Genomic DNA, 54,833 nt, shown 5'->3' with positions numbered 1-54,833 from the left:
GCGAGGAGGGCGACAGCTTCGCGCTGGGCGATTGGATCGACCCGGACGCGCCCGCGACGATCGCCGATTACACGGCCGGGCAGGACCGGTTGGCGGTCATCTACGATCCGCAGGGCCCGGCCATGCCGCAGATCAGCGTCGAGCCCTCCGAGGCGCATCCCGATGCGGCGTGGATCCTGCTCGACGGTATCCGGCTGGCCGAGGTGCTGGACGCGGCGGGGCTGAGCGCGCAGGACGTGGCGCTGCTCACGCCTGCGCAATTCGCGGCGCAGCAGGCCATGGCGCTTTGAAATAAGGCTTTTCAATACGACGATTCGCGTCTATACGCGCGCATCTGTCCCGATTGGGGCAGGTATATGGACCCTGCTGGACGACATCCCGGCTTGTGCCCGAACCCTCAACGTAAGGAGATCCCGATGTCGATCACCGTCGAAGACAAGAACGCGATCATCAAGGAATACGGCACCAAAGAAGGCGACACCGGTTCGCCCGAAGTTCAGGTCGCCATCCTGACGAAGCGCATCGCGAACCTGACCGAGCACTTCAAAGAGCACAAGAAAGACAACCACTCGCGTCGTGGTCTTCTGATGCTCGTCGCGCAGCGCCGTAAGCTGCTCGACTACCTGAAGGCGAAAGAAGTCGCACGTTACCAGTCGCTGATCCAGCGCCTCGGCCTGCGCCGCTAATCCGCCTCGGAGTGGAATTCGAAACGCCCGTGCCTTTGGCGCGGGCGTTTTCATTTGCGCTATTCCGACTGAATTGCACAAATCGGCAAAAACAGTCCTTCCGGCTGCTAATTTCAAAACTTTTGGGTGAATGGTCTTCCTATCGAAAAACTTTGGTCGGTTCGACTTCTTGTCCTCCTGTATCGTCCGCTCCAAACGGGACAACGCAAGCACCTGCCCTACCTTGCAGGTGCGTTAACAGGGAGGTTTTAGATATGCAGATCGGAGTCTGGATCAGCTTGGCACTGTATTTCGTGCTGATGCTGGCCATCGGGGTCTATGCGTGGCGCAAGTCCACGTCGAGCTCCGAGGAATATATGCTGGGCGGGCGTAACCTGCCGCCCGCGGTTGCCGCCCTGTCGGCAGGCGCATCGGACATGTCGGGCTGGCTGCTTCTGGGCCTGCCGGGCGCGCTCTTCGTGTCGGGCCTGACGCAAAGCTGGATCGGCATCGGCCTTTTCGTCGGCGCTTTCGTGAACTGGGTCATCGTGGCGCCGCGCCTGCGCGAGCAGACCGAGCGCTATGACAACGCGCTGACCATCCCCGGCTTCCTCGCCAATCGCTTCCCGAGCCACGCGACATTGCTGCGGATGGTTTCGGCGGTGATCATCGTGGTGTTCTTCGCGGTCTACACCGCGTCGGGCCTCGTCGGCGGCGGCAAGCTCTTCGCCAGCGCCTTCGGTGGCAGCTACATGACCGGCGTGATCCTGACGCTGGGTGTCGTGCTGGTCTACACCGTGATCGGCGGCTTCCTCGCCGTGTCGCTCACCGATTTCGTGCAGGGCTGCATCATGATGCTCGCGCTCGTCATCATGCCGATCGTGATCCTCACGACCGGTCAGGGCGACGGCGTGGACGCGGCTGCGAGCCGCCTGAGCGATATCGACCCGAATTTCCTGTCGATGACGAACGGGCTGACCTTCGCGGGCTGGCTGTCTGCAGTCGCCTGGGGTCTGGGCTATTTCGGCCAGCCGCATATCATCGTGCGCTTCATGGCCGTGCGCTCGGTCGCCGATGTGCCAAAAGCTCGGAATATCGGCATGGGCTGGATGGCGATCTCGCTGATCGGCGCGATCTCGGTCGGTATTTTCGGCCGCGCCTATGCGCAGCGTAACGGGCTCGACGTGCAGGATCCGGAGACGATCTTCATCATCCTGTCGAACCTGCTGTTCCATCCGCTGGTGACGGGCTTCCTTTATGCCGCGCTTCTGGCGGCGATCATGTCGACCGTGTCGAGCCAGCTTCTGGTGTCGTCCTCGTCGCTGACCGAAGACTTCTACAAGATCGTCTTCAACAAGGACGCCTCGGACCGCACGCTGGTGAATGTCGGCCGCCTTGCCGTGCTGGCCGTGGGTATCGCTGCGATCATCATCGCGTCGAACCCCGACAGCAAAGTGCTTGGCCTCGTGTCGAACGCATGGGCCGGGTTCGGTGCCGCCTTCGGTCCGCTGATCATCCTGTCGCTGACCTGGAAGCGAATGACGGGTCTGGGCGGCGTGGCTGGCCTCGTGGTCGGCGCGCTGACCGTGATCGTCTGGATTTCGCTGGGCTGGGGCTCGTTCCTCTACGAGATCATCCCGGGCTTCATCGCAGCCTTCGTCGCGATCATCGTGGTGAGCCTCGCGTCCGAAGACCGAGGCGAGTTCCGCCCGATCGAATGATCCGTGCGATTTGAGATGCGAAAGGCCCGTCCGATGTGGCGGGCCTTTTGCGTTAGTCCTTCGCGGCGCGTTTCGCGACCCAGCCGACGCTCAGCCCCTGCACCACGATGGAGAAGACCACGATCACGTAGGTCGCTGCGAGGATCGCGTCGGTCCAGTCCGATTCCGGCAGCGAGAGGGCGAGCGCGACCGAGATGCCGCCCTTCAGCCCGCCCCATGTCATCACCCGGATCACGCCGGGGCCGAAGTTGCGGAACGGGCGCAACGCGAGGATCGGCACCACGACCGCGACCAGCCGACCGATCAGCGCCAGCCCGATAGAGGCGATGGAGGTCGTCAGGATATCCGCGCCGAACTGGATCGCGAAGATCTCCACCCCGATCAGCAGAAACAGCACGGCGTTGAGGATCTCGTCGATCAGCATCCAGAAGGCGTCGACATATTTGCGCGTCTCCTCGGACATGCCGAACCGCGCGCCGACATCGCCGATCAGGAGCCCCGCGCAGACCGCAGCGATAGGGCCGGAGACATGCAGGAACAGCGCCAACTCATAGCCGCCGAAGGCGAGGCCGAGCGTGAGCAGAACTTCCAGCGACGGGTCGTCGATCAGCCGCATAACGCGAAACAGCCCCCAGCCCATCGCGAGGCCGAGCGCCGCGCCGCCCACCGCCTCGCGGAAGAACAGGGTGCCCGCCTCGGACAGGCTCGAGGCCTCGGTATGGCCGCTGGAGAAGGCGAGGCCCGAGAGGATCAGGAAGACTGTATAGCCGACGCCATCATTGAACAGGCTCTCGCCCGAGATCACGGTCTCCAGCGAACGGCGCAGATTGGCGGAGCGCAGCACGCCCAGCACCGCGACCGGATCGGTGGGCGAGATCAGCGCCCCGAAGGTCAGCGCGACCATGATCGGCGCCCCGGTCAGCCAGTGAAAACCAAGGCCCACGACGGCGGTCGACAGCACGACGCCAATCGTCGCCATGACCAGCACCGTCGGCCAGACCGCGCGCAGGTCCGACAGCTTCACATGCAGCGCGCCGGCAAACAGCATCAGCCCCAGCATCCCGTCGAGCAGCGCCTTGGAGAAATCGATGCTCTTGAGGTAGTCGCGCACCTGCTGCGCGAGCTGCAGCCCGAAGACGCGATCGACCACCATCAGCCCGATCGAGGTCATCAGGGCGACGATCAGAATCCCGATTGTCGGCGGCAGGCGCAGCACGAAATGGTTGATGACGCCGAACAGCCCGGCGAGCACGATAAGGGCGGCGGCGAATTGCAAAACGGTCATGGGGCGGCTCTCGGCGTGATTGCCCGGTTAAGGTAGCGCGGCGCGCATCAGGGCAAGCCGGAGCCAAGTGGTGGGTCAGTTCGCGGCGCGCTCCATCATCATCTCGTGAACGGCCTGCATCCCCCGTGCGGCCATGTCGGAAACTTCGCCTGCGTGTTTATGCAGTGCCGCGACCAATTCCGGATCCTCGGAGGTCTGGGTCACGATGATGCCGTCCTCGCCCATATCGATGTCGGTGGTTATCCCTTCGGCGCGGGCGAAGAAGATGTCGAGCGTTGGGCTCTGGATGAAAATCTGCGGATCGTCCTTGGCCTCGACGCGCGCGATCATGCCGGTAACATGGTTGATCAGGCTCTCCATCACCACCGGATTGCTGGAGCGGGTGACGGTGCGGATGCCGTTGGGCAGGGTGTCGACCTCGCGCGACAGTGTCGGGAAGTTTCGAAAGAGAACGGCAAGCTCGGCGCTTTCTTGCGGTGTGGCGTTGAGCCCGCGCAGCCCCGGCATGGTTACTTCGTCGTGGCCAGTGCCGTCGGCCCCGTGCATGTGCCCCATCCGGCCTCCTGCGAAGCCGCCGCCATGGCCCCCTCCGTGGCCGCCCTTCGGGCCCTGCATCATCTGCGCCGCCAGAGGCTGCGCCAGAAGGGCCAGCCCGAAGGCGAAGGCCAAACCGGAAATGCCGCGCATCTTTCTCTCCCTACTGGTCACGAGACGCGCTTCTCTGATGGCGCGTAGCCAGTGTAGATTAGCCCCCGCTTCGTTCTGAGGCAAAACCAATCACGCTGCATTCAGCACGCTTCCCTAAGGACTCTTCGCTTCCCAAACCCCTTCATTTCCTGTATTGACAGGCCCATCTGAGACGTGACGCCTCGAGCCCCCGGGCGCGTGCAACAGGATAAGGGGGCGGCGGCAATGGGGCCGCCATGCAAATCGGGAGACACGGGATACGCCTGTGAGAGCTCCCAGAAGGATACGCTGAATGTTCAACACCGTTAAAAAATCGATCCAGTGGGGCGAAGAAGAGCTCACGCTGGAGACCGGCAAGGTCGCACGTCAGGCTGACGGCTCGGTTATCGCCACGCTGGGCGAAACCTCCGTCATGGCCAACGTGACCTTTGCCAAGGAACCGAAGCCGGGTCAGGATTTCTTCCCGCTCACGGTTCATTACCAAGAGAAATACTATGCCGCCGGTAAAGTGCCGGGCGGCTTCTTCAAGCGCGAGGCTCGTCCGTCCGAGAAAGAGACGCTCACCGCGCGCCTGATCGACCGCCCGTGCCGTCCGCTCTTCGTGGAAGGCTTCAAGCACGAAGTGCTCGTGATGTGCACCGTGCTGAGCCACGACCTCGTCAACGAGCCCGACATCGTCGCGATGATCGCCGCTTCGGCCGCGCTGACGATCTCGGGCGTGCCGTTCATGGGCCCGATCGCCGCCGCGCGCGTCGGTTTCGCTGATGGCGAATACATCCTGAACCCCGAAGTCGACGACATGCAGAAGCTGCGGGAGAACCCCGAGCAGCGTCTGGACCTCGTCGTCGCGGGCACCAAGGACGCCGTGATGATGGTGGAATCGGAAGCTTACGAGCTGTCCGAAGCCGAGATGCTGGGCGCGGTCAAGTTCGGCCATGACGCGATGCAGCCGGTGATCGACATGATCATCGACCTCGCCGAAGCCGCCGCGAAAGAGCCCTTCGACTTCAAGGCGCCCGACTACTCGGCGATGCTCGAGACCGTCAAAGGTCTGGGCGAAGAGAAGATGCGTGCCGCTTACGCGATCTCGGACAAGCAAGAGCGCGTGGCCGCGGTCAACGCCGCCAAGGAAGAGATCAAGTCGCAGCTCACCGAAGAGCAGCTCGAAGATCCGACGCTGGGCACCGCGATGAAGAAGCTGGAATCGGCTGTTCTGCGTGGTGACGTCGTGAAGAACGGTCGCCGCATCGACGGTCGTGCGCTGGACGAGGTTCGCCCGATCGTGGCGGAAACCGGTCTGCTGCCGCGCACCCACGGGTCGTCGCTGTTCACCCGCGGCGAGACGCAGGCGCTGGTCGTGACCACGCTGGGCACCGGCGACGATGAGCAGATCATCGACGCGCTGCACGGCAACTCGCGCTCGAACTTCCTGCTGCACTACAACTTCCCGCCCTACTCGGTCGGCGAAGTGGGCCGCGTCGGTTCGCCCGGTCGTCGTGAGATCGGCCACGGCAAGCTCGCATGGCGCGCGCTGCAGGCGGTTCTGCCGGCTGCGACCGACTTCCCCTACACGATCCGCCTCGTCTCCGAGATCACCGAGTCCAACGGCTCGTCCTCGATGGCGTCGGTCTGCGGTGGCTCGCTGGCAATGATGGATGCGGGCGTTCCGCTGAAGTCGGCCGTGGCGGGTGTCGCGATGGGTCTGGTGCTGGAAGAGGATGGCTCCTGGGCCGTTCTGACCGACATCCTGGGCGACGAGGATCACCTCGGCGACATGGACTTCAAGGTCGCAGGCACCGAAGAGGGCATCACCTCGCTGCAGATGGACATCAAGGTCGCCGGCATCACCGCCGAGATCATGGAGAAAGCTCTGGAGCAGGCACGCGCTGGCCGCATGCACATCCTCGGCGAGATGAACAAGGCGCTCTCCGCGGGCCGCACGGAATTCTCCGCCCATGCTCCGCGCATCGAGACGATGACCGTTCCCACCGACAAGATCCGTGAAGTGATCGGTTCGGGCGGCAAGGTCATCCGCGAGATCGTGGAAGTCTCGGGTGCCAAGGTCGACATCAACGACGACGGCGTGATCAAGATCGCTTCGGCCAATGCCGAAGCCATCAAGAAAGCGCATGACATGATCCACGCCATCGTGGCTGAGCCCGAAGAAGGCCAGATCTACACCGGCAAGGTCGTGAAGCTCGTCGATTTCGGCGCCTTCGTGAACTTCTTCGGCAAGCGTGACGGTCTCGTCCACGTCTCCCAGATCGCCAACAAGCGCCTGAACCATCCGAGCGATCTGCTCAAGGAAGGTCAGGAAGTGAAGGTGAAACTTCTGGGCTTCGACGATCGCGGCAAGGTGCGCCTTGGCATGAAGATGGTCGATCAGGAAACCGGCGAAGAAATCGCGCCGGAAAAGCGTGAAGAGAAAGCCGACTGATCGGTTTGATCGAAAATCGCTGACAGACTAAGACTGAAGTGCCCGCATGTTGCGGGCACTTTTTCTTTTTAGAGGCGCCAAGATGTCCGCCCCCCGTCAGGATCGCAGGCTCAAGATAACCATCGCGACGCTGACGCGGCGCAGGCCCGAGATGCTGGCGAGGCTCATTGGGTCGCTGGGCGGCATCGACCTGCCGGCGAATGCAGATGTGCGCTGCTTGGTCGTCGAGAACGACAAAGAACCCCTTTCGCGCGCGCGTGTCGCCGAGATGAGTCCGCTTTCGAACGGGCTGACGGCTCACTACGTGCAGGAGGACAATCTAGGCATTGCCTTCGCGCGCAATCGGGCCGCGCGAGACGCGATTGCGGCGGCTTCGGATATTTTGGTTTTTGTCGATGACGACGAGGTTGTCACGCCGGAGTGGTTGGTCAAACTCGTCGCGGGCTATCGTTCCGGCGGTGCGCGGCTGCTTGGTGGCCCAGTCCTGGTCGCGCCCCCGCGCGAGGAACTGAGCGGCCTTCAAAGGGTGATCCATCAAGGCTTGGCAGAGCATTTCCGCGCAAAGCAGCTTGCCGGGTCCGGTTCCAGAACGATCGGCGATAGTGCTGGGACGATAATCGCAACAAGCAACTGGTTGGCGGAGACCGGCATATTCACGGACGCAAATATCTGGTTTGACGAGTCTCTCGGAAGCGCCGGTGGCGAGGACATGAAATTCTATCGAGAGGTGATCGCCGCCGGAATTCCGACAGGCTGGGTGGCTGACGCTCTCGTATATGAGGAACAACCGCCGGCGCGGCTGACGCTCGGATACCAATTCAGAAATGCGCGCGACAAGAGCGTTACGAATTTGTGGGACAAGGTCGAGCGCGGCGGGAAGTCGAGATGGCGTCTGCTTCCGAAGATCGTGCTGCGCAGTCTCAAAGTCGTTCTTCTCGCCATCGCGATCCCCTTCACGAAGGGAAAGACGTTGTTGCCGATGGTCATGCTGGCCGGGTCGGTCGCTGGTCAGGCCGGGCTGTTTTTCGGCTACCGGTCCCGGCAATACACCAATGTGACGGGGCGATAATATCAAGACGCCCGAAAGCATCTGAATTGCTTCCGGGCGCCTGATGCGATCAGGAAGGCTGAACGCGTTCGACCTTCCTGACGATGCGGGTAAGCTGGGCTCAGCCCTGCGACTTGACGGTGCGCAGGTAGGGCAGCTTGACGTCGACTTCGCCGAACTTCTCTTTCGCCTCGTCGGTCGAGACCGACAGCGCGACGATCACGTCCTGACCCGGCACCCAGTTCGCGGGGGTCGCGAAGGGCTTGCCGTCGGTCGCCTGAACGGCGTCGAGCGCACGGATGATCTCGGCGAAGTTGCGGCCGACCGACATCGGGTAGGACATGGTCAGGCGGACTTTCTTGTCCGGGCCGATGATGAAGACGGTGCGCACGGAGGCCGAATCCGCGGCGGTGCGGCCGTCGGGCATGTAGGCATCGGCGGGCAGCATGTCATAGAGCTTCGAGACGTTCAGCGAGGTGTCGTCGATGATCGGGAAGTTCGCGGGCGCGCCGGCGACCTGCTCGATATCCGATTTCCACTTCACGTGCTCTTCGACGCTGTCGACGGAGACGCCCATGACCTTGGTGTTGCGCTTCTCGAACTCGGGGGCGAGCTGCGCCACGGCGCCGAATTCGGTGGTGCAAACCGGGGTGAAGTCTTTCGGGTGCGAGAACAGGATGGCGTAGCTGTCGCCGATCCAGTCGTGGAACTTGATCTCGCCAGCGGTCGAGTCAGCGGTGAAATCGGGAGCGGTGTCATTGATACGCAGGCCCATGAAAAACCTCCTGTGTTTGCGTAAAATCAGGTCTTTCCGGGATATAAGCCCTCGCCGGGATCCATTCCAGCCAGTTTAGAACCTTTTTAAACTCGGAGCCTGCGACCTTTCGTCAGGCCTTGCGCAGGACGGGGAGTGGTGAAACGCTCGCGCGCAACATCTGTGTGCCGGAGGCTGATATGATCGAGAAACGGAATTTCTACATCGACGGGGCGTGGGTCGCTCCCAAGGCGGCGCGCGAGTACGAGGTGATCGACCCGTCCACTGAGGATCCCTGCGCGGTGATCTCGCTGGGTGACCAAGCCGATACGGATGCGGCAGTCGCGGCGGCGAAGGCCGCGCTGCCCGGCTGGAAGGCCACGGACCCGGCAGAGCGGATCGCGGCGGTCGAGCGGATCGCCAAGGTCTATGCCGAGCGCGCCGAGGATATGGCGCAGGCGATGAGCCTCGAGATGGGCGCGCCGATCGATCTCGCGCGCCGCAACCAGTGGGGCGCGGGTGCCTATCACATCAAGAATTTCATCGACGCGGCGAAGGCCTTCGACTGGGTGCATCCGCTGGGCGACGGCACGCCGGGCGCGATGATCGCCTATGAACCCGTGGGCGTCGTCGGGCTGATCACGCCGTGGAACTGGCCGATGAATCAGGTGACGCTGAAGGTGATCCCGGCGATCCTCGCAGGCTGCACGATGGTGCTGAAACCGTCCGAGGAAGCGCCGCTGTCCTCGCTGCTGTTCGCGGAAATCCTCGATGCTGCTGGGCTGCCCAAGGGCGTGTTCAACCTTGTGAACGGTGACGGCGTTGGCGTCGGCACACAGCTTTCGACCCATCCCGATGTCGAGATGATTTCCTTCACCGGCTCGACCCGCGCAGGGCGCGCGATCTCGAAGGCGGCGGCCGATACGCTCAAGCGGGTGACGCTGGAGCTGGGCGGCAAGGGCGCCAACCTGATCTTCGCCGATGCGGATGAGGATGCGGTCAAGCGCGGCGTGCGGCATTGCTTCCAGAACTCCGGCCAAAGCTGCAACGCGCCGACGCGGATGCTGGTCGAGCGTTCGGCCTATGACAAGGCCGTGGAAATCGCGCGCCAGACCGCCGAGGCCACGCAGGTGGCCAGCCCGCGCGAGGAAGGCAAGCATATCGGCCCGGTCGTGAACAAAACGCAGTTCGACAAGATTCAGGGCCTGATCGAGACCGGCATCGCGGAGGGCGCGAAGCTCGTCGCGGGTGGCCCCGGGCGGCCCGAGCATCTCAATCGCGGCTTCTATGTCCGTCCGACGGTCTTCGCCGATTGCGATCCCTCGATGACGATCATGAACGAGGAAATCTTCGGCCCCGTCCTGTCGATCATGCCCTTCGATAGCGAGGAGCAGGCGATCGAGGTGGCGAATGCCACGCCTTACGGTCTGACCAATTACCTGCAATCGGGCGATGGCGCGCGGCGCAACCGTCTGGCGCGGCAGCTACGCTCGGGGATGGTCGAGATGAACGGTCAGGACCGTGGCGCGGGCGCACCGTTCGGCGGCGTCGGCTCCTCTGGCCGGGCGCGCGAGGGTGGCCGTTGGGGCATCGAGGAATTCTGCGACGTGAAGTCGATCTCCGGCTGGGCGGAATAAGGGGCGCTGCCCCTCTTGGCCTCTCGGCCAATTCACCTGCGGATATTTCTATCGAGAAGAAGAGGGGCGGTTGCGCAAGCGGCCGCCCTTCGACATGATCGCGCGGCTTTTGGAACGGGAGAATGAGATGAGCTTCACGCTGGCGACCTGGAACATCAACTCGGTGCGGCTGCGCGAGGGGCTGGTGCGCAAGCTGATGGAGGAAGAGGCGCCCGACGTGCTCTGCCTGCAGGAGTGCAAGAGCCCGGTCGAGAAGATCCCGCTCGAGGGGTTCAAGGCACTGGGCTACACTCACATGGTTGCGCGCGGTCAGAAGGGCTATAACGGCGTCGCGATCTTCTCGAAAATCCCGATGGAAGAGAACAGCGCCCATGATTTCGCCGATCTCGGTCATGCACGCCATGTCGCGGGGACGCTCGAGAACGGGGTGACCATCCATAATTTCTACGTGCCCGCAGGCGGCGACGTGCCGGACCGCGAGGTGAATGAGAAGTTCGGGCAGAAGCTCGATTACCTCACCCAGATGCGCGATTACTTCAAAGCCGAAGCGCCGCAGAAATCGATCCTCGTGGGCGACCTGAATATCGCGCCGCGCGAGGATGACGTCTGGAGCCACAAGCAGCTTCTGAAGATCGTCAGCCACACGCCGATCGAGGTCGAACATCTGCACGACACGATGGAAGCGGGCAAATGGGTGGACATCACCCGGCAGGACATCCCCGAGGGGCTTTTGTATTCGTGGTGGTCCTATCGGGCGCGCGACTGGGATGCCGCCGACAAGGGCCGCAGGCTCGATCATATCTGGGCGACGCCGGATATCTCGAACGCGGCCCATGGCAGCCGTGTGCTGCGGGCGGCGCGCGGTTGGGAGAAGCCTTCCGATCACGCGCCGGTATTCGCAACCTTCGATCTGTAAACGCTTGCGGCAGCGCGCCGCGGTCAAACGGGTTTGCGTTCGGCCCCTGCGAGGCCATATAGGAAAGCAAATCCTCCGCAATTTCGGGAGACGGACATGCTGGAACTGGGTGGCGGCGCCAAGGCCGCAGGCAAGAGCGAATACGTCAAGGACGTGACCGAAGCCAACTTCATGGCCGAGGTGATCGAGAAATCGCAGACCGTGCCGGTCATCGTCGATTTCTGGGCGCCGTGGTGCGGCCCGTGCAAGCAGCTCGGCCCGGCGCTGGAAGCCGAGGTCGAAGCCGCGAAAGGCGCGGTCGTGATGGCCAAGGTCAATGTCGACGAAAACCAGATGATCGCAGGCCAGATGCGCGTGCAGTCGATCCCGACCGTCTACGCCTTCTGGCAGGGCCAGCCGATCGACGGTTTTCAGGGCGCGCTGCCGCCCTCCGAGATCAAGAGCTTCGTGGCCAAGCTGATCGAAGCGTCCGGCGGTGAGGCCGGCAACGGTCTGGGCGATGCGGTCGAGGCGGCGGAAGCGATGCTGGCCGAGGGCGCGGCGGAAGACGCAGCGGAGACCTTCGCGGCGATCCTCGAAGAAGATGGCGAGCTGGCGGAGGCCCATGGCGGCCTGATCCGCGCGCGCATCGCGCTGGACCAGCTGGACGCGGCAGGCGCGGCTTTGGCAGCCGTGCCCCCGAAACTGTCCGACAGCGCCCCGGTGGAGGCGGCGCGCGCGCAGCTCGATCTGGCGAAACAGGCGCAATCGGCCGGTCCGCTCGACGATCTCAAAGCCAAGGTCGAGGCCAATCCCGACGATCATCAGGCGCGCTTCGACTATGCGCAGGCGCTTTACGCAGCGGGCAATGTCGAGGAGGCCGTGGACCAGCTTCTCGAGCTGTTCCGCCGTGATCGCGCATGGGACAACGAGGCCGCGAAGACGCAGCTTTTCACCATTTTCGACGCGCTCAAGCCGAACGATCCGATCGTGGCAAAAGGCCGCCGCCGTCTGTCGTCGATGATATTTGCCTGAGGGCAGGGTCGCGCTAGTTTCATCAGCATGATGAAGAAAGGCGACTTGCCCGAAATCCTTCCGCTTTTTCCGCTGCCCGGTGCGCTGCTGCTGCCCCGGGCGCGGCTTCCGCTGCATATCTTCGAGCCGCGCTATCTGCAGATGATCGAAGATTGCATGAAGACCAAGTCTCGGCTGATCGGAATGATCCAGCCGATCAAGGGGCCGGAGGGGCAAAACCACCTCAATGCGATCGGCTGTGCGGGCCGTCTGACCGGGTTCTCCGAGACCGAGGACGGGCGCTACATGATCACCCTGTCGGGGATCTCGCGCTATCGCATCGTGAAACAGATCGAGGGCTTCACGCCCTATATTCGTGCCGAGGTCAGTTGGGCCGGGTTCGAACGCGATCTGGGCGCGGCCGAGCATGACACCGGTTTCGACCGCGACGAATTTCTCGACCTGCTGGCGAAGTTTTTCCACGCGCAGGGGCTGGATACCGATTGGGAAACGCTGAAAGATGCCGATGACGAGTTGCTGATCAACTCGCTCGGGATGCTGTTGCCGCTGGAGCCGGAGGACAAGCAGGCGCTGTTGGAAGCGCCCTGTCTGGCCACCCGGCGCGAGACCTTGGTGACCCTGATCGAATATGCGCTGCATGGCGGCGGAGAGGAGCGGTTGCAATGAGCGACGAGACTGAGAGCGAGACGGCCCGCGAGAAGCCGCTATTCGACCGGCACATGCTGGAGGCGCTCGTGTGCCCGCTGACCCATGCGGTGCTGAAATACGATGCCGAGAAGCAGGAACTGGTTTCGCAGCCCGCGAAGCTGGCCTTCCCGATCCGGGGCGGCATCCCGATCCTTCTCGCAGACGAGGCCCGCCGGATCGACGAATAAGGCGCGGCGTTTTAAAGCGCGCGGCCCTGCAACAGGCGGGGCAGGGGGCCTGACAGGCCCGCCGCTTGCTGCATGAACCCGCGCCGCAGCCCCGGGATCGCCTGCACCAGACCCATCCCCAGATCGCGCCCCGCTTTCAGCAGCGGATTGTCGTTCGAGAACAGCTTGTTCACGGTATCCATGCCGAGCGCGAGCGAGGTCGAGTCGAAGCGCCGCCAGCCCTGATAACGCTCCAGAACGTCCTCGGCGCCGATATCCTCGCCGCGCCGCATTGCCTCGACCACGATCTCCGCCAGCGCCGCGACATCGCGCAGCCCGAGGTTCAGGCCCTGGCCCGCGATCGGATGCACGCCATGCGCCGCATCGCCCACCAGCGCCACGCGCGGCGCGACATAGGCTTTCGCAAGCGTCAGGTTCAGCGGGTAAGAGAAGCGCGGACCCGCCAGTTTGATCTCGCCAAGGAAATCGCCGAAGCGCGGGCGCAGCACGGCGAGGAAATCCTCGTCATCCAGCGCCGAGATCGTCTTCGCGTTTTCCTCGGTCTCGCTCCAGACGATCGACGACCGGTTGCCCTTCAGCGGCAGGATCGCCAGCGGCCCGGTCGGCATGAAGAACTGCTGCGCGATGCCGTTATGGGGCTTCTCGTGCTCGACCGCAGCCACCAGCGCGGTCTGGCCGTAGCCCCAACCTTCGCGGGTGATCCCGGCGCGTTCGGCCACGCGTGAGCGGCGACCGTCCGCCCCGATCAGCAGCTTCGCGGTCAGGGTCTTGCCGGTGGACAGGCTCACCTCGACCCCGCCGGGCACGACCAGCTGGCCTGTCACCTGCGTCTCGTGCAACAGCGTGATCTTGTCGCTCGCCTCCATCGCATCGAGGAAGGCACGATAGAGGTAGCGATCCTCCAGCATGTAGCCGACCGGCGCCTGATCCAGCTCGCGCGCGTCGAAATGCAGGAAGAAAGGGGCCGCCCCTTCGCCTGCGTGACCGTCGGCGGCTTTCACTTCCATCATCGGCTGCGCCTGATCGGCCAGCCCGTCCCAGACGCCAATCGCGCGCAGCAGTTTCTGCGACGCGATCGCCATCGCATAGGCGCGGCCGTCGAACGTGTCGGTCGCGCGCTGGCGTGCCGGTGCGGCGTCGACAAGGGTCACGGAAAGGCCGGCGGAGGCCAGTGCAAGCGCCAAGGCGGGGCCGTTGAGCCCGCCGCCCGCGATGATGACATCTGAATCGTGTTTCATGGCGCTTACTATGGCGCTGGAAGCGGGATTGTCCATGCGCGGGACTGTCGCTAGCGTGGCGGAAAGAACGAAGGAGGCGGGCATGGAATGGCGGTTGGCAGGGGCTGCGGAACAAGGACGGGCGATTGCCGCCGGTCAGCTCGATCCGGTGGAGCAGACCGAGGCCTATCTGGAGGTGGCTGAAGCCTCGGAGGACATCTATGCGCGTCTCACGCCGCAGCGGGCGCGCGACGAGGCGATGGCCGCGCATCAACGCGCCAAGCAGGGAACCAGGCGCGGGATGCTCGACGGGGTCGCGCTGTCTTGGAAGGACCTGTTCGACACCGCCGGGGTCGCGACGGAGGCGGGTACGCGGCTGCTGGCGGGGCGTGTGCCTGAGCGCGATGCGGATGTGCTGATCGAAGCCACGCTGGGCGGCTCGGTCTGTCTGGGCAAGACGCATATGACGGAACTGGCCTTCTCGGGGCTGGGCGTGAACCCGATGACGGCGACGCCGCCGAATATTCATGACCCCGAACTCGCGCCGGGCGGTTCGTCCTCGGGCGCGGCGCTGTCGGTGGCGCGCGGATTGGCGGCGGCGGCGGTGGGCTCGGACACGGGCGGTTCGGTGCGTATTCCGGCCGCGTGGAACGATATCGTGGGGCTCAAGACGACTCATGGGCGGATCACGACGAAAGGCGTCGTGCCGCTCTGCCGGACCTTCGACACGGTCGGGCCGATCACGCGCAATGTCGAGGATGCCGCGCATGTGCTGGCGCTGCTGGAGCGGCGCGCCGCGCCGGATCTGCGCGAGACGAGCCTCAAGGGCAAACGGCTGCTGGTGCTGGAAGGGCTGCCGTTCGAGGGCACGCGCGAAAAGCCGGTGCAGGGCTTCGAGCGGGCCGTCGAGGCCTTCGCCAAGGCGGGCGCGGTGATCGAGCGGCGGGGCCTGCCGATGGTGCGCCCGGCGATGGACCTTTCGGGTGTTCTTTTCGCCCCCGAAGCCTATGGCGAATGGAAGCACGAGATCGAAGCTGCGCCCGAGAAGATGTTCGCGGCGATCCTAGAGCGGTTCCGCAGCGGGCGCGACGCGCTGGCCTCGGATTATGCGAAGGGCTGGCACGAACTGGCGGGCTACCGCGCCGCCTATCTGGAGGCGACCGCGGAATATGACGCCGTTCTGGTGCCGACCTCGCCGATCCTGCCGCCCGATGTGCGCCGCCTTCTCAGCGACAAGGCCTATTTCCAGGAAGAGAACGTGCTCGCGCTGCGCAACACCCGGATCGGCAACGTGCTGGGGCTATGCGCGCTCAACCTTCCGACGGGCATCCCAAGCTGCGGGATTTCGCTGATGGCGCCGCCGATGACGGAGGATCGGTTGCTGCGTTTGGGCATGGCCGCCGAATCGTCGCTGGCCTGAAAACCACATTTCTTGTGGTCAACCCGCTCTGGAGCTTGTCTTTTTCTGGACGAAACGGCGGAGCTTTTGTAACCTCGTCGGCAATAAGGGGCGACATAGACCCCATTCGATGAGGCACAGATGGACTTTCCCGAGCGGTTTTCGAACCTGCCCGAATACGCATTTCCGCGTTTACGCGCGCTGCTCGATTCGCATGAACCGGGCGGCGACGTCTTGGCTATGTCCATCGGTGAGCCGCGCCATCCGATGCCCGAGTTCGTCGGCGATGTGATCGCGCAAAGCCTTGGAGAATTTGGGAAATATCCCGCCAATGACGGGACGCCCGAATTGCTGGACGCGATCTCGGGCTGGCTGAAGCGGCGCTATTCGGTCGAGATCGGCCCCGAGCGGATCATGGCGCTCAACGGCACCCGCGAGGGGCTCTACAACGCCGCGATGGCGCTTTCGCCCGAGACGAAACGCGGCAAAACGCCCGTGATCGCGATCCCGAACCCGTTCTATCAGGTCTATGCGGTGGCGGCGGCAGCCGTCGGCGCGGAGCCGGTTTTCGTGCCCGCGGGCGCTGATACCGGGTTTTTGCCTAATTATGCGGCACTTGCGCCCGAGGTGCTGGACCGTATCACCGTGGCCTATCTGTGCTCGCCCTCGAACCCGCAGGGCGCAGTCGCGAGCCGCGAATATCTGGCCGATCTGCTGCATCTGGCCGAGAAGCACGATTTCATCGTTTTCGCCGACGAGTGCTATTCCGAGATCTGGCGCGAGGCCCCGCCGCCCGGTGCCGCACAGGTCGCCGCCGAGGAGGGCATCGACCCTGAGCGCGTGGTGATTTTCCATTCGCTCTCGAAGCGGTCGAACCTGCCGGGGCTGCGCTCGGGCTTCCTCGCTGCCGGGCCGCAAAGCATCAAACATATCCGTCGCCTGCGCGCCTATGCCGGTGCGCCGCTGCCGCAGCCGCTGCAGCGCGTGGCCGAGCGGGCTTGGGCGGATGAGGCCCATGTCACGGAAAATCGTCGCCTCTACGCCGAGAAATACGAGATCGCGGGACAGATCTTCGACGGCGTCGGTGGCTTCCAGCTGCCGCAGGGCGGCTTCTTCCTCTGGCTTCCCGTCGAAGACGGGGAGGCAGCGGCGCTCAAGCTTTGGACAGAGACCGGCATTCGCGTGCTGCCGGGCGCCTATCTCGCGCGCGAGGTGAACGGGGAAAACCCCGGCCAGAAATATATCAGAGTGGCTCTGGTCGCTCCAAAAGCAGAAACGCAGCGCGGGCTGATGCAGCTCCGCGACTGCCTTTACGGTTGAGGACGGTAGGTTATGGCATCTTATCAGGTTCGACAGCGCGATCCGCTTTTCGATCAGGACACGCAAGCCGTTCTGGAACGGCGTGGCAAGGAATTGGTGGGGGGGCTGCTGGTCGTCTTCGGCCTGCTCGCCGCGATGATGCTTTTCTCCTATCACCCCGAAGATCCAAGCTGGATGGCAGCCTCGGATGAGCCGGTGCAGAACTGGCTGGGCCGGATCGGTGCCGGGATCGCCTCGCCGCTCTTCGTGATCGTCGGGCACGGCGCGTGGCTGCTGCCCGCGGCGCTGGTGGCCTGGGGCCTGCGCATGATCACCCATCGCGGCGAAGAGCGCCTCGTGTCGCGGATGATCTTCTTCCCGATCGCCGTGGCCGTCGCCGCCGTTTACGCAGCGCTTCTGGTGCCGGGCGATCAATGGGGTCAGGCCTTCGGCCTCGGTGGCCATTTCGGCGACATGATTGCGGGCGCGATGCTGGGGATCGTTCCGATCTCGGGCGTGGTCGGGCTGAAGCTTCTGTCGCTGGTCCTTGCTGCTGCGACGCTGGCCATGGCGACCTTCGTTCTCGGCTTCACCAAGCCTGAGCTGCAAGCGATCACGCGCTTCATGTGGCTGGGCACGGTCGCGATCTATGTCGGCGCGATGAACCTTCTGGGCCGCGGGGCGTCGGCCTCGGTCACGGGGGCTCGCTCGGCCGCAGAGCGGGCGCGTCAGCGTCGCGCGGAAGCAGCCGAACGCGCCGCAGAGCTGGCGGCTTGGGAAGAGCAGCAGGCCTATGCCGCGCATGACTGGGCGCCCGAGGTCGAAGCGGCCCCGGCGGCACGCCCGTCCTTCCTGTCGCGTATCCGTCGTCCGGTGGAACCCGATTACGATCCCTATGATGCCTCGCCCGAACTGTTCGAGACCGAGCCCTATTGGGACGACCAGCCGCAGCCCGCAGCGCCGTCCGAGGATCGCATTCGCGCCCGGATCAGCCAGGCGGTGCAGAACCGCAAGGCGGCGCCGATCGTGGCCGATTACGCGCCCGAACCCGAAGCCCCGCTGCATCACGACATGCCCGAGACCTTCGCCGACCCCGAGCCGGAGGCGCCGCGTCCCTCGGCCTCGGTGCTGGCCGCCGTCGCCAAGCGCCTCGCACGCGCGCCGCGTCAGCCGCAGGTCGTGCATCAGGAACCGCCGCTGCGGGCCGAGCCGCAACTGCGCGCCGAACCGCCGCTCAAGGCCAAGCCGCGCTTCATGCCGGGCTTTGGCGCGCCTGCGGCTGCCGCCCCCGAGCATGCACCCGAAATGGCCTATGCCGGTGCCGACGAGCCGCATATGACGGCGGCGGAGCAGGTTGCGCAGGACTATGGTTATGCGGGCGACGACAGCCGCGACTGGACCCACCCGGATTACGAAGGCTTCGAGGCCGATCCCCGCGACATGCGCACCGAGCATTTCTACGCCGGCGAGCCGCACTCTTTCGACGAGACGGGCGCTGCGCAATGGATCGAGGAAGACGTGGTGCCGGAAATCCCGGCCTCCGCGCGCGGTCTCGACCGTCAGGTGATCAAGCAGCCCGAGCCGAAGCGCGTCGTGCAGCCTGCGGCGAAACCCGCCGCCCCCTCGCGTCGCGCGATCGAAGAGGCGCAGCCGAAGATGGCCTTCGAGAAGCCGAAAACCGCGCCCTTCGAGATGCCGCCGCTGTCGCTTCTGACCAACCCCACGACGATCCAGCGCCACCAGCTCTCGGATGAGGCGCTGGAAGAGAACGCGCGGATGCTCGAAACCGTGCTCGACGATTACGGCGTGAAGGGTGAGATCGTCTCGGTTCGCCCCGGTCCCGTCGTCACGATGTACGAACTCGAGCCCGCGCCGGGTCTGAAAGCCAGCCGCGTGATCGGTCTGGCCGACGATATCGCCCGCTCGATGTCGGCGCTGTCGGCACGTGTCTCGACCGTGCCGGGCCGCTCGGTGATCGGGATCGAACTGCCGAACGACCACCGCGAGAAGGTCGTGCTGCGCGAGATCCTCTCGGCGCGCGATTTCGACGACAAGAACATCAAGCTGCCGCTGGCTCTGGGCAAGACCATCGGCGGCGAGCCGATCGTGACCAACCTCGCCAAGATGCCCCACCTGCTGATCGCGGGGACGACCGGCTCGGGTAAGTCGGTGGCGATCAACACGATGATCCTGTCGCTGCTCTACCGTCTGACGCCGGAAGAGTGCCGCCTGATCATGATCGACCCGAAGATGCTCGAACTCTCCGTCTATGACGGCATCCCGCATCTGCTGTCGCCGGTTGTGACCGATCCGAAGAAGGCGGTCGTTGCGCTGAAATGGGTCGTCTCGGAGATGGAAGAGCGCTATCGCAAGATGTCCAAGATGGGCGTGCGCAACATCGAGGGCTACAACGGCCGCGTGAAGGAAAGCCTTGAGAAAGGCGAGATGTTCAAGCGCACCGTGCAGACCGGCTTCGACGAGGAGACCGGCGAGCCGATCTTCGAGACGGACGAATTCCAGCCCGAGCCCTTCCCCTATATCGTCGTCATCGTCGACGAGATGGCCGACCTGATGATGGTCGCCGGCAAGGAGATCGAGGCCTGTATCCAGCGTCTGGCGCAGATGGCGCGGGCCTCGGGCATCCACCTGATCATGGCCACGCAGCGCCCCTCGGTCGATGTCATCACCGGCACGATCAAGGCGAACTTCCCGACCCGGATCTCCTTCCAGGTTACGTCGAAGATCGACAGCCGCACCATTCTGGGCGAGCAGGGCGCCGAGCAGCTTCTGGGCATGGGCGACATGCTTTACATGGCAGGCGGCGGCAAGATCACCCGTTGCCACGGGCCGTTCGTCTCCGACGAGGAAGTCGAGGAAATCGTTAACCACCTCAAGAGCTTCGGTCCGCCGGAATACATGTCGGGCGTGGTCGAAGGCCCCGACGACGACACGGCGAGCGATATCGACGCGGTGCTCGGCCTCAACACTGGCGGCAATACCGGCGGCGAGGATGCGCTCTACGATCAGGCGGTGGGCATCGTGATAAAGGATCGCAAATGCTCGACCTCCTATATCCAGCGCAAGCTGGGCATCGGCTATAACAAGGCCGCGCGCCTCGTGGAGCAGATGGAAGATCAGGGCATCGTGTCCTCGGCCAACCATGTCGGCAAGCGCGAAATCCTCGTGCCCGAACAGCAATAAAGCGGTCACTGAGCTATGCGACGCGCCCCGGGGGAGACCTCGGGGCGTTTTGCATTTCAACGGGCGCCGTGTCCGCCCCAAATGCTGCCGGACGTCATCCGATACGTAGGCGCTGTTATTGAATGACATCCCCTGTTAGGCGCAAATGCGCTCAAGACGGACCCGCAGCGCGACTGGCGCGTTACGGCGGGACTTCCGCTTTCGCAAGGAGTGCCTAAATCTATGGTCATGAAACAGATCCGCATCCTGCTCGCCGCGATCTTCACGCTGGCGCTCGCCCTTCCGGCCTCGGCCGGGAAAGTGTCGCTGAATGAAATCTCGGCCTATCTGAACGCGCTGTCCTCCGCCTCGGCGGATTTCACGCAGGTCAATTCGGACGGGTCGATCTCGACCGGCAAGCTGTTCATCAAGCGCCCCGGCCGGGCGCGCTTCCAATACAATAACGACAAGACGCTGGTGCTGGCCTCGGCCAACCGGGTTGCGGTGTTCGATCCCAAATCGAACCAGCCGCCGGAGCAATATCCGCTGGTGAAGACGCCGCTGAACCTGATCCTGGGGCGGAATATCGACCTGAATCGCAACGGCATGGTCGTGGGCTACACGACGGATGGGCCGAAGACGATCGTCACTGCGCAGGACCCGGAGCATCCCGAATACGGGAATATTCAGCTGATCTTTACCGACGGGCCGGTCGAGCTGCGCCAGTGGGTGATCACCAACCAGTCGGGCGAGAAGACCACGACGATCCTGAACAACCTGCAGAAGGGCGGCAACTTCGCCACGTCGATGTTCTCCATCGATCAGGCACTGGCCCAGCGGCGCTGATTGCTCAGCGCCGACAGGATTGCAGCTGAATCTGATACATCTGCGCGCGGGATGCGACACGGTTGGCGACGGCGAGAAGCCAGGATTTCGACCGGTGTGACCCGCGCGAATAGCCGCCGCGCCCTTCGTGATAGGCCAGATACTGGTTGCGCGCGTCGGCCTTGGAAATGCCGAGCTGCTTCTGCGTGCCGTCCATGTACCAGCCCATGAAGTCGGTCGCGTCGGCGATGCGGTTGCGCCTTGCGCCGAAGCGATGGGTGTCTTCGCGATACTCGTCCCAGGTGCCATCCAGCGCTTGGCTGTAGCCATAGGCGGAACTTTGACGGCCCAGCGGGATGATCCCGAGCGCGAAGCGCTGCGGCGTCTTCGCATTGCCGTCGAACTTGCTTTCCTGGTGGATCGTGGCCATCTGCACGGCGACCGGCACGCCCCAGCGGGCCTCCGTCCGGCGCATGGCGTTGAAATATTGCGGGCGTTCTTTGATGATCGCGCAGGCGTCATCAAGATTGCGCGGGGGCTTGGACGGTCCGCCTCCGCAGGCGGCCACCGCAAGCACTACGCCGAGGGCGAGGTATTTCTTCATAGCTGCTCTTCTTTGCTCTGACGGCCTTGTTTTTTGCAAGTCTATGCGTAATTGGCCCGTTCGAAAACCGGGAAACGCACAGGGTCAGCGGACTGTCGCGACGAATCGGACAATCTGTTTCCGGCGGAAATGAGGCGAAAACGTGGACCTGAGCGGTTTCACGATTTAGAATTAAGGTATGAGGATAGATATGCATACCACGCACGCGAAATATCACATCGGCCAAGTGGTGCGGCATCGCAACCACCCGTTCCGCGGGGTGGTGTTCGATGTCGATGCGATCTTCTCCAACTCGCAGGAGTGGTATGACGCGATTCCCGAGGAGTCGCGCCCGTCCAAGGATCAGCCCTATTACCACCTGCTCGCAGAGAACGACGAGAGCTATTACGTGGCCTATGTGTCCGAGCAGAACCTCGTTGCGGATTTCTCCGGCGAACCGGTGAGCCATCCCGATCTCGAGGATCTCTTCGGCGAATTCGGCAATGGCTCCTACCGGCTGCAATTCCAACTGAACTGAACCGCGCCGCCCATGGTGCAAAGCCGCGGGTCGGGCAGGGGGCTTATCCCGCCTGTCGCATCTCGATCGGGTCTAGCGGCATGCGGAAGGCGAGCAGATTGCGCCCTTCCTCGCGGTGATAGCCCAGATCGGTCGCAAGATCGCGGATCAGGAACCAGCCGAAACCACCTTCGGGCAGGCTGGTGGGGTCGGGCCGCTCCGGGTCGCGGTCTTCCAGATCGAGGCAGGCCGGGGGCAGCGCGACCCCATCGTCGCTGACCGAGCAGGTGAGCCCCTTACCGTCGCGCGCGATGGAGAGAGAGATCGTGCCTTTGCCGCTATCGCCGTAGCCATGCTCGACGATGTTGTTGAGGATTTCCGCGAGAATCAATTCGAGCGTCCCAGCCTCTTCCTCGGTCATCAGACGGATGAAACGCGCCACGGCGGCCCGCAGCGCGTCGCGCACCGCGATCGGTGTCGCCGCGAAGCTGAGGTTGAAGACCCGCACTTCCGTCTGCTGCGGGTGCGGGCTTGGGCGCGCGGTGCTGGGGGGCGATTTCGGTCTCACACGCTCACGCATATTTCCGGCCCTCCCCCAGCGCGGCTTCGATGTCGGCGTGGATTGGCAGCACCGAATCCATGCGGGTCAGGCGAAAAACCTTCGCGACATTCGGCGTCAGCCCGCAAAGCTCGAGCTGCCGGTTTGGCGCGAGCGATTTCATCACCGCCACCACCGCGCCCAGCCCGGAACTGTCGAGAAATTCCACCTTCGAGAGGTCCAGCAGCACCCGCGCCGCCGGTTGCACGGTCACATCGCGCATTCTTTCCTTGAACCGGATCGCGATGGCAGCGTCCAGCCGCGCCTCGGCCAGATGGACGACGAGCGCGCCTTCCAGCGCTTCGGCAGTGAGGTTCATGTCCGACTCCCACGGTTGATCTGACGGGAAGGCTAGACGGCAATGCTTACCATTCGGTATCCGTGGGACAGAATTTTGGAGGGTATCATGGAAAACGTGGTGATCGTCGGAGCCTCGCGCACGCCGATGGGCGGAATGCAGGGCGTCTTTGCAGCTGTGCCTGCGTCGGAACTGGGCGGGACCGCCATCAAGGCGGCGATGGACGGAGCGGGCGTCGCGCCTGCGCGGATCGAGGAAGTGCTGATGGGCTGCGTGCTGCCCGCAGGTCAGGGGCAGGCGCCCGCGCGACAGGCAGGCTTCGCTGCGGGTCTTGGCGAAGAGGTGCCCGCGACGACGCTGAACAAGATGTGCGGCTCGGGCATGAAAGCGGCGATGGTGGCCTATGACCAGATCGCGCTCGGCCAGACCGGGGTGATGGTCGCGGGCGGCATGGAGAGCATGACCAACGCGCCCTACATGCTGCCGAAGATGCGCGCAGGGGCGCGGTTGGGCCATGCTCAGGCGCTCGATCACATGTTCCTCGACGGGCTCGAGGACGCCTATGACAAGGGGCGTCTGATGGGCACCTTTGCCGAGGATTGCGCGCAGGCGTTCCAATTCACCCGTGAGGCGCAGGACGATTACGCGGTGGCCTCGCTGAACCGCGCCGTTGCGGCGGAGAAATCCGGGGCCTTCGCCGATGAGATCGCGCCGGTGACGGTGAAGACCCGCAAGGGCGAGACGGTGGTTTCCATCGACGAGCAACCGGGCAATGCGCGCCCCGACAAGATCCCGCATCTCAAACCCGCCTTCCGCAAGGACGGCACGGTGACGGCGGCGAATTCGTCCTCGATCTCGGACGGAGCGGCGGCGCTGGTGCTGGCCTCGGAGGCTGCGGCGACGGCCGAGGGGCTGCCGATCCGCGCCCGCATTCTGGGCCATGCGAGCCATGCGCAGGCGCCGGCCGATTTCCCGACGGCGCCGGTGCCGGCGGCGGAGAAACTCCTGAAGAAGCTCGGCTGGACGGTCGATGACGTCGATCTGTGGGAGGTCAACGAGGCCTTCGCGGTCGTGCCGATGGCCTTCATGCACAAGCTGGGCATCTCGCATGACAAGGTGAACGTGAATGGCGGCGCCTGCGCGCTTGGCCATCCGATCGGGGCGTCGGGTGCGCGGATCATCGTGACGCTGCTCAACGCGCTGGAAAAGGCCGATCTCAAGCGCGGCGTGGCGGCGATCTGTATCGGTGGGGGCGAGGGCACGGCCATCGCGATCGAACGGGTATGAGCGTGGATTACGACGATCTGGCGAAACGCATCGCCGCGCTGACCGAAGGCGAGACCGACGAGGTTGCGCTGATGGCGACGCTGGCCTGCGAAATCCATCATGCGGATGACCGCTTCGACTGGACCGGGTTCTACCGGGTCACCGAACCGGAACTGCTGAAGATCGGCCCCTATCAGGGTGGGCATGGCTGTCTCGTGATCCCGTTTTCGCGCGGGGTCTGCGGGGCGGCTGCCCGCGAGGGGCGCACCCAGCTGGTGCCCGACGTCGAGGCCTTCCCCGGCCATATCGCCTGCGCCAGCTCCACCCGCTCGGAACTGGTGATCCCGGTCTATGCGCAGCGGGGCCTCATCGCGGTGCTCGACATCGACAGCGATCAGCCCGACGCCTTCACCGAAGCGGATGCCGCGGCGCTGGAAGCGATCCTGAAAGACGTGTTCGGCGCGCTCTGACTTGACCGCCGCGCGGGGGCGGTGCATCCCCCGCGCATGAGTTACGTCTATGACCCGCCGCAGGAGACCCCGCGCATCCTTCATGCCGATCACGAAATCCTCGTGGTCGACAAACAGGCGGGACTGCTCTCGGTGCCCGGCAAGGGGCCGGACAAGGCCGACTGCCTGATTGCGCGGCTGCGGGGGATTTACCCCGAGGTGCTGCTGGTGCACCGGCTCGATACCGATACTTCGGGCGTGATGGTCTTCGCTCTGACGCCCCATGCGCAGCGCCATCTCGGCCTGCAATTCGAGAAGCGCCAGACGAAGAAAGCCTATCAGGCGCGGCTCTGGGGCGAGCTGGCCGAGAAGGAAGGCCGGGTCGATCTGCCGCTTTGTGTCGATTGGCCGAACCGCCCGCGCCAACATGTCGATCACGAGAACGGCCGCCCCGCCCAGACCGACTGGCGGGTGATGCGCCATGAGGACGGCACGACGCGGGTGCGGCTGATGCCGATCACCGGGCGCAGCCACCAGCTGCGGGTGCATATGGCGGAGCTTGGCCATCCGATCCTCGGCGATCCGCTTTATGCCGAAGGCCCGGCGCAGGCGTTCGAGCGTCTGATGCTCCATGCCGAGACCCTGCGCTTTCGGCATCCCGATGGCGGGATGCATATGACCTTCACCGCGCCGGTCCCGTTCTGAAACCGATACAATCGCAGGTCTTTTCCCCGCCTGCGCGCGCAGGCATACTCCTGCGAGACTTATTGCGGAGAGCCCGATGCCCAAACCTTTGCGCCTTGGTGTGAATATCGATCACGTGGCCACCGTGCGGAATGCCCGCGGCTCGGCCTATCCCGACCCGCTGCGCGCCGCGCGTCTGGCCGAGCAGGCCGGGGCCGACGGGATCACCGCGCATCTGCGCGAAGACCGCCGTCATATCCGCGACGCGGATATCGACGCGCTGCGCAGCGGCATCGACATCCCGCTGAATTTCGAGATGGCCGCGACGCCCGAGATGCAGGAGATCGCGCTGCGCCATCTGCCCCATGCGTGCTGCATCGTGCCGGAAAAGCGCGAAGAGGTGACGACCGAAGGCGGTCTCGACGTCGCGGGCGATCTGTCGCGGTTGACCGATTACGTGGGGCCGCTCGTCGAGGCGGGCATCCGCGTGTCGATGTTCATTGGTCATGACCCGGCGCAGATCGAAGCCTCCGCCAAGATCGGCGCGCAGGTGATCGAGCTGCATACCGGCCATTTCTGCGACATGCATTACGCGGGCGATTTCGCCGCCCGCGATGCCGAGCTGGAGGCGCTGAAAGCGGGCGCTGCCTATGCCGACAGTCTCGGGCTGGAGGTTCATGCGGGCCACGGTCTGACCTATGAGACGGTCGAGCCGATCGCAGAGATGAAGCAGATCCGCGAGTTGAACATCGGCCATTTCCTGATCTCCGAGGCGATCTTCGTGGGGCTCGGTCCCGCGATCGTGCATATGCGCAAGCTGATGGATGCGGCGCGGGGCTGAGGCGGCATGATCCTCGGCATCGGCACCGATCTCGCGAATATCGAGCGGATCGAGCGCACGCTCGAGCGCTTCGGCGACCGCTTCCGCAATCGCGTCTTCACCGAGACCGAGCAGCGCAAGGCCGAGCGCCGCAAGGATGTGGCGGGCACCTATGCCAAGCGCTGGGCGGCGAAGGAAGCCTGTTCCAAAGCGCTTGGGACCGGGTTGCGCATGGGCATCGCATGGAAGGATATGGCGGTCACGAATCTGCCAACGGGACAGCCGGTGATGCAGGTCACGGGCTGGGCGGCGGACCGGCTTAAGGAAATGACACCAGAGGGTTACGAGGCCGTCATCCATGTGACGCTGACCGATGACCACCCCTGGGCGCAGGCCTTCGTCGTGATCGAGGCCCGCAAGCTTTCTTGACTTGGGCGCGAGGCCGCGTATTGAGGCCAAGGAATTTTGAGGCAGGGTAAGAGATAATGGCGAAGAACAAGGCCGAGGGCGGTATCCTCGACACGATCAAGACGATTGTCTGGGCACTGGTGATCGCGGGGGTGTTCCGCACGCTGTTCTTCCAGCCCTTCTGGATTCCCTCCGGCTCGATGAAGGACACGCTGCTGATCGGCGACTTCCTCTTCGTGAACAAGATGGCCTATGGCTATTCGCGTTACTCCTGCCCGTTCTCGGCCTGCCCCTTCGACGGGCGCCTGCTGGCCAGCGACCCCGAACGCGGCGACGTCGTGGTGTTCCGTCACCCGACCAAGAACGTCGATTTCATCAAGCGTCTGATCGGCCTGCCGGGCGACAAGATCCAGATGATCAACGGCGTGCTGCAGATCAACGGCAAGGCGGTCGAGATGAAGCCCGAGCCCGATTTCGAGGAAGTCATGCAACCGCAGGGTCCGCAGGGGCTGCTGCCGCGCTGCTCGAACTCGCCGGTGGGCATGGGCGATACCTGCATCAAGAAACGCTATGCCGAGACGCTGCCCAATGGCGTCACGCATGACATTCTGCAGATCAACAATGACGGCCCCGTGGACAACACGCCCGTCTACACCGTGCCCGAGGGCATGTATTTCTTCATGGGCGACAACCGCGACAACTCCGAAGACAGCCGCTTCCCGCAATCGGTGGGCGGTCTCGGCTTCGTCCCGAAAGAGAACCTGATCGGCCGGGCCGACCGGGTGATGTTCTCCTCGGCGGGTCGCTCGCTGTTCTACTTCTGGACCTGGCGTCCGGATCGGTTCTTCAAGGCGATCAATTGAAGCTAAGCGCGGAGATCAAGGCATTCGAGCAGCGCCTCGGGCATAAGTTCAAACGGCCCGAGCTGCTGGCGCGCGCGCTGACGCATAGTTCGATCTCCACGCCGACCCGGCCCGACAACCAGCGGCTGGAATTTCTGGGCGACCGCGTTTTGGGTCTCGTGATGGCCGAAGCGCTGTTCCTGGGCGACCGCGCCGCTTCCGAGGGCCAGATGGCGCCGCGCTTCAACGCGCTCGTGCGCAAGGAAGCCTGCGCCGATATCGCCCGCAAGATCGACCTCGGTGCGGTGCTGAAGTTGGGCCGGTCCGAGATGATGACCGGCGGGCGGCGTAAGCTGGCGCTGCTGGGCGACGCGATGGAGGCGGTGATCGCCGCGGTCTATCTCGATGGTGGGTTCGACGCGGCGAAGGTGCTGATCCTGCGGCTTTGGGAAGACCGGCTCGACAGTGTCGAGGAAGACGCGCGCGACCCTAAAACCGCGCTGCAGGAATGGGCGCAGGCACGCGGTCTGCCGCCGCCGCGCTACGAGATCATCCATCGCGACGGTCCCGATCACGCCCCCAATTTCACCATCGAGGTGCGTCTGGAAAACGGCGCGCGCGAAACGGCGAAGGCCGGATCGAAGCGTCAGGGCGAGATGACGGCGGCGAAGACGCTGCTGAAACGTCTGGAAGAGGGCGCCGAGGGCTGAGCCAAGGCCCGGATCAGCCGCTAAGCGGCCCGGGCAGCGCCCGACCGCCCCCCCGGGCGGGCGCTTTCGACACCACCGCGCGCGGATAGCTCTTACGGATTTTGTCCGATTAAGCGCAGACCACGAAGGTATCACGCCCACCCGGCGGTCAGCCGCTCCCCTCCGCCACATGACAAGATGACTGGCAACGCGGGCCGTTATAAGCTACCCCGCGCCCCGTATCGCTTCGCGTATCGCCAAAAAGGAACACCCATGACCACACGCGCCGGTTTCGTCGCCCTGATCGGAGAGCCCAATGCGGGCAAATCCACGCTGCTCAACGCGATGGTTGGCGCGAAGGTCTCGATCGTCACCCATAAGGTGCAGACCACCCGCGCCCGCATCCGTGGCGTCGCGATGGAAGGCCAGAGCCAGATCGTCTTCGTCGACACGCCCGGCATCTTCCGCCCGCGCCGTCGTCTGGACCGCGCGATGGTCAACGCGGCTTGGGGCGGGGCGGCCGATGCCGACATGATCGTGCTGCTGGTCGAGGCGCATCGTGGCCTCACCCCGGGTGTCGAGAGCATCCTCGAAGCCCTGCGCGAACGTGACGGCTCGCAGCCGGTCGCGCTTGCGATCAACAAGATCGACAAGGTGAAATCCGAGGAGCTTCTGGGCCTGACCGCGAAGCTCAACGAGGCGTTCGAATTCACCAAGACCTTCATGATCTCCGCAGAGCGCGGCTATGGTGTGCAGGATCTCAAGGACTGGCTGGCAGGCGAGATGCCCGAGGGGCCGTGGCTTTATCCCGAAGACCAGATCGCCGATCTGCCGATGCGCATGATCGCGTCGGAGATCACCCGCGAGAAGCTGACGCTGCGCCTGCATGAAGAACTGCCCTACCAGCTGACCGTCGAGACCGAGAGCTGGGAAGAGCGCAAGGACGGCTCTGCGCGGATCGATCAGGTCATCTATGTCGCGCGCGACGGTCACAAGGGAATCATCCTCGGCAAGGGCGGCGAGACGATCAAAGCGATCTCCAAGGCCGCGCGCGAAGAACTTATCGAGTTTCTCGACCGGCCCGTGCATCTGTTCCTGCAGGTGAAGGTGCGCCCGAACTGGCTGGAAGAGGCCGAGCGCTATTCCGAGATGGGTCTCGATTTCAAGGACTCGAAGTGATGAGCGAGGCGCGTCTGACCACGGATTTCTGGGTCCGCGCCTATCTCAAGCGGCTGGAGCTGGCGAACATCCCGGCCTATGTCACCGCGCATGGGCAGGCGTCTTCGGGTGCCGTTCTGGTGAAATGCGCGCGGCTCGACGGGACCGCGCAAAGCTACGAGCGGCGCGCGGACCTGATGACCGGAGAGAGCGCGTGGATGCTGTTGCATGACGGTCCCGAGGCCGAGGTCGATGCCAGCATCCGCAAGCAACGCAGTTTCGACCCCGACCTTTGGGTGATCGAAATCGAGAGCCGCGACGGGCGCACGATGCTGGACGAGGATGGCCTCAGCGGCTGATCCCGAGCCGGTTTAGCCCGCGGCCCAAGGTCACGATCACCAGCCCGCCGATCCAGAAGGCCACGAGGAACTTCACGCACCACAGGCCAAGCCCGCCCCATCCGAGCTTGTCGAGGTTGAGGAAGAAATACGGGTAGAACCCGGTCTCCAGCCCGCGGATCACAGCATAGACCAGATAGACGAGTGGCCAGGCGAGCCAGATCACCGCGTGGTGGCTCGTCAGCCCGCCTTTCGGCGCGAAGGCCAGCCACCAGACCGGCACGAGGATCGGGGCTGCGGTGTGGTAGAGCAGGTTCGAGACGTAATCGAGCCCATGCAGCGGCGTGTCGCCGGCCAGCAGCAGGTGATAGACCACGCCGACGATCAGGATCCACAGCACCAGCGCCGCGAGGAATGGTTTGGCCAGCGCCCGTTTGCGCCATGCCATCCAGCCGAAGGCGAGGCCCACGAGCGTATTCGTCCAGATCGTGAAATAGCGAAACATCAGCCACAGGATGCCCAGCGGCACGGTGGCGTGGGGATGCTCGGCCATGTTGTTGAGGAAGCTCGCACCGAAGGCCGCCAATTCGACGAGGGCGATCAGGGCGGCGAAAAGGATCGAGGCGCGTGTCATGGCGATGACGCTAGTGCGGCGCGGGTCGCTCGCGCAACTCACGAAGCTGCTTGCGCCGCAACGTCACGGAAAGGATAGTCGCAGCCATGGACTGGCAAGACCTCGGCACGATCCTCTCGGCACGACCCCATGGCGAAAGCTCGATGATCGTCGAGCTGTTCACCTCGGCGCATGGGCGTCACGCGGGCGTGGTGCGCGGGGGCGCGTCGCGGAAGATGACGGGGATCTTGCAGCCGGGAAACCGGGTCACGGCGACGTGGCGCGCGCGGCTGGAAGATCACCTTGGCAGTTACACGATCGAGCCTTTGCAGAGCCGCGCGGTGATCCTGTCGGACCGGCAGGCGCTGGCCGGGCTGAACGCGGCGACGGCTTTGCTGCGGTTCACGCTGCCCGAGCGCGAGGCGCATGATGCGCTGTTCCTGGCCTCCGAGGCGCTGTTCGACGCGATGGCCGAGGGCGGCGACTGGGTGCCGACCTATCTGCGCTGGGAGCTGGGACTTTTGGAGGAGATGGGCTACGGGCTCGACCTGTCCTCCTGCGCGGTGACCGGATCGCGCGACGATCTGGCCTATGTCAGCCCGCGCTCGGGGCGTGCGGTGAGCCGTCAGGGCGCCGGGGAATGGGCGCCGCGACTGCTGCCGCTGCCGCTATGCCTGCTAGGGCAGGGGCCCGCGAGCCTTGGCGAGATCGTGCAAGGGCTGCGGCTGACCGGGTTCTTCCTTGGCGAGCGGATGGCACCGGATCTGGGGGATCGGCCCTTGCCCGAGGCGCGGCAGCGGTTCGTGGATTTGCTGGGGCGGAGTGCGCGGTAGCTCATAAAGCCTGGCGCGGGGCGACCAGCCCCGGGCCGCGCCCGACCCTCCCCCCGGGAGGGCGCATTGGCGATGCCGTCGCAGGCACGTGAGGCATGCGGGCTTGCGAGATAAAGCGCCAAGCCACAGGCGGAGCACAGCGCCCACCCAAGGGTCGGGCGCGTCCCTTACCTCAGGCTCAAGGCCGCTCGCGATCGTCCAGCAACAGCGTCAGCAACGCCAGATCCAGCCAGCGCCCGAACTTCTTGCCGACCTGCGGCATCAAGCCGACCTGCGTGAAGCCCAGCCGCTCGTGTAGCCGGATCGAGCCCTCATTCGCGGCGTCGATCGCGCCGACCATGACGTGAAACCCGCCCTCTTTGGCGCGTTCGATCAGCGCTTCCATCAGCTTCGCGCCCTTGCCGCCCGCGCGGTGCTCGCGGTGGACGTATACGGAATGTTCGACGCTCAGGTGATAGCCGTCATGGGGGCGGAACGGGCCGAAGCTCGCATAGCCCACGGCACGCCCGTCTTCCTCCCAGACCAGCACCGGATAACCCGCCGCCTGCCGATCCGCGATATAGGCGCGGCGGTTCTCGGGGCCGACCTCGACCTCGTTCCAGATCGCGGTCGTGTTGCGCACCGCGTCATTGTAAATCTCGGTGATCGCCTCTGCGTCTTGCGGTCTTGCGTCGCGGATCATCTGCGCCCCTCCAGTCTGTCGCGCAAGATTTGGCCGCGAAACCGGGCGAGCGCAACGCTATTTCTGCACGACGAAATGTCCGGTGCGGCGCACGGCCTCGGCGGCGGACACGAACTCCACCCCAAGATCGCGGGTTGCGGCCGCGTGGCTCAGGTGCATCTTCATCCCGAGCATCGGCTTGATCAGCGCGATCTGCTCGTCGAACAGCGCGAGGATCGAGACGATCCAGTTCGGCGCCTTCCGCGTCGGGATCTTGCGGTCGGGAAATTCCGCTTTCAGCACCCGCGCCATCTCGAGGAAGGACATGAAGCTTTCCGCGCAGACATAGCGACGGCCGATGCTCTCGGACCGGTCGAGCGCCGCGACATGGCAGGCGGAGACATCGGCCACATCGACCACCGGGATGTCGAATTCCGGCGCCATCGGGTCCTTGCCCGCCATCAGCCGCTCGATCACCGCGACGGACGAGCCGGTATGGCGATCCATCGGCGTGCCGCAGACGAGGCCCGGATTGATCACGGTCAGCCGCATCTCGTGATGATCCTCGATGAATTCCCACGCGGCTTCCTCGGCGAATATCTTCGAGCGCGTATAGGGGCTGCAGGTCGGCGCGCGCGGGTTCGACCAGTCGACCTCCGTGATCGGGTCGGAGGTTACGCCATGCATCACCGCCTCCATCGAGGAGGTCTGGATCACGCGGGTCACACCGGCGGCCTGCGCAGCGCTCAGCACCCGCTTGGTGCCCTCGACCGCAGGCTGGATCACCTCGGCCTCGTTCTTGGGCTTGCTGAGCGGGAAGGGGGAGGCGGTGTGGATCACGGCATCGACCCCCGCCATCGCCGCGTCCCAGCCCTTATCCGCCATCAGATCCGCCTCGACGAAGCTCAGCCGCTCCAGCGCTTCGGGGCTAAGGTCGCTCAAGGCGGCTTTCACCTCCTCGCCGCGGCTGGCCTTGCGCAGCGTACCGCGCACGATCTCGCCCTGCGCCAGAAGGTCATAGGCAATGCGTTTGGCGATGAAGCCGGTGATGCCTGTGACCAGAATTGTGCGAGCCATGCGCCCTCCATTGTGCTGAACCTCGTCGTTCAACTTGCGGGGGCGTTGGGCGGGTGTCAAATCAGAACGGGGCGATGCGAGATTTGCCCGCATCGCCCCGTATTTTTCAGTCTGGTTCCGGCGCCGCGACGCGCGGCGCGGCACTCACCCAAGCAGTCTGCGCGCGATCACCTGCGCCTGAATCTCGGCGGCACCCTCGAAGATGTTCAGGATGCGCGCATCGCAGAGGATGCGGCTGATCTGGTATTCCAGCGCGAAGCCGTTGCCGCCATGGATCTGCAGCGCGTTGTCGGCCGCAGCCCACGCCACCCGCGCACCCAGCAGTTTCGCCATGCCGGCTTCCAGATCGCAGCGATGGCCGTGATCCTTTTCCCAGGCCGAGAAATAGGTCAGCTGGCGGGCGATCATCGTCTCCACCGCCATCATCGCGAGTTTCGACGACACGCGCGGGAATTCGATCAGCGACTTGCCGAATTGCTTGCGGTCGATCGCGTATTGCATCCCGATCTCCAGCGCCGATTGCGCCACGCCAACGGCGCGGGCGGCAGTCTGGATGCGGGCGGATTCGAACGTCTCCATGAGCTGCTTGAAGCCCTTGCCCTCTTCGCCGCCCAGAAGGTTCTCGCCCTTCACGCGGAAATTGTCGAAGCCGAGCTCGTATTCCTTCATGCCGCGATAGCCGAGCACTTCGATCTCGCCGCCGGTCATGCCCTCGGTGGGGAAGGGGTTGTCATCGGTGCCCGGCGTCTTCTCGGCCAGGAACATCGACAGACCTTTGTAATTGTCGGTCGCGGGATCGGTGCGCGCGAGCAGCGTCATCACATGGGTGCGCTGCGCATGGGTGATCCACGTCTTGTTGCCGGTCACCAGCCAGTCGTCGCCATCCTTGACGGCGCGGGTACGAAGCGAGCCCAGATCCGAGCCGGTATTGGGTTCGGTGAACACGGCGGTCGACAGGATTTCGCCCGTCGAGAGACCCGGAAGCCATTTCTGCTTCTGCTCTTCGGTGCCGCCGCAGATGATCAGTTCGGCGGCGATCTCGGACCGGGTGCCGAGCGAGCCCACGCCGATATAGCCGCGCGAGAGTTCCTCGGTCACGACGACCATCGAGGCTTTCGACAGGCCCAGCCCGCCATATTCTTCCGGAATGGTCAGGCCGAAAACGCCCAGTTCGGCCAGTTCCTCAATGATCTCCATCGGGATCAGCTCGTCCTTGAGGTGCCATTCATGCGCGTTCGGCTTCACGCGGTCTTCGGCGTAGCGGTAGAACTGCTCGCGGATCATCTCGAGGTCTTCGTCGAGACCCGACTGCCCGAAGATCGAGCGGCCCTGAACGTCGCGCATCAGCTCGACCAGACGCATCCGGGCGGCGTTGGAATTGCCTTGCGCGATCAGTTTCGCGGCGGCCTCGGAAGGGGTCCAGCTGACGTCCATATCGGCCAGGCGCACCATCTCGCCCTGGTTCATCTGGATGCCGCCCGCGATCTGCGCGAGGTATTCGCCGAAGCCGATCTGCACGATCAGCTTCTCCATCTCGCCCAGCTTGCCTTCCTCGGCCAGACGTGTGGCCCAGCCGTGCAGCTGCTTGAGCGACTGCTGATAGGTGGTCAGCCAGGCAAGGCCATGGGCGCGGTATTGGTTCGCCTCGAGCGCGGCGCCGGAAATGCGGCCGTCTTTCTCGGTCGCGGCGCGCAGGCTCGCGGTCGCGTCGGAGACCAGCGTCTCCAGTTCGGGCAGGCTCGCTTCCGCAAGGCCCATCAGGTCGTCCAGAATGATCGTCGTCGGCATATCGGCCCCGTCATGTGCCATGAGTCGGCTCCTTATTCTGCAGTTGCAGCCTGTCTAGTTACTTCGCAACCGCAGCGCAATAAAAATTCGCCAGTAGTGACGATTGCGACGGATAATGTCGCAGGGGTTGTCGACGCGGTCGGATATCCGCCTGATTTCACGTCGCTTCACGGCTGCATCCCGCCGCGTAACCCGCTAGAAGCGACGCGGGACACAGAAGGGAACGCGCATGTTCGGGATGGAAGTTTGGCAAATATTCGCGGCGCTTGGCGTCACGCTTTTCGCAGGTTTCGTGAAAGGTGCGGTCGGTTTCGCGATGCCGATGATCATGCTCTCGAGCTTCGCCTCCTTCCTGCCGCCGCATCAGGCGCTGGCGCTTTTGATCCTGCCGACGCTGGTGACCAACGTGATGCAGGCCTTCCGTCAGGGTGTCGGCGCGGCTGTGGGGTCGATCAAGAACTACCGGTTGTTCATCGCGATGATCATCGTCTTCATCCCGATCAGCGCGACCCTCGTCGACGTGATCCCGCAGCCGGTGATGTACGCGCTTTTGGGCGGGCCGATCGTCGCTTTCTCGATCTGGCAGATCTCGGGGCGGCAGATCCCGATGCCCACGCGCCACCGGGCGGTGACCGAGACGGGGCTGGGCATCGTCGCGGGGCTCTATGGCGGGATTTCCGGGATCTGGGGGCCGCCGCTGATCATCTACCTGATCTCGATCGACGCGCCGAAACAGGAGGCCGTGCGCATCCTTGGCGTCGTCTTCCTCACCGGCGCGATCATCCTCACCGGCTCGCATCTCGTCTCGGGCGTGCTGAACGCACAGACGATCCCGCTGTCGCTTCTGATGATCCTGCCCGCGCTGGCGGGGATGAAGCTGGGCTTCAAGGCGCAGGACCGGCTCGATCCGGTGCGGTTCCGGTGGTGGACACTGATCCTGCTGGGCGTGGCCGGGCTGAACCTGCTGCGCCGTGCGCTGATGGGTTAAGCCACGAAGGGGCGCAGCCCCTGACGGCGGGCGGAGGCCAGCGTCTTCGCCTCATAGCCCGAGACGATCTTGCGCACCGGCTTGCGATGGAGCGGCACCCCGCCTTCGCGCACCAGCCCCGCAAAGGCCGTGGTCGCCGCCAGAAGCGGTTGCCGGGCGAGCCGCCCGATATGCAGGCTCTCCAGCTTGCAGCCATCCGCCATCAGCAGGTGATGGCCGCCTAGCAGCAGCCCGTGCCACTCCAGCACGCCGGGGCAATCGGGTTGCAGCGCGGCGCAGCCATCGGCCAGCGACCGCGCCTCGATCAGCACCTCGTCCTCGCCGAAGATGAAATCCACCGACGGCCCGCTGAGCGCCACGCGGTGCTGCGGCATGACCCACAGATCCTGCCGCGCCGAGAAGACCGGCGCACAGAGTTTCACCGGCCGCAGATGCCCGATCGCAGGCAGGCTGATCCGCCCCGACCACAGCACCGGCTGCGGCCCGGCATCGACGGTCTCGACCAGATCGCCCGCGCGCAGCCGCGCCGCCGGTACCACGCCCTCCGGCGTCTGGATCGGCGTCGCGGGGGCGAAACAGCCCGCCGGTCCCATCGGCTGCAGATGATCTCCAAGCGCCAGCCAGTCGACGCGCGGCCCGATCCGCGCGGGCCCCGCCGGATCGAGGAGGGCTGCGGCCTCGTCACGGGTCAGCGGCAGCGGCGCCACGCCCGCCTGCTGCCGGATCGTGCGCTGATCGAGCGCCTCCAGCGTCAGCAGGCTCTCGCGTCCCGGCCCGTCCCAGCGCCAGGTGAGCCGCATCCGCCCACCGGTCAGCCGCTCCTGCGTGGCGTCGATCGAGATCGCATGGACCGCCGAGCCGCGCCGCTGCGCCAGCACGATGCGCCCGTCGACATCGAGATTGAGCGAGAGGAAATTCCGCCACCCTTCGCGCTGATGCAGATGGATCAGCGGCAGGGGTGACTGCTCGCCGCGCATCAGGGTGAATTCCAGCATCAGGCTGCCGCGTGCGAGCAGCTCCGGCAATCTGCGCTCGTCGAACCTGACCGCGCCGCGATGTGCGATCTGCGCACCGATCCAGCCCTGTTGCGCCCTCATCCGCGACGCTCCGAATGCTGCCTTGATCCCATGCCTGTCTCCGCGCCCGGGGAAGCCGACACGGAAAACGCACGCCGCCTGAATGGGCCGCGCGTGGGTTTGTTGCGTCTGACTCCGGGCTTTGCCCTGCTCGATACGCCCGATTTCGGGCTTTTGCTTTTGACATATCATGACACCGCGACCTGCCTTTGGGTAGCCCCTGTCTCCGCGTCACTTGCGCCCGGTGTCGAGCCTGCAACAGCCATTGCCCCGAGGGCTTCGGCGCTCTAAGCCTGTAGCGCTGAAAAGGAGTGCCCATGACGACCGATCCCATCCGCCTGAGCGCCGATCTGATCCGCTGCCCCTCGGTGACCCCGGAGGAGGGCGGCGCGCTGGTCTTGCTGGAAGGCCTGCTGAGCGGGGCAGGCTTCACCTGCACGCGCGTCGATCGCAACGGAACGCCGAACCTCTACGCGCGTTGGGGCGCGAAGGGGGCGGCGAAAAGCTTCGGCTTCAACGGGCATACCGATGTGGTGCCGGTGGGCGATGCCGCCGCCTGGACGCATGATCCCTTCGGCGCCGAGATCGTCGACGGCGTGATGTGGGGGCGCGGGGCGACCGACATGAAGACCGCCGTGGCGGCCTTTGCAGCGGCGGCGGTGGATTTCGTGACCGAGACGCCGCCCGACGGTGCGGTGATCCTCGCCATCACCGGCGACGAGGAAGGGCCGGGCCGCGACGGCACGCGGGCGCTTCTGGATTGGATGAAAGCCGAGGGCGAGGCGATGTCGGTCTGCCTCGTGGGCGAGCCGACCTGCCCAAACGAGATGGGTGAGATGATGAAGATCGGGCGGCGCGGCTCGCTCAGCTTCTATATCGAAGCCGAGGGCGTGCAGGGCCATGCCGCTTATCCGCATCGCGCGAAGAACCCGCTGCATGCGCTGGTCGATCTGCTGGGCCGGATGACCGCAGAGCCGCTCGATAACGGGACCGATCATTTCCAGCCCTCGAGCCTGCAGATCACCACCATCGATTGCGGCAACCCGGCCAATAACGTGATCCCGGCCAAGGCCCGCGCGACCGTGAATATCCGCTTCAACGACGCCCATACCGGCGAGGGGCTGATCGCCTGGGCCGAGGCGATGGCCTCCGAGATCGCCGCCGAGACCGGCATCCGCATCGCGCTCAACCCCGATATCTCGGGGGAAAGCTTCGTCACGCCGCCCGGTCCCTTCGTCGATCTCGTCGCGAAATCGGTCGAGGCGGAAACGGGTCGCGCGCCGGAGCTATCCACCTCGGGCGGCACCTCGGATGCGCGCTTCGTGAAGGATCACTGCCCGGTCGTGGAATTCGGCCTCGTCGGCGCGACGATGCATCAGGTCGACGAGCGTGTGCCGCTGGATCAGATCGAAGCCCTCACGCGCGTCTATGCCCGCATATTGAGAGACTATTTCGCATGATCAAGATCGAGCCGGTCACCGATTACACGCCCTGCCACGCGCTGCGCCGGGCGGTGTTCATCGAAGAACAGGGCATCCCGGAGCCCGAGGAATGGGACGATCTCGACGATCAGGCGGTCCATCTGCTTGCCAGCGAGGATGGCACGCCGCTCGGCACCGCGCGGCTGATCCGCAAGGGGGAGACCGGCAAGATCGGTCGCATCTGCGTGGCGAAATCCGCGCGTGGCACCGGGCTTGGCGCGGCGCTGGTGCGCGACGCCTGCGAACGGTTCAAGGAGATGGGCTGCACCCGCGCCTATCTCTCGGCGCAGAGCTACGCGATCCCGTTCTACGAAAAGCTCGGCTTCGTGCCCTACGGCGCGGATTACGACGACGCGGGCATCCCGCATCGCGATATGGAAAAGCCGCTTTAGCTTCCTCTTGGCGAAAATATCTCGGGGGGCGCGTCAGCGCGGGGGCAGAGCCCCCTCCGCCTAAGCCATGCGCGCCTGCGCGCGCGGGGGCAGCGCCCCCTCGACACCCAGAATTAGCGTCCCACTCTTTGAGTGACGCCCCTCACGCCCCATGTTAGGCAAACCCATGAGCAAACCCGCCCCCATTCCCTCGCGCCAGCAAATCCTCGACTGGCTGAACGACAATCCCGACCAAGGGGCCAAGCGCGATATCGCGCGGGCCTTCGGTGTGAAGGGGCAGGCGAAGATCGAGCTGAAGCGCATTCTCAAGGACATGGCCGAGGAAGGCCTGATCGAGAAGCGCCGCCGCAATTTCCGCGATCCCAATGTGCTGCCGCCGGTGTCCGTGCTGCGTGTGATGCGCGAGGATAGTCAGGGCGACCAATGGGCCGAGCCTGCGGAATGGACTGGCGACGGGCCTGCGCCTTTGGTTCTCTTCGTTCCGAAGGACGGCGATCCCACGCTGGCCGAGGGCGACCGTATCCTCGGTCGCCTGACCCCGGTCGAAGACGAGGATTACGGCTACGAGGCGCGGCTGATCCGCAAGATCGGGCAGGCCTCGCATCGCATCGTCGGCATCTTCCGCAAGAATGCCGAGGGCGGGCGGATCATGCCGATCGACAAGGGGGTCGGCAATGAATGGCAAGTGCCGGCGGCGGTCACGCAGGGCGCCAAGGATGGCGAGCTGGTCGAGGCCGAACAGACCGGGCCGCGCGGCCGCATGGGCCTACCCAAGGCGCGCGTGATCGAGGTGCTGGGCGATCCGTCCGCGCCGAAGGCGGTCTCGCTCATCGCGATCCACCAGCATGGCATCCCGGACGATTTCCCCGATGCGGTCGTGGCCGAGGCCGATGCCGCAGAGCCTGCGCCTCTTGGCGAGCGTGAAGACCTGCGCAAGCTGTCTTTCGTCACGATCGACCCGGCGGATGCGCGCGACCGCGACGATGCGGTGCTGGTGATCCGCGACGACGATCCGAAGAACGAGGGCGGCTTCCTGATCTGGGTCGCGATCGCCGATGTGGCGCATTACGTCACGCCGGGCTCCGAGCTGGACCGCGAGGCCCGCAAGCGCGGCAACTCCACCTATTTCCCCGACCGCGTCGTGCCGATGCTGCCGGATCGTCTGTCGGGCGACCTGTGCTCGCTGCACGAGAACGTGGACCGCGCGGTGCTGGCGGTGCGGATGAAGATCGACGCGCAGGGGCGCAAGGTTAGCCACCGCTTCACGCGCGGGATGATCCGTTCGGTCGGCTCGCTGGAATACGGGCAGGTGCAATCGGCGCGCGACGGCAACCCGGACGAGAAGACCGAAGATATGGTCGAGGAGATCATCGACCCGATCTACGAGGCTTACGAGGCGCTCAAGCACGCCCGCGCGATCCGTCAGCCGCTGGAGCTGGACCTGCCCGAGCGGCAGATCGTGATCGGCGACGATGGCCATGTCGCCTCGATCCGGTTCAAGGAGCGGCTCGACGCGCATAAGCTGATCGAGGAGTTCATGGTGCTGGCCAATGTGGCCGCCGCCGAGGAACTGGAGAAGCTGCGCCGTCCGCTGCTGTATCGTGTCCACGAGGAACCCAGCCTCGAGAAGATCGAAAGCTTGCGCGAAGTGGCGCAGGCGTCGGGCTTCACGCTGGCGAAGGGGCAGGTGCTGCAGACCGCGCATCTGAACAACCTGCTGAGCCAGTCCGAGGGCTCCGAGTTCGACGAGCTGATCAATATCTCGACGCTGCGCTCGATGACGCAGGCTTATTATGCGCCGACGAATTACGGGCATTTCGGCCTCGCGCTGCGCTCCTACGCGCATTTCACTTCGCCGATCCGGCGCTATTCCGACCTGATCGTGCACCGCGCGCTGATCCTCGGCCATGGCTGGGGCAAGGACGGGCTGAGCGCGTGGGATATCGAGAACCTCGACGACACGGCGAAGCAGATTTCCGACACCGAGCGCCGCTCGATGGTGGCCGAACGCGACACGACCGACCGCTATCTGGCGGCTTACCTGTCGGATCGCGTGGGCAGCGAGTTCACGGGCCGCATCTCGGGCGTGCAGAAATTCGGCGCTTTCGTGAAGCTCGACGAGACCGGCGCGGACGGGCTGATCCCGATCCGTGAGATCGGACGCGAATTCTTCCATTTCGACCGCGAGGCGCAGGAGCTGGTGGGCTCGGATACCGGGATGGTCATCACCATCGGGCAGCGCGTCCGGGTGCGGCTGTCCGAGGCCGTGCCGATCACCGGCGGGTTGATGCTGGAGCTGCTGGAAGTCGAAGGGCAGGGGATGCCCTCGGGCGACGGCAAGCGCCGCAAGGGCCGCCGCCCCGGCACGCGTCCGCCGCGCAAAGGGCCCGGCAAGGGGCCGCGCAAACCGGCCCGCGACGCCGCCAAGAAGAAGGCGGTCGCGCGCAAGGTGAAACGCACGCGCAAGAGCTGAGCCTTACAGCATCCACTCGATCGGCAGGCGCTGCGCAATCCATAGGAAGATGCGATGCGAGAAGGGCACGCCCGGCTCGCGCTTGCGCACGCCATGCCCGGGCCGCGACCAGCGCAATTGCTGGGCGCGGGTGAGGCGCAGCCGCCATGCGCGGGCGGGGATGAATTCCTTGAAGGCCTCGGAGATTTCCGTCGCGATTTCGGGCGCGTCGATCACGATGCCCAGCTCGGTATTCAGGCGCATCGAGCGCGGATCGAAGTTGAACGAACCGATGAAGACCCGCGCGCGATCGACCGCGAAGACCTTGGCGTGCAGTTTGTTGCGCGAGAAGGGCGAGGTGCCGCGAATGTCGGAGCCCAGCAGCCGCTCGCGCCGGTTGCGCTCGCTCGGGCGGCGCTCTTCGGCGTCGGCGGCGTATTCGTAAAGCTCGATGCCCGCGCGCAACAGACCCTTGCGGCGATGCGCGTAGCCGGAATGGACCAGCGCCACATCGGTCGCGGCATAGGAATTCGTCAGCACCTTGATGGTCGCCCCCGATTGCGCGATCCGCTTGAGATACCGCACCCCCGTCCGCGTCGGGACGAGGTAGGGCGTCACCAGCACCAGTTCTTCCAGCGGTTGCCCCAAGGCGCGCACCAGATATTGCCAGAGCAGTTTGCGCCCCTGCAAAAGCCCGTGGATTTTCGACGGGTGGTCGTAGATCAACTGCGCCTCGGCGAAGATCACCCGCGCCTTGCCCGACAGCAGCCGCGACGTCCGGTCGGGATGCTGAAGGTCGTCGGCATAGCGCTTCGCCTCGGGCTCCGAGAGGCGGAGCTCTTCGGTCTTGATGATGGTCTCGGCCTCTTTCGCCTCGCAGCTTCCCAGCATCTTTTCCGCCGGGATCGCAGGGGGCGCGTTCCAGTAGAGGTCGAACTGCTTGCCGATCTGCGCCAGAACCGGACCCGCGACGGCGACGTCGAGATCCATGTAGAGCCCGCTCTCGGAGAGGCTGTTGAAATAGTCGTCGCCGATATTGCGCCCGCCGAGGATCGCCATCCGCCCATCCGCGATCATCGCCTTGTTGTGCATCCGGCGGTTCAGACGGCGGAAGTCGGACAGGTAGCCCAGGAAGCGCGCGGTGCGGATCGGGAAGGGGTTGAACAGGCGCACGTCGACATTGGGCAACTGGTCGAGCGCGGCCAGCGTGCGGTCCATCCCCGCCGTGCCGTTGTCGTCGATCAGCAGCCGGACACGGACCCCGCGTTTGGCCGCCTTGCGCAGAGCGCCGAGCATGATCGCGCCCGCCGTGTCGTTCTGCCAGATGTAATATTGCAGATCGAGCGAGACCTCCGCCGCGTCGATCAGTTCCAGCCGCGCCGCCAGCGCGTCGAGTGGATCGGCAAGCAGCTGGACCGCGCTCTTTGTCTCAATTCCCGCGAGCCGGTCCTGCAGCGCGGTCGCGAAGCGCCCGGTTTCGGGGGCGAGCTGCATATGGGACTTGGGGAACGGGCCCTTCGGGCGCCGATGCGACAGCCTTGCGACGATCAGCGTCAGACCGGCCAGCGCGATGAGGCCAGCGATCAGGGCGAGGCCCAGAATATGAAGCAGTTCCAGTTCCATGGCTGGCATCATGTAGGCGGTTCAAGGGTTTAGGAAAGTGGGCTTCGCGCATGAAAAAGGCCGACGTGATCGCCGGCCCTTTCCAAAATTCGTGATTTTCGATCAGTCAGGCTGATCACCCGATCGCGGCGGCTTTCACGTCGTCGTCGATATAGGGCACGTATTGCGCGAAGTTGTCCGAGAACATCTCCACCAGTTTCTGCGCCTGCGCATCATAGGCCGCCGCGTCGTCCCAGGTGCGGCGCGGGTCCAGAAGCACGTCCGAGACATTCGGGACCGAGACCGGAACCTCGAAGCCGAAGTTGGGATCCTTGCGGAACTGCACGTCGTGCAGCGAGCCGTCGAGCGCGGCTTTCAGCAGCGCACGGGTCGCCCGGATCGGCATCCGCGACCCGGTGCCGAAGGCGCCGCCGGTCCAGCCAGTATTCACCAGCCAGCAGGACGCGCCGGTGTCGTGGATCTTCTCCTGCAGCAGCTTGCCATAGACCTCGGGGCGACGCGGCATGAAGGGCGCGCCGAAGCAGGTCGAGAAGGTCGGGAGCGGCTCGACCACGCCAACCTCGGTGCCCGGGGTCTTCGAAGTGAAGCCCGACAGGAAGTGATACATCGCCTGCGCCGGGGTGAGCCGCGCGATGGGCGGCAGGACACCGAAAGCGTCGCAGGTCAGCATGATCACGTTCTTGGGCTGGCCCGCCATCGCGGTATCCGAGGCGTTCGGAATGTAGTGCAGCGGATAGGCGCAGCGCATGTTGTCGGTGATCGAGTTGTCGTTGAAGTCCAGCTCCAGCGTCTCCTCGTCGAACACCATGTTCTCGACCACGGTGCCGAACATCGAGCAGGTGTTGTAGATCTCCGGCTCGGCTTCTTTCGACAGGTTGATCGTCTTGGCGTAGCAGCCGCCTTCGAAGTTGAAGATGCCGTTATGCGACCAGCCATGCTCGTCATCGCCCACCAGAATGCGCGAGGGATCGGCCGAGAGCGTCGTCTTGCCGGTGCCCGAGAGGCCGAAGAAGACCGCCGCGTCATCGGGGTTGTCGATCGCGTGGTTGGCCGAGCAGTGCATCGCCATGATGCCTTCGCCGGGCAGGATGTAGTTGAGAAGGGTGAAGACGCCCTTCTTGTTCTCACCCGCATAGGCGGTGTTGCCGATCAGGATCGTCTTCTTCTCGAAGTTCAGCGCGATCACGGTCTCCGAGCGGCAGCCGTGCTTCTCGGGATCGGCCTTGAAGCTCGGGCAGTTGATGATCGTCCATTCCGGGTTGAACGTGTCGAGTTCCTCGCGCTCGGGGCGGCGCAGCATGGTGCGCAGGAACAGCCCGTGCCAGGCCATTTCCGCCACGAGGCGCACGTCGAGCCGATGCTCGGGATCGGCGCCGCCGAAGAGGTCCTCGACGAAGTAATCCTTGCCCTTCATATGCTCCAGCATGTCGGCATGGAGGCGGTCGAAGGCGTCGGGCTCCATCGGGGAGTTGTTCTCCCACCAGATGCTGTCTTCGACCGAGGCGGTGCGCACGACGAACTTGTCTTTGGGCGACCGGCCCGTGTGTTTCCCGGTGGTGCAGTAGAAGGCGCCACCCTTGCCGAGCGTACCTTCGTCGCGCTTGATCGCTTCTTGGATCAGCGCCGGTTCCAGCAGGTTGTAATAGACATTCCCGAGACCTTTGATGCCTTGATCTTCCAGTCGTTTCGCGGGGTTAACGCGTCCAATGTCCATCTGATGCTCCCGATGCCGTCGCGCGGCGTTACAGGGTTATTCCCGGCGCCTCGGGGCCTCGAAGCGCCGATCCGAGTAACAATGTTACCCGGATGGGTCGCCTATAGCATGACAATTTTGCGAAGGAACAGAATGCATAGGGGTAGTTAGCGCAACCATTTCTAGGTTTAGCGCAATCACCACGAAATGTTGCGGAAAGGTGAGGCAAATTAGTCAAAGGTTCGGAAATTCTGGCTCTGATGATTCGCGAAACCTTGGTGATTCGCAGCTTTTTGTTGATTTGAAGGCAACGAACGCGGAATATGCGTGTAATAACTATAAAGTAGCAGTGAAGGGATATTCCGACATGTCGAGAATCGCGCTGGTCGACGACGACCGCAATATTCTGACCTCTGTCTCGATGACGCTCGAGGCGGAAGGTTACGATGTCGAAACGTATAACGACGGACAGGCTGCATTCGACGCGTTCACCAAGCGTCTCCCGGACATGGCGGTTCTGGATATAAAGATGCCGCGGATGGACGGCATGGAGCTGCTGCAGCGGCTTCGCCAGAAGACCGCGATTCCGGTGATCTTCCTGACCTCCAAAGACGACGAAATCGACGAAGTTCTGGGCCTGCGCATGGGCGCGGACGACTACGTCAAGAAGCCGTTCTCGCAGCGTCTTCTGGTCGAACGCATCCGCGCGCTGCTGCGCCGGCAGGAAGCGATCTCGACCGGCGAGGTCGCCTCGACCGAAGACACCAAGGTCATGGTGCGCGGCTCGCTCGAGATGGATCCGCTGCGCCACGCGGTGACCTGGAAGAGCAAGGACGTCACGCTGACCGTGACCGAATTCCTGCTGCTTCAAGCACTCGCTCAGCGGCCCGGTTTCGTGAAATCGCGCGATCAGCTGATGGACGTGGCTTACGACGATCAGGTCTATGTCGACGACCGCACGATCGACAGCCACATCAAGCGCCTGCGCAAGAAGATGCGCAGCGTCGATGATGATTTCACGGCGATCGAGACACTCTACGGCATCGGATACCGGTATAACGAAGAGTGATGCTACGTCGATGAGTATTGCCGGGAAGATCGGATTGGCTCGAAAGCGCTCCTCAGACTTCGCCCGTCACGCGCCGGAAACGGAAGTCGTGCTCGGTGAGGATTGGGTCGGCCCGGCCGATATCGTCGACGACGATCTGCGCAAGGGTCGGGCGCGGCGGTCGATGTTCTCGCTCAACCGCTCGCCACTGGCGCGCAAGATCATCACCTTCAACCTGTTGGCGATGATCGTGCTGGTGACCGGCGTGCTCTATCTCAACCCGTTTCGCGACAGCCTTGTGCTGCAGCGCGAGAGCGGTCTGGTGAACGAGGCGCAACTGGCCGCCGACGTGTTCGAGGCGCAGCTTCCGGCGGGGGCTCCGGTCAATCTGGCGGCGGGAGACGGGCTCGACCCGCTCGCGACGATCCGCGGGATGGAGTTGCCCGAGGGCGCCGATCTCTACCTGTTCGATCCCAGTGCGGCGCTGCTTGGCACCACCACCACGGGCGACCGCGCGCCGGTCGAAGAGGTCGACGGGCTGAATTTCGACAAGCGCTCCACCGTGCTGAGCGATTTCCTCGGCCAGATCTGGGACTCGGTCGCGGGTCTGTTCGAGCGCGGTGGCGGCACCGCCGCCGATAGCGCGCTCGACATGGTGCGCGATCTGGTGCCCTCGGCGTTGGACGGCCGCACCAAGATCGCCTCGCAGAAGAACGCCGCCGGCGAGACCATCTTCGCCGTCGCCACCCCGATCCGGCAGGGCGATCGCGTCGTGGGCGTGGTCGGGCTGATCTCCGTCGCGGGGCAGATCGACGCGCTGGTCCGCGTCGAGCGCGAGCAGGTGCTGCAGATGTTCGTGATCGCGATCATCGTCTCGATCGGGCTGTCGCTGGTGCTGGCCTCGACCATCGCCAACCCGCTTTCCGATCTTGCCGCCGCCGCCGAAATCGGGCGCGACAAGAACGCACGCAAGATGGCGCCCGCCCGGGTGCGCATCCCCGACCTGACCGCGCGACCTGACGAGATCGGGCGGCTGTCGGGCGCGATGCGCGGCATGGTCGGCGCGCTTTACGAACGTATCGACGCGAACGAACAGTTCGCCGCCGACGTCGCCCATGAGATCAAGAACCCGCTGGCCAGTCTGCGCTCTGCCGTGGCCTCGCTGCATATGGTCAAGAAAGACGAACAGCGCACCCGTCTTCTCGAGGTCATCGATCACGACGTGCGCAGATTGGATCGTCTGGTGAGTGACATTTCCAATGCATCGCGGCTCGATTCCGAGCTGGTGAAAGAAGAGGAAGAGCAATTCGACCTGATCAAGATGGTGTCGAATCTCAGCGAATTCCTCGGGCAGCAGGCGCGCGAGAAGGGCGTCGATTTCATCACCGATCTGCCGTCGCAATCCGTGGTCATCTCGGGGCTGGAAGCGCGTCTGGCGCAGGTCTTCGTGAACCTGATCACCAACGCGACCTCGTTCTGCGAAGAGGGCGACGCGGTGCGGGTCTGGGCACGCCAGCGCGACAATCGCGTGCTGGTCGTGGTCGAGGATACCGGGCCGGGCATTCCCGAAGAGGCGCTGACCAAGGTCTTCAAGCGGTTCTATTCGGAACGCCCCGAGGGGCAGTTCGGCGACCACTCGGGTCTCGGTCTCGCGATTTCCAAGCAGATCGTCGAAGCCCATGGCGGCGTGATCTGGGCCGAGAATATTCGCCCCACCGATGCCGACCGGACCTCCGATCCTCTGGGCGCGCGTTTCGTCGTGGGCCTGCCGGTCAGCTGAATGACCGGGTCGGACGACCTCTCGACCAATCTCCATGCCAGTGCCGTCGCGCTCGACCCCGAGCGCGGCGTTCTCATTCGTGGCGCCTCGGGCAGCGGCAAATCGCTTCTCGCGTTGCGGTTGATGGCGATGGGGGCGTCACTCGTCGCCGATGACCGGGTCGACCTTCGCGCCGAAGACGGGGCGCTGATCGCAAGCGCACCGGAGGCGATCGCGGGCCGGATCGAGGCGCGCGGCGTGGGTATCCTGCGCGCCGATCACCTGTCGCAAGCCCGCATCACTTTGCTGGTCGATCTCGATAGAGAAGAGGTTGAACGCTTGCCAACCTGTCGAAAAGACAGGGTGTTGGGCGTCAATCTGCCCCTTGTGCTGCGCGTGCAGCATGGTCATCTTGATGTGGCAATCTTGCAATGGCTGAAAGGGGGCCGATGGGCGTGACGCGATCCGATCCGGTATGGGCACAGGCTGGCCAGCGCGTCGTGCTGGTGACCGGCCCGTCAGGTGCGGGCCGCACGACTGCCATCGGCGCTTTGGAGGATCTGGGCTACGAGCCGATCGTCAACCTGCCGCTGAGTCTCGTTCCGCGCCTTCTCAAGGGGCATCTGACCGGCCCAGTCGCGCTTGGCGTCGATGTACGCGGGCGCGATTTCTCGGCCGCGGCGCTGATCGAACTGGTCGACATGCTGACCAAGCGCCCGGATCTGCATCTCGACCTGCTCTATCTCGATGCGCGCCCCGATGTGCTCGAACGGCGCTATTCCGAGACCCGCCGCCGCCATCCGCTATCGCCCGAGGAAGACCCCGGCGCAGGCATCGCGCAGGAGATGGACCTGCTCTCGCCGATCCGCATGCGCGCCGATGTCCTTATCGACAGCTCCGAGATGAGCCCGCATGATCTGCGCGCCGAGGTCGGGCGCTTCTTCGACACGGGCCGCACCGAGGCGCTCTCGGTCACGGTGAATTCCTTCAGCTACAAGCGCGGGGTGCAGCGCGGGCTCGATCTGATGTTCGATTGCCGCTTCCTCGCCAATCCCCATTGGGAGCCGGAGCTGCGCGCGCTTGACGGGCGCGACGCGGCGGTCGCGGATTATGTCGCCGCCGATCCGCGCTTTGCGGAGTTCCACCAGCGCGTCCTCGATCTTTTGTTGTTCCTGCTTCCCGCCTATGTCGCGGAGGGCAAGGCCTACCTCTCGGTCGGCTTCGGGTGTACCGGGGGGCAACACCGCTCGGTCGCAATGACCGAGAGCATCGCCAAAGCGCTTGCGGAAGCAGGGTGGCGCGTGTCTAAACGTCATAGGGAATTGGAGCGTCTCGGCCATGCCGAGAACGAAGAAACGAAGGTGAGGTCGGGCGCGTGATCGGTATCGTGATCGTGGCACATGGTGGTCTGGCGCGCGAATATCTCGCCGCTATAGAGCATGTCGTGGGCCCGCAGCGCGGCATTCGTGCCATCACGATCGAGGACGATCACGACCGCGCGGGCAAGCAGGCGGAGATTCGCGCCGCCGCCGATGCGGTCGATGACGGAACAGGTGTCGTGGTTGTGACCGACATGTTCGGCGGCTCTCCGTCCAACCTGTCGCTGATGGCCTGCGAGGCGCGAGACCGCGAAATCATCTACGGTGCGAACCTGCCGCTGCTGATCAAGCTGGCGAAATCGCGCAGCCTCGCGGTCCATGCCGCGGTCGAGGCCGCGCTCGATGCGGGGCGAAAATATATCAATAGTTACAATGCCCAAGCGGGAGTGGTGAAATGTCCGTGACCCGCGAGTTGGAGATCGTGAACGAGAAGGGCCTGCATGCCCGCGCCTCCGCTCGTTTCGTCGAGGTTGTCGAGGATCATGACGCCCGCGCCACGGTGGCGAAGGATGGCCAGTCGGTCTCGGGCGACTCGATCATGGGGCTTTTGATGTTGGCAGCTTCGCGTGGAACCACTATTGAAGTGACGACAAGCGGGGCCGAGGCAGAAAAGCTCGCCGATGCGCTTCAGGCATTGGTGGCCGACAAGTTCGGCGAAGGTATGTGACGCTCCGCACCCAGCGAGAGGGTTCGCCCAATGAACCAAGAGAGCGACATCGCAATCGACGCCGCGCAAGCGGTATCGCGACCCTATGACAAGCGCCGTCTGTCCTATGCGGGTACGTTTTCCAATCCCTTCAAGGTCGGCACGATCCGCACCCTGGAATGGCTGACCGCGAAGGCGCAGCTTCTCCATTTGATCCGCAAGTTCGAGAAACGCGGCGCCCCGGTCGGGGCCGAGTTCTGGCCGCAGGCGCTCGACGTGATGGGGATCGATGTCACCACGCCGCCCGAACAGATCGCCCATATCCCGAAAGAGGGCCCGTTGGTGGTCGTAGCCAACCACCCGCACGGGCTGGTGGACGGGATGGTGCTGGCCTACCTGATCGGGCAGGTGCGAGACGATTTCCTGATCCTCACCCGCTCTTTGCTGACCGGTATTCCCGAGGTCGAGCAATACATGCTGCCCGTGCCTTTCCCGCACGAGCCCAATGCCCGCGAGGACAGCCTCAAGATGCGCGCCGCCTGCATGGCCCAGCTCAAGCGCGGCGGCGTGGTGGTTCTGTTCCCGGCGGGGCAGGTGGCCCATTCCGAGACGCTGATGGGGCCGGTGATCGAGCAGGAATGGAACCCCTTCACCGCGAAAATGCTCGCCCGGTCGAACGCCTCGGTGCTGCCGATCCACTTCCCGGGCCAGAATTCGCGCGCCTATCAGATTGCCAACACGCTCAGCGCGACCGTGCGGCAGGGGCTCCTGCTCTATGAGATCAAACGGGCGCTGAACAAGCCCCAGAATCCCGCGATCGGTCCGGCGAAGGGGCCCGAAGAGATCGCCGAGGCGCTGCAGAACCCGCGCAAGTTCCTCGCGGACCTGCGGGCGGAAACGCTGGCGCTGTAGGGCGTTGGCGGAGGGGGCTCTGCCCCCGCGGTTTCACCGCCCTCCGGGATATTTCGAAAGAGCGAAGCCGCTTACTCGGTCTTAACGAAACTCGGCGCAGTCTGTCTTTGCGGGACAGGCGGGGACGCCGATGGCCGCAAGAGCGAAGACACCCGGTTCCCCCGCAATCGCGGCCCGAGCCGGGTGTCGATCCGTCTTGTTTTCGCTCTTGGAAAATATCCCGGGGTGAGCGGCGAAGCCGCGAGGGGCAGCGCCCCTCTACCCCGTCGCCTCAGCGCGTCGGCACCGGCTCCTCGCCGCGATAGTCGTAGAAGCCGCGCCCGGTCTTGCGGCCGAGCCAGCCGGCTTCGACATATTTCGTCAGAAGCGGGCAGGGGCGATACTTGGTATCGGCGAGCCCGTCATGCAGCACGTTCATGATCGCGAGGCAGGTGTCGAGCCCGATGAAGTCGGCCAGCTCCAGCGGCCCCATTGGATGGTTCGCGCCGAGCTTCATCGACTCGTCGATCGAGCGCACGTTCCCCACGCCTTCATAGAGCGTATAGACCGCCTCGTTGATCATCGGCATCAGGATGCGGTTCACGATGAAGGCCGGGAAGTCCTCGGCCGAAGCCGCGGTTTTACCGAGCTTTTCCACCACCTCGTGCAGCGTCTTGTAGGTCTCCTGATCGGTCGCGATGCCGCGGATCAGTTCGACCAGCTGCATCACCGGCACCGGGTTCATGAAGTGGAAGCCCATGAACTTCTCGGGCCGGTCCGTGCGCGAGGCGAGCCGCGTGATCGAGATCGACGAGGTGTTCGAGGTCAGGATCGTCGTCGGCTTGAGATGCGGAAGCAGGTCTTCGAAGATCGCCTGCTTGACCGTCTCGCGCTCGGTCGCGGCCTCGATCACCAGATCGGTCGGGCCGAGATCGCTCAGTTTCGTCGTCGTGGTGATCCGCTTCAGCGCGGTAGCTTTCTCGTCCTCCGAGATCTTGCCGCGCGACACCTGCCGATCGAGGTTCTTGGTGACCGTGGAGAGCGCTTTCGTCAGCGCCTCGTCGCTGATGTCATTCAGCAGAACGTCATATCCGGCCAGCGCGAAGACATGGGCGATCCCGTTGCCCATCTGCCCTGCACCCACGATGCCCACTTTCTCGATCGCCATAATTTTCCCTCTCACGCTTTGCGCCCTGACCATAGTTCTCCGCTCGGTCCATGCAAGCGAAACGCAGGGCTGAGATCATTTTAACATTAGCCGTTTGGCAAGATTTTGGGCGCAATCTGGCCTCGGGTGAGTCGAACTCAGACTGAGGTGGGAAAATGGCATTCGAATATACGGGCGATGGTGCCCTCGATTACTTCCCGTGCAGATACGGGAAATCCAAACTGCTGTTCCGCGGGCCGCGCCGTGCGCTGCAGGGGGATTTCATCGCCGCGATGGGCGGGACGGAGACCTACGGCAAGTTCGTGGAGCATCCCTGGCCCGCGCTGCTCGAAGCGCGACTGGAGATGCCGGTGGTGAATTTCGGCTATCTCAACGCGGGGATCGACGTGTTCCTGCACGAGCCGCAACTGGCCGCCGCATCAGAGGCCGCGAAGGTCACGGTGATCCAGTTGCTCGGCGCGCAGAACATGTCGAACCGCTTCTATGCGGTGCATCCGCGGCGCAATGACCGCTTCCTGCGCGCGTCGAGCCTGATGCGCTCGATCTTCCGCGGCGTGGATTTCACCGAATTCAATTTCACGCGTCACATGCTGAGCGCATTGAAAGAACGCGAGCCCGAGAAATTCGCACTGCTCGAGGTCGAATTGCAGGAGGCGTGGCTGCAGCGGATGACCGCGCTTCTGGCCAAGATCAAGGGACGCAAGCTGCTGCTTTGGCTGGGCGAATTCCACGATCCGGCCCATAGCGACACGCTCGGGCACGAGCCGCTGATGGTGACGGAGGCGATGGTGGAGACGCTGCGACCGCTCGTGGCCGATATCGTTCGGGTCGAGCCCTCGGTGACGGCGCGCAGCGCGGGCACGACGGGAATGCATTTCTCCCCGCTGGAAGAGCCTGCGGCGGAAATGGTCCCCGGGCCGCTGGTGCATGAGGAGATTGCCGCCGCCCTCTCGCCTACGCTGCGGCCATTTCTCTAACAGGAAAGGGCGGGGAAATTCCCCGCCCTTTCGACTTGGTTCAACTCTCCCGGGGGGCAGCGCCCCTTCCGTGGATCAGAGCTTTTCGGTCAGCGCCGGAACAGCGTCGAAGAGGTCCGCGACCAGACCGTAATCGGCGACCTGGAAGATCGGCGCTTCTTCGTCCTTGTTGATCGCGACGATGATCTTCGAGTCCTTCATGCCGGCGAGGTGCTGGATAGCACCCGAGATGCCGCAGGCGATGTAGAGCTCGGGGGCCACGACCTTACCGGTCTGACCGACCTGCCAGTCGTTCGGCGCGAAGCCCGAGTCGACGGCGGCGCGCGAGGCACCCACAGCAGCGCCAAGCTTGTCGGCCAGCGCTTCGATCACCTTGAAGTCCTCTTCCGAGCCGACGCCACGGCCGCCCGACACGACGATCTTCGCCGAGGTCAGCTCCGGACGATCGCTCTCGGCGACCTTGTCTTCGATCCAGCTCGACAGAGCGGGCGCGTCCGACATGGCGACGGTCTCGACCGAAGCCGAACCGCCTTCGCCGGCGGCGTCGAAGGTCGAGGTGCGGAAGGTGATGACCTTCTTCTCGTCCTTCGATTTCACGGTCTGGATCGCGTTACCCGCGTAGATCGGGCGCTCGAACGTGTCGGCATCGACGACGCCGGAGACATCCGAGATCACCATCACGTCGAGAAGCGCGGCGACGCGCGGCATCACGTTCTTCGCATCGGTCGTGGCCGGGGCCACGATATGCGAGTAATCGCCCGCGAGCGACACGATCAGTGCGGCGGTCGGCTCCGCCAGACGGTGGCTCAGCGAGGGATCCTCGGCCACGAGAACCTTCGCGACACCGTCGATCTTGGCGGCGGCTTCACCCGCGGCAGCAGCCGACGCACCCGCGCAGAGCACGGTCACATCGCCCAGCGATTTTGCAGCGGAGACGGCCTTGGCGGTCGCGTCGACCGACAGTTCGCCATCATTCACTTCACCCAGCAGCAGAACGGCCATCACACGACCCCCTTCTCTTTGAGTTTCGCAACCAGCGTGTCGACGTCCGGCACCATTTCGCCAGCCTGACGCGCTTCGGGCTCGGTGGTCTTCACCACTTCGAGGCGCGGCGAGACGTCGACGCCGTAGTCGTCGGCGGTCTTCTCGTCGAGCGGCTTCTTCTTCGCCTTCATGATGTTCGGCAGCGACGCATAGCGCGGCTCGTTCAGACGAAGGTCGGTGGTGACGATCGCGGGCAGCTTGACCTCGATGGTCTGCAGGCCGCCGTCGACTTCACGGGTGACCTTCGCGGCCTCGCCCTCGACCACGACTTCCGAGGCGAAGGTCGCCTGACCCCAGCCAAGAAGCGCCGCCAGCATCTGGCCGGTCGCGTTCATGTCGTTGTCGATCGCCTGCTTGCCGAGGATCACCATGCCGGGCTGCTCTTCCTCGACGACCTTGGCGAGGATTTTGGCGACGGCCAGCGGCTCGATATCGGTCTGCACGTCATCGGCGGCGACCACGAGAATCGCACGATCCGCACCCATCGCGAGCGCGGTGCGCAGGGTTTCCTGCGCCTGCTTCACGCCGATGGAGACCGCGATGATCTCTTCGACGGCGCCCTTCTCCTTCAGACGGATCGCCTCTTCGACAGCGATTTCGTCGAACGGGTTCATCGACATTTTGACATTGGCGAGATCGACACCGCTTCCGTCCGCTTTCACGCGAGCTTTCACGTTATAGTCGATCACGCGCTTCACAGGCACGAGAACCTTCATGGCGTGTCTCCCTTGTGTAGTCCGCCAAATTGCGGCGAACGGATTCATTCGGCAATTTTGTTACAAGAGCAAAGGGCGAAGGGACAGGGGGAAAACGCCTCGTTTTGGCCCTGAAACGTCACGTCTTTTCGACTGTTTGCGCTAGCGGTGCGTGCGAATTGCCCTAGCGTCGCGCTGTGTCCGCGATCCGCCCATGAAAAAGGCCGCCCGAAGGCGGCCTTTCGCGTTCGTCTGCCGGGCAAGGTCAGTCGTCCTTGCACTCACCGGCGATCTTGCAGTCGTTCTGCATCTCGAGCCACATCGCGTTGGCGACGGCGACCAGAGCGGCCAGCGGAAGCCCGAGGATCCATGCGAAATACCACATCTGTCTGTCTCCTTAGTAAACGGTATGGCTGTCGCGCTCGACATCTTCGACCGTCACCTTGCCCCACAGGACCTTATAGACCCATGCGGTATAGGCGAGGATGAGCGGCATGAAGATGAGCGCGCAGACGAGCATGATGAACAGCGTCTGGTGCGAGGACGAAGCGTCCCAGACCGTCAGCGAGGCGTCGGGCATTTTCGAGCTCGGCAGGATGAAGGGGAACATCGTCAGGCCGACCGAGGAGATCACGCCGAAGATGCCCAGTTTCGACCAGAGCAGCGTCGAGACTTCGCGCCCGGCGCGCAGCCCCCGCACCGCCATGGCGATACCCGCGAGGCCAAGGATCGGCGCAATCGCGATCCAGGGGCGGTCCGCATAGGCCTGCATCCAGCTCCCGCTATGCTCGACCGTCGAGAAGAGCGGGTTGGAGGGGCCGTTGTCCGGCACCACCGAGGTGATGTGGTAGCCCTTGATCCCGAAGGCGAGCCAGATCCCTGCGAGGATATAGGCCACGAAGGCCACCATGCCCGCAACGGAGCCGATCTCGGTTGCGCG

56 protein-coding genes (2 of these 56 running past the window's edge) are annotated in these 54,833 nt (G+C 64.4%); 37 read left to right on the top strand and 19 right to left on the bottom strand.

Annotated elements, in window-relative coordinates; genetic code table 11:
* From AXZ77_RS17975 to putP, 3 genes are all read left to right on the top strand, one after another.
* Positions 1-290 carry the end of a calcium-binding protein gene (locus AXZ77_RS17975; RefSeq protein WP_098412188.1) on the top strand. Its footprint begins 736 nt before the window's first position, so the window shows 290 of its 1,026 coding nt (coding positions 737-1,026); the start codon falls outside the window, past its left edge; the stop codon is at positions 288-290.
* Positions 291-416: 126 nt separating this feature from the next.
* On the top strand, positions 417-686 hold the full coding sequence (rpsO, locus tag AXZ77_RS17970) for a 30S ribosomal protein S15 (RefSeq protein ID WP_098412187.1): 270 nt from the start codon (positions 417-419) through the stop codon (positions 684-686).
* A gap of 254 nt (positions 687-940) precedes the next feature.
* Positions 941-2,386 carry a sodium/proline symporter PutP gene (gene putP / locus AXZ77_RS17965; protein ID WP_098412186.1) on the top strand — a complete coding sequence of 482 codons (1,446 nt, stop codon included), beginning with the start codon at positions 941-943 and terminating at the stop codon, positions 2,384-2,386.
* Positions 2,387-2,438: 52 nt separating this feature from the next.
* On the opposite strand, the gene AXZ77_RS17960 is transcribed toward putP, so the two are convergent.
* Positions 2,439-3,671, bottom strand: a complete 1,233-nt coding sequence (locus tag AXZ77_RS17960) for a sodium:proton antiporter (protein ID WP_098412185.1) — start codon at positions 3,669-3,671, stop codon at positions 2,439-2,441.
* Between the two features lie 75 nt (positions 3,672-3,746).
* Positions 3,747-4,358, bottom strand: a complete 612-nt coding sequence (locus tag AXZ77_RS17955; protein ID WP_141536303.1) for a hypothetical protein — start codon at positions 4,356-4,358, stop codon at positions 3,747-3,749.
* A gap of 292 nt (positions 4,359-4,650) precedes the next feature.
* On the opposite strand from AXZ77_RS17955, the gene pnp reads away from it, so the two are divergent.
* A complete protein-coding gene (gene pnp / locus AXZ77_RS17950) occupies positions 4,651-6,795 on the top strand; it encodes a polyribonucleotide nucleotidyltransferase (protein ID WP_098412184.1) in 2,145 nt (714 codons plus the stop codon).
* A gap of 82 nt (positions 6,796-6,877) precedes the next feature.
* Positions 6,878-7,864: a glycosyltransferase family 2 protein gene (locus tag AXZ77_RS17945; protein WP_176536072.1), complete on the top strand. Its 987-nt coding sequence runs from the start codon at positions 6,878-6,880 to the stop codon at positions 7,862-7,864.
* 100 nt (positions 7,865-7,964) lie between these two features.
* Here AXZ77_RS17945 and AXZ77_RS17940 read toward each other — a convergent pair whose 3' ends face one another.
* Positions 7,965-8,618 (bottom strand): peroxiredoxin, encoded by a 654-nt coding sequence (locus AXZ77_RS17940; protein ID WP_078521505.1) that lies wholly within the window; start codon positions 8,616-8,618, stop codon positions 7,965-7,967.
* Positions 8,619-8,797: 179 nt separating this feature from the next.
* On the opposite strand from AXZ77_RS17940, the gene AXZ77_RS17935 reads away from it, so the two are divergent.
* The 5 genes from AXZ77_RS17935 (at position 8,798) to AXZ77_RS17915 (ending at position 13,039) form a co-directional block, all read left to right on the top strand.
* Positions 8,798-10,234 carry an aldehyde dehydrogenase family protein gene (locus AXZ77_RS17935; protein ID WP_098412182.1) on the top strand — a complete coding sequence of 479 codons (1,437 nt, stop codon included), beginning with the start codon at positions 8,798-8,800 and terminating at the stop codon, positions 10,232-10,234.
* A 127-nt stretch (positions 10,235-10,361) separates the two neighbouring features.
* Positions 10,362-11,150, top strand: coding sequence for an exodeoxyribonuclease III (locus tag AXZ77_RS17930; protein WP_078542609.1), 789 nt, complete (start codon positions 10,362-10,364; stop codon positions 11,148-11,150).
* Positions 11,151-11,246: 96 nt separating this feature from the next.
* A complete protein-coding gene (locus AXZ77_RS17925; RefSeq protein WP_098412181.1) occupies positions 11,247-12,164 on the top strand; it encodes a co-chaperone YbbN in 918 nt (305 codons plus the stop codon).
* 27 nt (positions 12,165-12,191) lie between these two features.
* The gene (locus tag AXZ77_RS17920) at positions 12,192-12,830 is read left to right on the top strand and encodes an LON peptidase substrate-binding domain-containing protein (RefSeq protein ID WP_098412180.1); all 639 of its coding nucleotides are present in this window, start codon (positions 12,192-12,194) and stop codon (positions 12,828-12,830) included.
* Positions 12,827-13,039: a Trm112 family protein gene (locus AXZ77_RS17915; RefSeq protein WP_078542531.1), complete on the top strand. Its 213-nt coding sequence runs from the start codon at positions 12,827-12,829 to the stop codon at positions 13,037-13,039. The genes AXZ77_RS17920 and AXZ77_RS17915 overlap by 4 nt, the downstream gene beginning before the upstream one ends.
* A gap of 11 nt (positions 13,040-13,050) precedes the next feature.
* Here AXZ77_RS17915 and AXZ77_RS17910 read toward each other — a convergent pair whose 3' ends face one another.
* Entirely contained in the window at positions 13,051-14,277 is a 1,227-nt protein-coding gene (locus AXZ77_RS17910; RefSeq protein WP_255266543.1) for an FAD-dependent monooxygenase, read from the bottom strand.
* 82 nt (positions 14,278-14,359) lie between these two features.
* Between AXZ77_RS17910 and AXZ77_RS17905 the strand changes: the two genes are divergently transcribed.
* The 4 genes from AXZ77_RS17905 to AXZ77_RS17890 all read left to right on the top strand — a co-directional run bounded on the left by AXZ77_RS17905 (position 14,360) and on the right by AXZ77_RS17890 (position 20,980).
* Positions 14,360-15,676, top strand: coding sequence for an amidase (locus AXZ77_RS17905; RefSeq protein ID WP_098412178.1), 1,317 nt, complete (start codon positions 14,360-14,362; stop codon positions 15,674-15,676).
* 120 nt (positions 15,677-15,796) lie between these two features.
* Entirely contained in the window at positions 15,797-16,975 is a 1,179-nt protein-coding gene (locus tag AXZ77_RS17900) for an aminotransferase class I/II-fold pyridoxal phosphate-dependent enzyme (protein WP_098412177.1), read from the top strand.
* A 12-nt stretch (positions 16,976-16,987) separates the two neighbouring features.
* Positions 16,988-20,155 carry a DNA translocase FtsK gene (locus tag AXZ77_RS17895; RefSeq protein WP_098412176.1) on the top strand — a complete coding sequence of 1,056 codons (3,168 nt, stop codon included), beginning with the start codon at positions 16,988-16,990 and terminating at the stop codon, positions 20,153-20,155.
* Positions 20,156-20,383: 228 nt separating this feature from the next.
* A complete protein-coding gene (locus AXZ77_RS17890; protein WP_098412607.1) occupies positions 20,384-20,980 on the top strand; it encodes an outer membrane lipoprotein carrier protein LolA in 597 nt (198 codons plus the stop codon).
* Positions 20,981-20,984: 4 nt separating this feature from the next.
* Here the strand turns inward: AXZ77_RS17890 and AXZ77_RS17885 are convergent, their stop codons facing one another.
* Entirely contained in the window at positions 20,985-21,563 is a 579-nt protein-coding gene (locus tag AXZ77_RS17885; protein WP_098412175.1) for a lytic transglycosylase, read from the bottom strand.
* A gap of 190 nt (positions 21,564-21,753) precedes the next feature.
* On the opposite strand from AXZ77_RS17885, the gene hspQ reads away from it, so the two are divergent.
* Entirely contained in the window at positions 21,754-22,080 is a 327-nt protein-coding gene (hspQ, locus tag AXZ77_RS17880; protein ID WP_078521487.1) for a heat shock protein HspQ, read from the top strand.
* A 43-nt stretch (positions 22,081-22,123) separates the two neighbouring features.
* Here hspQ and AXZ77_RS17875 read toward each other — a convergent pair whose 3' ends face one another.
* Entirely contained in the window at positions 22,124-22,639 is a 516-nt protein-coding gene (locus AXZ77_RS17875; RefSeq protein ID WP_098412174.1) for an ATP-binding protein, read from the bottom strand.
* Positions 22,632-22,976, bottom strand: coding sequence for an STAS domain-containing protein (locus AXZ77_RS17870; RefSeq protein ID WP_098412173.1), 345 nt, complete (start codon positions 22,974-22,976; stop codon positions 22,632-22,634). The genes AXZ77_RS17875 and AXZ77_RS17870 overlap by 8 nt, the downstream gene beginning before the upstream one ends.
* 87 nt (positions 22,977-23,063) lie before the next feature.
* Here AXZ77_RS17870 and AXZ77_RS17865 point away from each other — a divergent pair, with 87 nt between their 5' ends.
* The 9 genes from AXZ77_RS17865 (at position 23,064) to AXZ77_RS17825 (ending at position 29,630) form a co-directional block, all read left to right on the top strand.
* A complete protein-coding gene (locus tag AXZ77_RS17865; protein ID WP_098412172.1) occupies positions 23,064-24,242 on the top strand; it encodes an acetyl-CoA C-acyltransferase in 1,179 nt (392 codons plus the stop codon).
* Positions 24,239-24,691, top strand: coding sequence for a GAF domain-containing protein (locus AXZ77_RS17860; RefSeq protein ID WP_098412171.1), 453 nt, complete (start codon positions 24,239-24,241; stop codon positions 24,689-24,691). The genes AXZ77_RS17865 and AXZ77_RS17860 overlap by 4 nt, the downstream gene beginning before the upstream one ends.
* A gap of 36 nt (positions 24,692-24,727) precedes the next feature.
* Positions 24,728-25,375: an RluA family pseudouridine synthase gene (locus AXZ77_RS17855; protein WP_098412170.1), complete on the top strand. Its 648-nt coding sequence runs from the start codon at positions 24,728-24,730 to the stop codon at positions 25,373-25,375.
* Between the two features lie 76 nt (positions 25,376-25,451).
* Positions 25,452-26,195, top strand: coding sequence for a pyridoxine 5'-phosphate synthase (locus AXZ77_RS17850; RefSeq protein ID WP_083077999.1), 744 nt, complete (start codon positions 25,452-25,454; stop codon positions 26,193-26,195).
* Positions 26,196-26,201: 6 nt separating this feature from the next.
* A complete protein-coding gene (acpS, locus tag AXZ77_RS17845) occupies positions 26,202-26,603 on the top strand; it encodes a holo-ACP synthase (protein ID WP_078542544.1) in 402 nt (133 codons plus the stop codon).
* Positions 26,604-26,656: 53 nt separating this feature from the next.
* Positions 26,657-27,445 carry a signal peptidase I gene (lepB, locus tag AXZ77_RS17840; protein WP_078549435.1) on the top strand — a complete coding sequence of 263 codons (789 nt, stop codon included), beginning with the start codon at positions 26,657-26,659 and terminating at the stop codon, positions 27,443-27,445.
* Positions 27,442-28,134, top strand: a complete 693-nt coding sequence (rnc, locus tag AXZ77_RS17835; RefSeq protein ID WP_098412169.1) for a ribonuclease III — start codon at positions 27,442-27,444, stop codon at positions 28,132-28,134. Before lepB ends, rnc begins: the two co-directional genes overlap by 4 nt.
* A gap of 252 nt (positions 28,135-28,386) precedes the next feature.
* Entirely contained in the window at positions 28,387-29,292 is a 906-nt protein-coding gene (era, locus tag AXZ77_RS17830) for a GTPase Era (protein WP_098412168.1), read from the top strand.
* Positions 29,292-29,630, top strand: a complete 339-nt coding sequence (locus AXZ77_RS17825; protein ID WP_098412167.1) for a DUF1491 family protein — start codon at positions 29,292-29,294, stop codon at positions 29,628-29,630. Before era ends, AXZ77_RS17825 begins: the two co-directional genes overlap by 1 nt.
* On the opposite strand, the gene AXZ77_RS17820 is transcribed toward AXZ77_RS17825, so the two are convergent.
* Entirely contained in the window at positions 29,620-30,243 is a 624-nt protein-coding gene (locus tag AXZ77_RS17820) for a Pr6Pr family membrane protein (RefSeq protein WP_098412166.1), read from the bottom strand. The two genes, AXZ77_RS17825 and AXZ77_RS17820, sit on opposite strands and share 11 nt — an antisense overlap.
* 86 nt (positions 30,244-30,329) lie before the next feature.
* Here AXZ77_RS17820 and recO point away from each other — a divergent pair, with 86 nt between their 5' ends.
* A complete protein-coding gene (recO, locus tag AXZ77_RS17815) occupies positions 30,330-31,055 on the top strand; it encodes a DNA repair protein RecO (RefSeq protein ID WP_098412165.1) in 726 nt (241 codons plus the stop codon).
* A gap of 178 nt (positions 31,056-31,233) precedes the next feature.
* Here the strand turns inward: recO and AXZ77_RS17810 are convergent, their stop codons facing one another.
* The 3 genes from AXZ77_RS17810 to AXZ77_RS17800 form a co-directional block, all read right to left on the bottom strand.
* A complete protein-coding gene (locus AXZ77_RS17810; protein WP_098412164.1) occupies positions 31,234-31,737 on the bottom strand; it encodes a GNAT family N-acetyltransferase in 504 nt (167 codons plus the stop codon).
* Between the two features lie 57 nt (positions 31,738-31,794).
* Positions 31,795-32,793 carry an NAD-dependent epimerase/dehydratase family protein gene (locus tag AXZ77_RS17805; RefSeq protein WP_176536071.1) on the bottom strand — a complete coding sequence of 333 codons (999 nt, stop codon included), beginning with the start codon at positions 32,791-32,793 and terminating at the stop codon, positions 31,795-31,797.
* Positions 32,794-32,937: 144 nt separating this feature from the next.
* Positions 32,938-34,602, bottom strand: a complete 1,665-nt coding sequence (locus AXZ77_RS17800) for an acyl-CoA dehydrogenase family protein (RefSeq protein WP_098412162.1) — start codon at positions 34,600-34,602, stop codon at positions 32,938-32,940.
* 217 nt (positions 34,603-34,819) lie between these two features.
* On the opposite strand from AXZ77_RS17800, the gene AXZ77_RS17795 reads away from it, so the two are divergent.
* Complete coding sequence (locus AXZ77_RS17795) at positions 34,820-35,569, top strand: sulfite exporter TauE/SafE family protein (RefSeq protein ID WP_255266542.1); 750 nt, start codon at positions 34,820-34,822, stop codon at positions 35,567-35,569.
* Here the strand turns inward: AXZ77_RS17795 and AXZ77_RS17790 are convergent.
* Positions 35,566-36,666 carry a Hint domain-containing protein gene (locus AXZ77_RS17790; RefSeq protein ID WP_176536070.1) on the bottom strand — a complete coding sequence of 367 codons (1,101 nt, stop codon included), beginning with the start codon at positions 36,664-36,666 and terminating at the stop codon, positions 35,566-35,568. The two genes, AXZ77_RS17795 and AXZ77_RS17790, sit on opposite strands and share 4 nt — an antisense overlap.
* A gap of 296 nt (positions 36,667-36,962) precedes the next feature.
* Between AXZ77_RS17790 and dapE the strand changes: the two genes are divergently transcribed.
* The 3 genes from dapE to rnr all read left to right on the top strand — a co-directional run bounded on the left by dapE (position 36,963) and on the right by rnr (position 40,991).
* The gene (dapE, locus tag AXZ77_RS17785) at positions 36,963-38,105 is read left to right on the top strand and encodes a succinyl-diaminopimelate desuccinylase (protein WP_098412159.1); all 1,143 of its coding nucleotides are present in this window, start codon (positions 36,963-36,965) and stop codon (positions 38,103-38,105) included.
* Positions 38,102-38,518: a GNAT family N-acetyltransferase gene (locus AXZ77_RS17780; protein WP_098412158.1), complete on the top strand. Its 417-nt coding sequence runs from the start codon at positions 38,102-38,104 to the stop codon at positions 38,516-38,518. Before dapE ends, AXZ77_RS17780 begins: the two co-directional genes overlap by 4 nt.
* Before the next feature lie 166 nt (positions 38,519-38,684).
* The gene (gene rnr / locus AXZ77_RS17775; RefSeq protein ID WP_098412157.1) at positions 38,685-40,991 is read left to right on the top strand and encodes a ribonuclease R; all 2,307 of its coding nucleotides are present in this window, start codon (positions 38,685-38,687) and stop codon (positions 40,989-40,991) included.
* A gap of 3 nt (positions 40,992-40,994) precedes the next feature.
* Here rnr and AXZ77_RS17770 read toward each other — a convergent pair whose 3' ends face one another.
* Entirely contained in the window at positions 40,995-42,593 is a 1,599-nt protein-coding gene (locus AXZ77_RS17770) for a phosphatidylserine/phosphatidylglycerophosphate/cardiolipin synthase family protein (RefSeq protein WP_176536069.1), read from the bottom strand.
* Positions 42,594-42,708: 115 nt separating this feature from the next.
* Positions 42,709-44,307 (bottom strand): phosphoenolpyruvate carboxykinase, encoded by a 1,599-nt coding sequence (locus tag AXZ77_RS17765; RefSeq protein WP_098412155.1) that lies wholly within the window; start codon positions 44,305-44,307, stop codon positions 42,709-42,711.
* Between the two features lie 346 nt (positions 44,308-44,653).
* On the opposite strand from AXZ77_RS17765, the gene AXZ77_RS17760 reads away from it, so the two are divergent.
* Genes AXZ77_RS17760 through AXZ77_RS17730 form a run of 7 tightly spaced genes read left to right on the top strand, consistent with a single transcriptional unit; the run spans position 44,654 to position 50,030 of the window.
* Complete coding sequence (locus tag AXZ77_RS17760; protein ID WP_098412154.1) at positions 44,654-45,355, top strand: response regulator transcription factor; 702 nt, start codon at positions 44,654-44,656, stop codon at positions 45,353-45,355.
* A 10-nt stretch (positions 45,356-45,365) separates the two neighbouring features.
* Positions 45,366-47,114, top strand: coding sequence for a sensor histidine kinase (locus AXZ77_RS17755; RefSeq protein WP_098412153.1), 1,749 nt, complete (start codon positions 45,366-45,368; stop codon positions 47,112-47,114).
* A complete protein-coding gene (locus AXZ77_RS17750) occupies positions 47,115-47,552 on the top strand; it encodes an HPr kinase/phosphorylase (protein ID WP_098412152.1) in 438 nt (145 codons plus the stop codon).
* Positions 47,543-48,472, top strand: coding sequence for an RNase adapter RapZ (gene rapZ / locus AXZ77_RS17745; protein WP_098412151.1), 930 nt, complete (start codon positions 47,543-47,545; stop codon positions 48,470-48,472). The genes AXZ77_RS17750 and rapZ overlap by 10 nt, the downstream gene beginning before the upstream one ends.
* Entirely contained in the window at positions 48,469-48,876 is a 408-nt protein-coding gene (locus tag AXZ77_RS17740) for a PTS sugar transporter subunit IIA (protein WP_075776867.1), read from the top strand. Before rapZ ends, AXZ77_RS17740 begins: the two co-directional genes overlap by 4 nt.
* A complete protein-coding gene (locus AXZ77_RS17735) occupies positions 48,867-49,139 on the top strand; it encodes an HPr family phosphocarrier protein (protein ID WP_075776868.1) in 273 nt (90 codons plus the stop codon). Before AXZ77_RS17740 ends, AXZ77_RS17735 begins: the two co-directional genes overlap by 10 nt.
* A 30-nt stretch (positions 49,140-49,169) precedes the next feature.
* On the top strand, positions 49,170-50,030 hold the full coding sequence (locus AXZ77_RS17730; protein WP_098412150.1) for a lysophospholipid acyltransferase family protein: 861 nt from the start codon (positions 49,170-49,172) through the stop codon (positions 50,028-50,030).
* A 271-nt stretch (positions 50,031-50,301) separates the two neighbouring features.
* On the opposite strand, the gene AXZ77_RS17725 is transcribed toward AXZ77_RS17730, so the two are convergent.
* Positions 50,302-51,177: a 3-hydroxybutyryl-CoA dehydrogenase gene (locus AXZ77_RS17725; protein WP_098412149.1), complete on the bottom strand. Its 876-nt coding sequence runs from the start codon at positions 51,175-51,177 to the stop codon at positions 50,302-50,304.
* A gap of 155 nt (positions 51,178-51,332) precedes the next feature.
* On the opposite strand from AXZ77_RS17725, the gene AXZ77_RS17720 reads away from it, so the two are divergent.
* Complete coding sequence (locus tag AXZ77_RS17720; RefSeq protein WP_098412148.1) at positions 51,333-52,154, top strand: DUF6473 family protein; 822 nt, start codon at positions 51,333-51,335, stop codon at positions 52,152-52,154.
* Between the two features lie 75 nt (positions 52,155-52,229).
* Here the strand turns inward: AXZ77_RS17720 and AXZ77_RS17715 are convergent, their stop codons facing one another.
* The 4 genes from AXZ77_RS17715 to cydB form a co-directional block, all read right to left on the bottom strand.
* Positions 52,230-53,156, bottom strand: a complete 927-nt coding sequence (locus tag AXZ77_RS17715; RefSeq protein ID WP_078542565.1) for an electron transfer flavoprotein subunit alpha/FixB family protein — start codon at positions 53,154-53,156, stop codon at positions 52,230-52,232.
* A complete protein-coding gene (locus tag AXZ77_RS17710; RefSeq protein ID WP_078521428.1) occupies positions 53,156-53,914 on the bottom strand; it encodes an electron transfer flavoprotein subunit beta/FixA family protein in 759 nt (252 codons plus the stop codon). Before AXZ77_RS17710 ends, AXZ77_RS17715 begins: the two co-directional genes overlap by 1 nt.
* Before the next feature lie 244 nt (positions 53,915-54,158).
* Positions 54,159-54,278 carry a cytochrome bd-I oxidase subunit CydX gene (gene cydX / locus AXZ77_RS17705; protein ID WP_078521427.1) on the bottom strand — a complete coding sequence of 40 codons (120 nt, stop codon included), beginning with the start codon at positions 54,276-54,278 and terminating at the stop codon, positions 54,159-54,161.
* A 12-nt stretch (positions 54,279-54,290) separates the two neighbouring features.
* On the bottom strand, positions 54,291-54,833 hold the 3' portion of the coding sequence (gene cydB, locus AXZ77_RS17700; RefSeq protein WP_098412147.1) for a cytochrome d ubiquinol oxidase subunit II. Its footprint extends 621 nt past the window's final position; 543 of the gene's 1,164 nt are visible here — the last part of the coding sequence; its start codon lies beyond the right edge, outside the window; its stop codon occupies positions 54,291-54,293.

The organism is Thioclava sp. ES.031 (assembly GCF_002563775.1).
Lineage (GTDB): Bacteria > Pseudomonadota > Alphaproteobacteria > Rhodobacterales > Rhodobacteraceae > Thioclava.
The sequence above is the reverse complement of the archived record's forward strand: the minus strand, read 5'-3'. Positions and strand labels throughout refer to the sequence as shown.

Excerpts from the sequence above, each read along its gene's own strand:
- AXZ77_RS17770 (WP_176536069.1), bottom strand. The coding sequence starts at position 42,593 with ATGGAACTGGAACTGCTTCATATTCTGGGCCTCGCCCTGATCGCTGGC.
- AXZ77_RS17780 (WP_098412158.1), top strand. The coding sequence starts at position 38,102 with ATGATCAAGATCGAGCCGGTCACCGATTACACGCCCTGCCACGCGCTG.
- era (WP_098412168.1), top strand. The coding sequence starts at position 28,387 with ATGACCACACGCGCCGGTTTCGTCGCCCTGATCGGAGAGCCCAATGCG.
- AXZ77_RS17805 (WP_176536071.1), bottom strand. The coding sequence starts at position 32,793 with ATGGCTCGCACAATTCTGGTCACAGGCATCACCGGCTTCATCGCCAAA.
- AXZ77_RS17915 (WP_078542531.1), top strand. The coding sequence starts at position 12,827 with ATGAGCGACGAGACTGAGAGCGAGACGGCCCGCGAGAAGCCGCTATTC.
- AXZ77_RS17945 (WP_176536072.1), top strand. The coding sequence starts at position 6,878 with ATGTCCGCCCCCCGTCAGGATCGCAGGCTCAAGATAACCATCGCGACG.
- AXZ77_RS17730 (WP_098412150.1), top strand. The coding sequence starts at position 49,170 with ATGAACCAAGAGAGCGACATCGCAATCGACGCCGCGCAAGCGGTATCG.
- AXZ77_RS17960 (WP_098412185.1), bottom strand. The coding sequence starts at position 3,671 with ATGACCGTTTTGCAATTCGCCGCCGCCCTTATCGTGCTCGCCGGGCTG.
- AXZ77_RS17710 (WP_078521428.1), bottom strand. The coding sequence starts at position 53,914 with ATGAAGGTTCTCGTGCCTGTGAAGCGCGTGATCGACTATAACGTGAAA.
- AXZ77_RS17735 (WP_075776868.1), top strand. The coding sequence starts at position 48,867 with ATGTCCGTGACCCGCGAGTTGGAGATCGTGAACGAGAAGGGCCTGCAT.
- AXZ77_RS17870 (WP_098412173.1), bottom strand. The coding sequence starts at position 22,976 with ATGAACCTCACTGCCGAAGCGCTGGAAGGCGCGCTCGTCGTCCATCTG.
- AXZ77_RS17935 (WP_098412182.1), top strand. The coding sequence starts at position 8,798 with ATGATCGAGAAACGGAATTTCTACATCGACGGGGCGTGGGTCGCTCCC.
- AXZ77_RS17885 (WP_098412175.1), bottom strand. The coding sequence starts at position 21,563 with ATGAAGAAATACCTCGCCCTCGGCGTAGTGCTTGCGGTGGCCGCCTGC.
- AXZ77_RS17810 (WP_098412164.1), bottom strand. The coding sequence starts at position 31,737 with ATGATCCGCGACGCAAGACCGCAAGACGCAGAGGCGATCACCGAGATT.
- AXZ77_RS17800 (WP_098412162.1), bottom strand. The coding sequence starts at position 34,602 with ATGGCACATGACGGGGCCGATATGCCGACGACGATCATTCTGGACGAC.
- AXZ77_RS17865 (WP_098412172.1), top strand. The coding sequence starts at position 23,064 with ATGGAAAACGTGGTGATCGTCGGAGCCTCGCGCACGCCGATGGGCGGA.
- AXZ77_RS17930 (WP_078542609.1), top strand. The coding sequence starts at position 10,362 with ATGAGCTTCACGCTGGCGACCTGGAACATCAACTCGGTGCGGCTGCGC.
- AXZ77_RS17765 (WP_098412155.1), bottom strand. The coding sequence starts at position 44,307 with ATGGACATTGGACGCGTTAACCCCGCGAAACGACTGGAAGATCAAGGC.
- putP (WP_098412186.1), top strand. The coding sequence starts at position 941 with ATGCAGATCGGAGTCTGGATCAGCTTGGCACTGTATTTCGTGCTGATG.
- recO (WP_098412165.1), top strand. The coding sequence starts at position 30,330 with ATGGACTGGCAAGACCTCGGCACGATCCTCTCGGCACGACCCCATGGC.
- AXZ77_RS17820 (WP_098412166.1), bottom strand. The coding sequence starts at position 30,243 with ATGACACGCGCCTCGATCCTTTTCGCCGCCCTGATCGCCCTCGTCGAA.
- AXZ77_RS17725 (WP_098412149.1), bottom strand. The coding sequence starts at position 51,177 with ATGGCGATCGAGAAAGTGGGCATCGTGGGTGCAGGGCAGATGGGCAAC.
- AXZ77_RS17850 (WP_083077999.1), top strand. The coding sequence starts at position 25,452 with ATGCCCAAACCTTTGCGCCTTGGTGTGAATATCGATCACGTGGCCACC.
- AXZ77_RS17910 (WP_255266543.1), bottom strand. The coding sequence starts at position 14,277 with ATGAAACACGATTCAGATGTCATCATCGCGGGCGGCGGGCTCAACGGC.
- AXZ77_RS17760 (WP_098412154.1), top strand. The coding sequence starts at position 44,654 with ATGTCGAGAATCGCGCTGGTCGACGACGACCGCAATATTCTGACCTCT.
- hspQ (WP_078521487.1), top strand. The coding sequence starts at position 21,754 with ATGCATACCACGCACGCGAAATATCACATCGGCCAAGTGGTGCGGCAT.
- AXZ77_RS17895 (WP_098412176.1), top strand. The coding sequence starts at position 16,988 with ATGGCATCTTATCAGGTTCGACAGCGCGATCCGCTTTTCGATCAGGAC.
- AXZ77_RS17890 (WP_098412607.1), top strand. The coding sequence starts at position 20,384 with ATGAAACAGATCCGCATCCTGCTCGCCGCGATCTTCACGCTGGCGCTC.
- AXZ77_RS17795 (WP_255266542.1), top strand. The coding sequence starts at position 34,820 with ATGGAAGTTTGGCAAATATTCGCGGCGCTTGGCGTCACGCTTTTCGCA.
- AXZ77_RS17955 (WP_141536303.1), bottom strand. The coding sequence starts at position 4,358 with ATGCGCGGCATTTCCGGTTTGGCCTTCGCCTTCGGGCTGGCCCTTCTG.
- AXZ77_RS17860 (WP_098412171.1), top strand. The coding sequence starts at position 24,239 with ATGAGCGTGGATTACGACGATCTGGCGAAACGCATCGCCGCGCTGACC.
- AXZ77_RS17875 (WP_098412174.1), bottom strand. The coding sequence starts at position 22,639 with ATGCGTGAGCGTGTGAGACCGAAATCGCCCCCCAGCACCGCGCGCCCA.
- AXZ77_RS17905 (WP_098412178.1), top strand. The coding sequence starts at position 14,360 with ATGGAATGGCGGTTGGCAGGGGCTGCGGAACAAGGACGGGCGATTGCC.
- cydX (WP_078521427.1), bottom strand. The coding sequence starts at position 54,278 with ATGTGGTATTTCGCATGGATCCTCGGGCTTCCGCTGGCCGCTCTGGTC.
- rnr (WP_098412157.1), top strand. The coding sequence starts at position 38,685 with ATGAGCAAACCCGCCCCCATTCCCTCGCGCCAGCAAATCCTCGACTGG.
- AXZ77_RS17715 (WP_078542565.1), bottom strand. The coding sequence starts at position 53,156 with ATGGCCGTTCTGCTGCTGGGTGAAGTGAATGATGGCGAACTGTCGGTC.
- AXZ77_RS17940 (WP_078521505.1), bottom strand. The coding sequence starts at position 8,618 with ATGGGCCTGCGTATCAATGACACCGCTCCCGATTTCACCGCTGACTCG.
- dapE (WP_098412159.1), top strand. The coding sequence starts at position 36,963 with ATGACGACCGATCCCATCCGCCTGAGCGCCGATCTGATCCGCTGCCCC.
- rpsO (WP_098412187.1), top strand. The coding sequence starts at position 417 with ATGTCGATCACCGTCGAAGACAAGAACGCGATCATCAAGGAATACGGC.
- AXZ77_RS17720 (WP_098412148.1), top strand. The coding sequence starts at position 51,333 with ATGGCATTCGAATATACGGGCGATGGTGCCCTCGATTACTTCCCGTGC.
- AXZ77_RS17790 (WP_176536070.1), bottom strand. The coding sequence starts at position 36,666 with ATGAGGGCGCAACAGGGCTGGATCGGTGCGCAGATCGCACATCGCGGC.
- AXZ77_RS17900 (WP_098412177.1), top strand. The coding sequence starts at position 15,797 with ATGGACTTTCCCGAGCGGTTTTCGAACCTGCCCGAATACGCATTTCCG.
- rapZ (WP_098412151.1), top strand. The coding sequence starts at position 47,543 with ATGGGCGTGACGCGATCCGATCCGGTATGGGCACAGGCTGGCCAGCGC.
- AXZ77_RS17825 (WP_098412167.1), top strand. The coding sequence starts at position 29,292 with ATGAGCGAGGCGCGTCTGACCACGGATTTCTGGGTCCGCGCCTATCTC.
- AXZ77_RS17855 (WP_098412170.1), top strand. The coding sequence starts at position 24,728 with ATGAGTTACGTCTATGACCCGCCGCAGGAGACCCCGCGCATCCTTCAT.
- AXZ77_RS17750 (WP_098412152.1), top strand. The coding sequence starts at position 47,115 with ATGACCGGGTCGGACGACCTCTCGACCAATCTCCATGCCAGTGCCGTC.
- AXZ77_RS17920 (WP_098412180.1), top strand. The coding sequence starts at position 12,192 with ATGATGAAGAAAGGCGACTTGCCCGAAATCCTTCCGCTTTTTCCGCTG.
- acpS (WP_078542544.1), top strand. The coding sequence starts at position 26,202 with ATGATCCTCGGCATCGGCACCGATCTCGCGAATATCGAGCGGATCGAG.
- AXZ77_RS17925 (WP_098412181.1), top strand. The coding sequence starts at position 11,247 with ATGCTGGAACTGGGTGGCGGCGCCAAGGCCGCAGGCAAGAGCGAATAC.
- pnp (WP_098412184.1), top strand. The coding sequence starts at position 4,651 with ATGTTCAACACCGTTAAAAAATCGATCCAGTGGGGCGAAGAAGAGCTC.
- AXZ77_RS17755 (WP_098412153.1), top strand. The coding sequence starts at position 45,366 with ATGAGTATTGCCGGGAAGATCGGATTGGCTCGAAAGCGCTCCTCAGAC.